Origin of the sequence: Mycolicibacter algericus DSM 45454, from assembly GCF_002086455.1 — a bacterium.
Classification (GTDB): Bacteria; Actinomycetota; Actinomycetes; order Mycobacteriales; family Mycobacteriaceae; genus Mycobacterium; species Mycobacterium algericum.
Genome location: NZ_MVHC01000005.1, coordinates 225,604 through 267,088, shown reverse-complemented (window position 1 = coordinate 267,088; position 41,485 = coordinate 225,604). Strand labels below are relative to the sequence as shown.

Below are 41,485 nucleotides of genomic sequence, written 5' to 3'. Positions count from 1 at the left end.
CGTGATCACGCAGCCGACCGGCCTGGCCACACTTCGGGCAGGTCGGGTCGTGTTCGACCGGTCGGCAGTCGATCCAGGTCAGCTCCTCGGCGATCGCCGCACCAGTGATCGTCACCCCCAACTCGATCGTGCGCATGATCGTGTCGGCAACAACGTTGGGCGGGCAGGCAGTAGCCTCAGACACGGGCAACCTCGGTGGTGTGGTGGTCGAGCGTAGGAACCCGAATCGTCGCCCACCGAGGCCCCACCTCAACTCAGCGACACGCAACCACCGTGATCAGCCACCCAACCACGCACTCTCATTTCTGAAGAGCCGGTTATCTTGTCGACCCGTCCGCACGCGAGGTCCTGGAAGTCCGCGTCGTCCAGCTCTGGGAATTCCTCGTATTCACTACACAGCTCGGCGCCCGCCAACGTTTCGTACAGCGCGTCGGCCAACCGGCTGCTCACCCCCACCGGTGTCGGGTGCTCGACCATCTGGAAGCCGGCCGTGAGCCCGTCCAGCCAGATCGTCGCCATGATGTCGAGGATCGGGTCGTGTCCGGGCGGCAGCACCAGCCGCGTGAGCAGCTCGGCGCGGGTGCGTGCCAGGCGGCGCAGATTCCGGACATCGACGTCCGCTGTGCTCATGACAGGGGTCATGTCTCTATGCGACCAGGCCGCCGGTCCGGATATAAGGGACCGAAGTCCTCAATTTGTGTTGTTGAACCCGTCGTCGTCGGTGAACATCAGGTCTTCGGGATCTTCCAGCGGTCCGGGCGGCTCGGTCGGTGCAGGCGAGTCGAACTGTCGCGGCGGCTCGGGGTCGGGCGTCCAGCTCAGTTCACCGCCGTCGGCCACCTCGTCGGGCTCGAACAACTCGTCGGGCTCGAACAGCCGCTCGGGTTCTTCGGGATCGACGACCTCGACCTGTGCCGGGGCCGGCTCGGGCGCCGGCTCGGGGGCCGACTCGGTCTCGGCGACGCTGTCGGGCTCCGCAGCGCGAGCGGACGCCGCCGGCGTCATCGGCCGCGGCCCGGCCGTGCCTCGCGTCACCCCGCCGATCATCACGACCGTCAGCGCACCGATCGCGGCGAACCAGCAGAACACCGCCGGCCCGAAGGTGGCCTGGTCCACCCCGACGTCGCCGAAGTTGCCCAGCCGGCCCCCACCGGCGAAGCCGAGCAGCGCCATCGCCACCGCGGCGATGACCGCGGCGGTCAGCACCTTGGCCAACGCGGGAAGCAGCGGCAGCGCCCGGCGCGCACACTGCTGGCCGACGGCCACACCCGAGGCGGCGCCGATGATCAGCAGCGCCACCCAGACCGGGCCCAGCGGCGGGGAGGGCGCCGCGGCCAGGATCGGCACCGCCGGGATGTCGCCGCCGAGGACGGTGAACGCACTGAACAATGCCGGACCGATGTGCGCACTCGACCCGACCGCCATCGCTGCGGCGCCGACCAACACATTGGGCACGTACAGCAACGCCAGCAGGGTGAGGCTGAGTTGCCCGAACAACGAATCGGTGATCGCGTAGAGCTCGTGCATGGTCCCCCAGTGCACGACCAGCGAGATGACCGTCGCGGCGCCGGCCAGCCCGAACAGCGCCAGCATGCCGGCGGCGGCGGCCCGCAGTGAATCGGCCAGCCAACTCGGCAGCGGCGTCTCGGTCAGCACCCGCCGGCCCATCCGCGATCCCACTCCGATCGCGGCGCCGATCGCATGGACCACCAACACGTGGGTGAAGGCGTTCAGGGCCTGCGGGGTCTGCAGTTCGGTGATGACCGACGCGGCGTCGTGGATGACCGCCAACGAAATCGCCGCGATCAACAGCGGGCCACCCAATGCCGATGCCACGATCCAGCGGACCACGAACCAGGAGGCGCGCTCGGAGGTGGCCTGCGCGGTGGTCCGTGCGGTTCCGGCCACCATCAGTAGCACCGGCAGCAGCGGCAACACGCCCAGTTCCCGACCGTCGATCGAGATCGGCACCTGATGCACCCCCAGCCACATGCTGGCTATGGCGCCCGATGCCCCGGTCATGTCGCTGTTGGCGATCAGCAACTGCAGCAGCGTCACCGCTGCGATGACCGTCAACGCCACCACGGAGGGACCGAACGCAACCCGCACCAGGTCGCGGGTCGGGTTCGAGGCTGGTTTACCGCCTGCCACCGGTGTCACGCTGCGAGCACGATCGACTCGGCGCGCCGGGGCGCGTTAGGGCTGCGCCGGCCCCGACGGGGCGGAACCGCCCTGCGACTGGTGGCCGCCGGTCGAGCTCTGCCCCTGCCCGGATCCGCCCTGGCCACCGGTCGAGGAGCCCTGGCCGCCCGTCGACGAACTGCCCGAACCACCGGTCGGCGGGGGGCTGAAGCTGGGAAATCCGGTCGGCGGTGTGGGCGGGCCCTGCGGTGCCGACTGCGCCTGCTGCTGTGCGCCGGAACCGAATCCGCCGGTCGATGGCGCCGACTGGGCGCCGAAGCCTCCGCTGGACGGCGCGGAGGGGTAGTTGCCGTACGAGGGGTAGCCGGACTGCTGCGGACCTTGATGTCCGTAGCCCTGTTGGCCCGGTTGGCCGTAGTAGTTGCCGCCCGGCGGCAGCCCGTACTGCGCGTAGGGGTCGTACTTGGGGCGCGGAGCCGGCGCGGTGACGACGCCGGCCTCGAGCAACAGCGCCCCGACGGCGGCGACGGCCTGCAGAACGCTGAAGGTCAGCACCAGCCACAGGCCCCAGCCGATCGTGTAGTTCTCGCCCGCATCGGCGATGGTCGAAATCGCCAGCAACGCGGCCAGCGTGGCGATCGCGGCGACCACGGCCGTGTAGACCTTCGCCTTGGGCAGCAGGCTCGCCCCGGCCAACAACGCCGCGAGCAGGGCCAGCGGAACCGTATGACCGGCGTCGCCGAGAATCAACGGGAATTCGCCGTCGGTGACGGTCACGATCGGACCGAAATTCCCCAGATAGACACCGAAACCCAGCACCACCACGGCGATCTGCAGGTACAGCGGAAACTTGCTCTCGGCATCGCTGCCGGACTTGGCGAACGACGGCGGCGACTGTCCGTAGGAGCCTGGCGGCTGGGCAGGCTGGAAGCCGGGATTCCCGGGCGAGTAGGTCATGACCTCTCCTGTGCTTGTGGGGCGCCGGTGTGGCGGGGCGGCGCGGTTCGATCATCCACGCTAGCGCACTTGCGGCTGTGCCCGGCGGGTCAGCACCGCGCGGTAACCGCGCGGTTGGGGGACCCCCGGTTGCCCGCCGAACAAGAACACGTTCTAATCACGGATATGGATTACGGGCTTGTGCTGTTCACCAGTGACCGTGGAATCACCCCGGCGGCGGCCGCCAAACTCGCCGATGATCATGGCTTCACCACGTTTTATGTACCCGAGCACACCCATATTCCGGTCAAGCGCCAGGCCGCCCACCCGACCACCGGCGACGAGTCGCTGCCCGACGACCGCTATATGCGCACCCTGGACCCGTGGGTGAGCCTGGGCACCGCTTGTGCGGTGACCTCGCGGGTGCGGTTGTCCACCGCGGTGGCGCTGCCGGTCGAGCATGATCCGATCACGCTGGCGAAATCGATCGCCACGCTCGATCACCTCTCCGGTGGGCGGGTCAGCCTCGGGGTCGGTTTCGGCTGGAACACCGACGAACTGGCCGACCACGGGGTGCCGCCGGGGCGCCGGCGCACCATGTTGCGTGAGTATCTGGAGGCGATGCGGGCGCTGTGGACCGAAGAAGAAGCCTCCTTCGAAGGGGAGTTCGTCAACTTCGGCCCCAGCTGGGCCTGGCCCAAGCCGGTGCAGGCGCACATTCCGGTGCTGGTGGGTGCGGCCGGCACGGAGAAGAACTTCAAGTGGATCGCCCGCAGCGCCGACGGCTGGATCACCACGCCGCGTGACTTCGACATCGACGAACCGGTGAAGCTGCTGCAGGACACCTGGGCGGGCGCCGGTCGCGAGGGCGCCCCGCAGATCGTCGCGCTGGATTTCAAGCCGGTGCCCGAGAAGCTCGCGCACTGGGCCGAAATCGGGGTCACCGAGGTGCTGTTCGGGCTCCCGGACAAGTCCGAAGCAGAGGTGGCTGCTTACGTCGAGCGGCTGGCCGGCAAGCTGGGCCTCAGCGCCTAGGCGCGGTTTCAGCGCAGACTGCAGCGGTTGCCGTAGTCCAGAGCGCGCACCGTGATGGGCGTTCCCAGCGGCTCGCCATCGGAGAGCAGCGCCACCAGATCGTCGTCTTCGGTGGTCGCCAGGAACCGGCTGCCGTCGGCGTCGAGTCGGCCGATGATGATGCCGGTCCGGGTCTCCCAGTCGTAGCGGACGCTGTAGGTCTCGATCGTCGCCGGACCTTCGGCCCGCTCGGTGACCGCCACCTTGGGCGCGGCGTCGAGCACGGCCTGCGGTTGAGCGCTGCGATCCGGCGTCCACGGCGCCGGAGCAGCCGAGTACACCCCGACCGAATATTTGCTCATCATCCCGCCGTTGGCGCCGACGAACGCGAATCGCCCTGCGGCGCTTCGGGCTACGGCGACCGCCTCGGCGATGGCGTGCATCGAGTAGTTGTTGCCGGCGCCACCGAAGAACGGCAGCCCGCCGGTCAGGGTCAACCCGCGCGGGTCGTCGCCGGCCAGGCCGAAGGCGTCGCAGATGTTGAACACCGGAACCGGAAAGCAGCTGTAGAGATCCATCGCCGCGATGTCGTCGAAGCCGATCCCGGCCATCGCGAGAGCCTCGGTGGTGGCCGCCACGGCGGCCGGATAGGCGCCCAGGTCGGTGCGTTCCAGCAGGCGCTGCGAATGCGTGTCGGCATGGCCGTGCAAATACACCCAGCGGTCTTCGGACACACCCAGCCGACGAGCGGCCGCCACCGACATCACCAGCGCCGCGGCGCCCTGGTTGACCTGGTCTCGCGCCACCAGCAGCCGCGGGTAGGGGTCACAGATCATCCGGTTGGTGGTGCTGATGGTGGTCAGCTCATCGACGGTGCGTTCCACCGGAGAGGCCGAGAAGGGGTTCTTCGCGGCGATCTTGGACATCGGGGCGAACAGCTCGCCCATGGCCTGCAGGTAGTCGGCCGTATTCATGCCCAGCCGGGCACGCCGGGCGTTCTCGAGCAGCCCGTACTGCACCGGCGCGCCGGTGAGCCCGTGGATGACGGTGTAGTGCTCGACGAACTCCTCGAGCCCGTAGCCGCGATCCTCGAGCTGACCCTCGACGGTCTCGCCGAAATCCGGTTTGTCCTCGGCTTTGGCGAAGTGACGCAGCGTCGAGGTCGCGTCGGATCCGCACAGCAGCACCACGTCGGCAGTGCCCGCGGCGATCTCGGCGGCGAACTCGCTGAGCAGCTTCTGCGGCCCCTGACCACCCACCTTGTCCAGCACCGCCCGCGCCGGTTCCGCCCCGATCAGACGGGCCACCGAGCGCGGGAAGTTGTTCGACTTCCCTAGTGGTGCAGGGGCTTTGGGGATCGAATTCTCGAACTGCCGGGTAGCCACCACTGCGTCGATGGCTTGCGCGAGGCGCGCGGGCTCGACACCCGAATCGGCCAGTGCGGCCTGCGCGGCGGCAGCGGCCAACTCCACCGGCGACATGGCGCGGTAGTCGGTGTCCTCGATGCGTTCGGCGGACTGCCCCACGCCGACGACGACGGGCGTGCGCGGATCGATGCTCATGTGCTCACCTCGTCTATGGCGAGCAGACGCGAAAGCCCCCAAAACCGCTTCCGATAGGGAGCTTTCACGTCTGCTCGCGCCAAAGAAACCGCTACAGGCTTTGCAGGATCTCCCGAGCCAGCGCCGCGGTTGCCGACGGGGTCTTGCCCACCTTCACCCCGGCTGCTTCCAGGGCCTCCTGCTTGGCGGCCGCGGTGCCCGACGAGCCGGACACGATCGCGCCGGCGTGCCCCATCGTCTTGCCTTCCGGAGCGGTGAACCCGGCGACATAGCCGACCACCGGCTTGGTGACATTGGCCTTGATGTAGTCGGCGGCCCGCTCCTCGGCGTCGCCGCCGATCTCACCGATCATCACGATGACCTTGGTGGCGGGGTCCTTCTCGAACGCCTCGATCGCGTCGATGTGGGTGGTGCCGATGACCGGGTCGCCGCCGATGCCGATCGCGCTGGAGAACCCGAAGTCCCGCAGCTCGTACATCATCTGGTAGGTCAGCGTGCCGGACTTGGACACCAGGCCGATCGGCCCGGAGCCGCTGATGGTGGCCGGGGTGATCCCGACCAGGCACTCGCCGGGGGTGATGATGCCCGGACAGTTCGGCCCGATGATGCGGGTCTTCTGACCGTGATCCACGTTGTAGGCCCACGCATATGCGCTGTCCTGCACCGGGATGCCCTCGGTGATGACGACCAGCAGCGGGATCTCGGCGTCGATCGCCTCGATCATCGCGTCCTTGGCGAACTTCGGCGGCACGAACGCGATGGACACGTCGGCACCGGTGGCCTCCATGGCCTCGGCCACGCCGCCGAACACCGGCAGCTTGATCATCCGGCCGCCCTTGTCCTCATGCGTGACGGTGGTGCCGGCCTTGCGGGCGTTGACCCCGCCGACGATCTGGGTGCCGGCCCGCAGCATCCGGGCGGTGTGGATGGTGGCTTCACTGCCGGTGATGCCCTGGACGATGACCTTGCTGTCCTTGTTGACGAAGATCGACATGCTTATGCGTCCTTTCCGGCGTACGCGAGCTCAGCGGCCTTGTCGGCGGCCTCGTCCATGGTGTCGACGAGGGTCACCAGCGGGTGGTTGGCGTCGGCCAGGATCTGCCGGCCTTCCTCGACGTTGTTGCCGTCGAGCCGGACCACCAGCGGCTTGGTGGCCGCGTCGCCGAGGATCTGCAGCGCCGCCACGATGCCGTTGGCCACCGCGTCGCAGGCGGTGATGCCACCGAACACGTTGACGAACACGCTCTTGACCTGCTTGTCGCCCAGGATCACATCCAGACCGGCGGCCATCACCTCCGCGGAGGCGCCGCCGCCGATGTCGAGGAAGTTGGCCGGCTTGACGCCGCCGTGCTTCTCACCGGCGTAGGCGGTGACGTCCAGCGTGGACATGACCAGGCCGGCGCCGTTGCCGATGATGCCGACCTCGCCGTCGAGCTTGACGTAGTTCAGGTCGTTCTCCTTGGCCTTGAGCTCCAGCGGGTCGGTCGCCTCGATGTCGGCGAACTCGGCGTGGCCGGGCTGGCGGAACTCGGCGTTGCCGTCGAGGGTGACCTTGCCGTCGAGAGCCAGGATCTGGTCATCGGGGGTGCGCACCAGCGGGTTGACCTCGACGAGCGTGGCGTCTTCGGCGACGAAGACCTCCCACAGCTTCTGGATGGTCACCGCGGCGGCGTCAAGCACCTCGGCGGGCAGATGGCCCTGCTCGGCGATGGAGCGGGCGAACGCCAGGTCGACACCCTTGACCGCGTCGACGGGCACCTTGGCCAGCCGCTCGGGCTTGGTCGCGGCGACCTCTTCGATCTCCATGCCGCCCTCGACCGAGCACATGGCCAGGTAGGTGCGGTTGGAGCGGTCGAGCAGGAACGAGATGTAGTACTCCTCGGCGATGTCGCTCGCCTCGGCTACCAGCAGTTTCTTGACGATGTGGCCCTTGATGTCCAGGCCGAGGATGTTCTGCGCGTGAGTGAAGGCGTCGTCCGCGGTGGCGGCGTACTTGACACCACCGGCCTTGCCGCGGCCGCCTACCTTGACCTGGGCCTTCACCATGACGGGCCGACCGATCTCGGTGGCGATGGCCTTGGCGTCATCGGCCGAGGTGGTCACCCGGCCCGGAGTGGTCGGCACGTTGTGCTTGGCGAACAGTTCCTTCGCCTGATACTCGAATAGATCCATGGGCTCACTGTCTTATATGGGTGCCGGCGCGCCGGCGATGTCGGATAGAGGGGGATTTCGCCCCGGAGGCACTGTATCGACACTGCGGCGACGTTCCGAACTCCGCTACCACCGCTGTGGCAGATCTCACCGCCCGAAATAACGTGATTCGTTTCACATTCGAGGCCGTATTTGACCGATAGCTTGCCTCGGCGGCGCGGAACTGGTTACCGTCTCCAAGTCCAGGTCTTTATAACGTTCTGATCACGACCAGAGGATCTTCCAGGCTGATGCAGCACGGATCACCCTTGCGCCCGATTCCCGGTGGTGCCCCCCGCCGCCATAGGAACGGCACTATGGCCCGGTCCTCGGTTCCCGGTCCCGCCGAGGTCACCGACATCATCCCGTTCAACGAATTCGGACGGCTCGATTACGCCATGTTCAGCGAAAACGCCTTCGATGACGTGTCCGAGGTGCTGCTGGCCCCGGAGCTGGACGATCTGACCGACACCGACAACATGCCGGTCCTGCAGCTGGCCTTCCCTCGCGGCGGCTACCCGGACGAGTACCTCTACGGTCCGCGCGGCGCAGCCGACCTGCCGGTCCGGCCCGCTCGTGGCGGGCGACACCGCAGCCAGCCCACCAGTGCGGTCAAGAGCCGCGTGATGATCGCCGCCATGGCCGCCGGAGCGGCAGCCGCCGCCGCGCACGCCGCCACCCACTCCTCGGACGAGACGGTCTCGCGGCCCGCCGTGCTGGCGGCCAGCAAGACGACGCTGAACGACGGCACCACCACCTCCAGCCACGGCATGCAGATGATCACGGTCAAGGCCGCGGCCAATGTCGTCGTGCACAACGAGGAACTGGCCAAGGGGGTGGCCTACGCGCAGGAGCGCGCCGAGCGTGAGGCCCGGCTGCAGCGGCCGCTGTTCGTCGCGCCGACCCAGGGCGCGTTCACCTCGAACTTCGGCTACCGCTGGGGTGTGCTGCACGCCGGCATCGACATCGCCAATGCCATCGGCACCCCGATCCTGGCGGCCTCCGACGGCGTCGTGATCGAGTCCGGTGCCAGCGCCGGCTACGGCATGTTGGTCAAGCTGCGTCATTCCGACGGCACCGTGACGCTCTACGGTCACATCAACCGGTCGCTGGTCAGCGTCGGCGAGCGCGTGATGGCCGGCGATCAGATCGCCGAGATGGGCAACCGCGGCTACTCCACCGGCCCGCACCTGCACTTCGAGGTGCTGCAGAACGGCACCAGCCGGATCGATCCGACCACCTGGCTCGCCAAGCGCGGGATCAATTTCGCTTAACCTGGTTGGGTGACCGACCGCCACCCTCCGCCCACCGGCGCGGCTCGTTCCGGCGATAACCCGGCCAGCACTCCCAGTCGCATCATTCGCCGGGCCCCGACCGGTGCCATCCCGATCGCCACCGGGGCGGGGCGGTTACCTCCGGCGATGCGGCCGTCCGAAGCGCTGCAGCCGGTCGGAAACCGACTGCCGTCGGCGGCGGTGGCGATCAGCGCCTGCGTGTTCGCCATCATCGGGTGCTGGGCCACCTCGGTGGTGACCACCGATCTGATCGCCAGCTGGTGGCACACCGACCGGCTATTCTGCGTCGCCGTCGGATTCTTGAGCCTGGTGTTCGCGGTGACGTCGATTTCCGGCGTGATCATGCTGCTGCTGCGACGCCCGCTCGGCCGCTATCTGATCGCGATCGGGACCGTGATTGCGCTGCTGACTTTCGGCAGCCTGTTCCTCGCGGGCGCCCGGGTGCCGTGGATCGTGCACGCCATACCGATCATCCAGGCCGTCACCGTCCTGCTCGCCTTGCACCCGGCCACCCGGCGCTGGCTCGGCGTCTGACCCGTGGCGGTGACCCGGCGCTAAAGCTTGGTGATCGGCGCGTGGTTGTGCATCAGCTTGACCCGCCCGGAACTGCCGAAGTCGATCAGCGACATCGCCGACTCCCCGACACCGGACACTTCTTCCACCCTGCCCAGCCCGTACTTGTCGTGCGAAACCCGGTCTCCGGGCGCCAGCACCACCAGCGGCCGGTTGCCCGAGCGCGCCGGCGCCGGTCGAGGCGTCCCGAACCGGCCGGCGCCGCTGACCGGAGCACTCGGCGACGCAGCGGCATCGGTACGCCGCCAGTCGATCAGCTGCTGCGGGATCTCCCGCAAGAAACGCGATTCCGGGTTCAGCATGGGCTGGCCCCACGACGAGCGCACCTTCGCGCGGGTCAGGTAGAGCCGTTGCCGCGCCCGGGTGAGGCCGACGTATGCCAGCCGGCGCTCCTCGGACAGCTCGCGGGCATCGCCCAGCGACCGCATGTGCGGGAACATGCCGTCCTCCCAGCCGGTGACGAACACGACCGGGAACTCCAGGCCTTTGGCGGTGTGCAGCGTCATCAGCGTGACCATGCCGGCGCCGTGTTCGGGGATCTCGTCGGTGTCGGCGATCAGCGAGACCCGCTCCAAAAACGCCGCCAGCACCCCGACGTCGGGGATGTCCTCCTCCTCAGGCAGGTTCTCCTGTTCGGCGAGCGCGTTGGCTCGGTCGATGCTGAATTCGTGTGCGACGCTGACCAGTTCGTTGATGTTGTCCAGCCGGGCGAGATCCTGCGGGTCGGTGGAGGCTTCCAGCTCGGCCCGATAGCCGGTACGGTCCAGCACCAGCTCGACCAAGCCGCCGAGGTCGTCGTCACCGGAGTGCAGCTTCGCCCGAAGCTCATCGATCATCGCGACGAAGCCGGCGATCGCATTCTGCGACCGGGAGTTGAGCATCGGAACCTGTCCCTCGGCGGCTGCACGTAGTGCGGCGCCGAAGCCGGTGCCGGTGTTCTCGGCGTGCACCGACACGCACGCCTCGGCGCGATCCCCGATCCCGCGGCGCGGCGTGTTGAGGATGCGCCGCAGGCTGACCGCGTCACCGGGGTTGTCCAGCACCCGCAGGTAGGCGATGATGTCGCGGATCTCCTTGCGCTCGTAAAATCGCACGCCGCCAACGACTTTGTACGGGATACCGGTCCGGATGAACACTTCTTCCAGCGACCGTGACGAGTTGTTGGTGCGGTAGAACACCGCGATGTCGCCGTAGTTGAGCTCCCCCGCGTCCGACAGCACCTCGATCTCCTGCGCGACGAACCGCGCCTCGTCGTGTTCGTTGTCGGCGACGTAGCCGACGATCAGCTCGCCGTCGCCGGCGTCGGTCCACAGCCGTTTCTCCCGGCGGCCGGAGTTACAGGCGATCACCGCATTGGCCGCCGACAGGATGTTCTGCGTGGAGCGGTAGTTCTGCTCCAGCAGCATCGTCGTGGCGTCGGGGTAGTCGCGTTCGAAGTCCTCGATGTTGCGGATGGTGGCCCCGCGGAAGGCGTAGATCGACTGATCGGCGTCCCCGACCACGCACAGCTCCGCCGGCGGCACGTCCCCTGAACCGCCGTGCCCCGCCAGCTCGCGCACCAGCACGTATTGCGCATGGTTGGTGTCCTGATACTCGTCGACCAGGATGTGCCGGAACCGGCGCCGGTAATGCTGGGCGATCTCCGGGAACGCCTGCAGGATCGCGACCGTCTCGCCGATCAGGTCGTCGAAGTCCAGCGCGTTGGCCGAGCGCAGCCGACGCTGGTATTCGACGTAGACCGCGGCCACCACCCGGCTCAGGTCGTCGGAGTCCTCGGTGAGGTCGGCCAGCGCCCGGTCGGGGTCGATCAGCTCGTTCTTCAGGTTCGAGATGGCGTTGGCAAGCAGCCGCGGCGTGTGCCGCTTGACGTCCAGGCCCATGTCGCGGCCGATCATCAACAGCAGTCGGCGCGAGTCGTCGGCGTCGTAGATGGAGAAGTTGGAGTTCAGCCCGGGGACCACCGACGCCTGGTTGCGCAGGATCCGCACGCAGGTGGAGTGAAACGTCGACACCCACATCACCCGGGCGCGGGGGCCGACAAGGCCCACGACCCGCTCCCGCATCTCGGCGGCGGCCTTGTTGGTGAAGGTGATCGCCAGCACCTGCCCGACGCCGACGTCGCGGGCGGCCAGCAGGTAGGCGATGCGCCGGGTGAGCACCGCGGTCTTGCCCGAGCCGGCCCCGGCGACGATCAGCAGCGGGGAGCCCTCGTGCAGCACGGCACGGCGTTGCTGGGGGTTGAGCCCGTCGAGGAGGTGATCGATTTCTGGCGTCGCATGCACGGTCATAACGCAACCCAACGTACCGCCGCACGCCGACACTCTTTGCGCTGGCACGGCCCTTAGTGGCAGACTCGGTTCGTGCTCGACATGCAGCAACGATTTTTCTACGGGTACCGGTCAGCGGTGCCCGTGGTTTAGCTGCAACGTCAAGCCCCGGGGTCCGCTTCGCCGACCCGGGGCTCGTCTGTTGTGTGAGGCCGGATCGCCGATGGGACCAGAACACACCAACAGCGAGAATCTGGAGTCCGAACCCATGACCAACCAAACTCAGCAGCTTCCGGACATCGACGAACTCCGCCAGGAGATCGACCGGCTCGACGCCGAGATCCTGGCGGCGGTGAAGCGCCGTACCGAGGTGTCCCAGGAGATCGGTAAAGCCCGGATGGCGTCCGGGGGCACCCGCTTGGTGCACAGTCGCGAGATGCAGGTGATCGAGCGTTACAGCGAGCTCGGCCAGGACGGCAAGGATCTGGCGATGCTGCTGCTGCGACTGGGCCGCGGCCGGCTCGGTCACTGAGGGTCGCGCCCAGAGGCGGTGTCGCCGCTACTGTCGGTGTGATGAGCTCCGTTCCACAGATCCCCGACATCTCCGCCACCCCGGCCTGGGACGCGTTGCGCAAGCATCACCAGCGGATCGGCGACATCCACCTGCGGCAGTTGTTCGCCGACGATCCCGAACGGGGCGAGAAGTTCACCGTCGCCGTCGGCGATCTCTACATCGACTACAGCAAGCACCGCATCACCGGCGAGACGGTGAGCCTACTGGTCGACCTGGCCCGGGCGGCCGGCCTGGAGGAGCACCGCGACGCGATGTTCGCCGGGGTGCACATCAATACGTCGGAGGACCGGGCGGTGCTGCACACCGCGTTACGGTTGCCGCGCAACGCCGATCTGCATGTCGACGGCCGAGACGTGGTCGCCGACGTGCACGCGGTGCTCGACGCGATGGGCGAGTTCACCGACCGGCTGCGCGGCGGGGACTGGACCGGCGCCACCGGAAAACGCATCGAGACCGTGGTCAACATCGGTATCGGCGGCTCGGATCTGGGCCCGGCGATGGTCGATCGGGCGTTGCGCCATTACGCCGATGCCGGCATCTCGGCGCGGTTCGTCTCCAATGTCGATCCTGCTGACCTGGGCGCGAAGCTGACCGGCTTAGACCCCGCCACAACGCTTTTCATCGTGGCGTCGAAGACGTTCTCGACGCTGGAAACTCTGACCAACGCCACCGCGGCCCGCCGCTGGCTGACTGACGCGCTGGGCGACGACGCGGTGTCGAAGCATTTCGTGGCGGTCTCCACCAACGCCCGGCTGGTCGACGACTTCGGTATCGACACGGCGAACATGTTCGGCTTCTGGGACTGGGTCGGTGGGCGCTACTCGGTGGATTCGGCGATCGGACTGTCGGTGATGGCCGTGATCGGCCGCGAGCGCTTCGCCGAATTCCTATCCGGCTTCCACATCGTCGACGAGCATTTCCGTACCGCGCCATTGGAATCCAACGCACCGGCGCTGCTCGGACTGATCGGGCTGTGGTACTCCAACTTCTTCGGCGCCCAGTCCCGGGCGGTGCTGCCCTACTCCAACGATTTGGACCGCTTCGCCGCCTACCTGCAGCAGCTCACCATGGAATCCAACGGAAAGTCGACTCGCGCCGACGGCACTCCGGTCGTCACCGACACCGGTGAAATCTTCTGGGGCGAACCGGGAACCAACGGCCAGCACGCCTTCTATCAACTGCTGCACCAGGGCACCAGGCTGGTGCCGGCCGATTTCATCGGCTTCTCCCAACCCCTCGACGACCTGTCCACCGCCGACGGCACCGGCAGCATGCACGACCTGTTGATGAGCAACTTCTTCGCCCAGACCCAGGTGTTGGCATTCGGCAAGACCGCTGAGGAGATCGCCGCCGAAGGAACCCCGCCAGATGTCGTGCCGCACAAGGTGATGCCCGGCAACCGTCCGACCACCTCGATTCTGGCCACCCGGCTCACTCCTTCGGCACTCGGCCAGTTGATCGCACTCTATGAGCATCAGGTGTTCACCGAGGGCGTGGTGTGGGGAATCGACTCCTTCGATCAGTGGGGCGTGGAACTGGGCAAGACGCAGGCCAAGGCGCTGCTGCCGGTGCTCACCGACGATGCCTCCCCGGAGCCGCAGACCGACAGCTCCACCGATGCACTGGTACGTCGCTATCGGGCCGAGCGCGGCCGGGCCGGCTGAGTGTTCGGCCTCAGGCGAAGCGTTTCGTGAAGCGGGGCGGCATTCGGCGCAGCACCCATACCAGCGGTGTCCACGGCCACGGCGGCACCACCGCCCGGCCGGTCTCGCGCTCGATCGCGTGCACCATGGCCTTGACCCCGGATGCGTTGTCCGCCATCAACATCGTCGAGCCCGATTTGGCCGTCATCTCCGATTCGATGTAGCCCGGTTCGAGCACCGTGACCTTGATCGGGCCGCTCGAGTACTCGGCGCGCAGCGACTCGCCCAGTGACGACACCCCGGCTTTGCTGGCGGCGTAGGCCGCCTTGACGCCGGGAACGCCCTTGTTGCCCAACACCGAGGAGACCAACACCAGATGCCCACTGCCGGCGGATGTGAACATCTCCAGCGCTGTCTCGATCTGCACCAGCGCGGCGACCAGGTTGGTCTCGATGGTGGCCTTGTTGGCCCACAGCTTGCCCGATCCCAGCGGGGCGCCCTTGCCGATCCCGGCGTTGACGATCACCCGGTCGATTCCGCCCAGTTCATCCACGAACCGGGCGAACACCTTGGGCACCTCATCGTGGTCGTTGACGTCGAGGGCAGCCACCGAGACCTTGACACCGGGATACTGCTGGCCCAGTTCATCTCTCAGTTCCTCAAGCCGATCGATCCGGCGGGCGCACAGGGCCAGGTCGCGGCCACGTGCGGCGAATGCGCGGGCCATACCTGCACCCAGTCCTGAACTGGCACCGGTGATGAGGATTCTGCGGCGGGTCACCCCGGCAGCGTATCCCGGATCCGCGGCTGTCAAACAACCGCGGGGGCCGGACTACTTGAGCAGCCGCGACATCCGTCGGTCGGCCAGCACTTTGCCACCCGTCTGACAGGTCGGGCAGTACTGAAAAGACTTATCGGCGAACGATATTTCTCGAACGGTGTCGCCGCAGACCGGACAGGGCAACCCGGTCCGGGCGTGCACCCGCATCCCGGAGCGCTTTTCGCCCTTGAGCGTGGCGGCCTGCTGGCCGACGGAACGGGCAACCGCGTCGGCAAGAACGGCTTGCATCGCCTGGTGCAGGGCGGCGACCTGTTCATCGGACAACTTGGCGGCGGTGGCGAACGGCGAAAGACGCGCGGTGTGCAGTATTTCATCGCTGTAGGCGTTGCCGATACCGGCGAGCACCTTCTGGTCGGTGATGACCGTCTTGATGCGGCCGGTGTTGCCGGTCAGCAGCGCGACCAACTCGTCGGCCGTCACCTCCAACGCGTCGGGTCCGAGACCGGCGATGCCCGGAACCTTGTCCGGATCGTCGACCAGCCAGACCGCGAGGCGTTTCTGGGTGCCTGCCTCGGTGAGGTCGAACCCCGGCGCCTGCCCCGGGGCGCCCAGGTGCACCCGCAGCGCGATCGGCCCTTTCCCGGGGCGCAGCGGCGCCAGCGCCAGCTTGTCCGACCAGCGCAGCCAGCCCGCCCGGGACAGGTGCGCGATCAGGAACAGGTCGCCGACTTCTAGGCCGAGGTACTTACCCCAGCGGCGCGCCCCGGTGACGGTCTGGCCGTGCAACGCCGTGGGCGACGGGTCGAAGGTCTTGAGCACCGAGAACGCCGCCACGTCGATGCGGCCGATGCTGCACCCCACCGCATGCCTGCGCAGGTGGTCGGCGAGGGCCTCGACTTCGGGCAGTTCCGGCATGCACTCGAGTCTGCCCGGTCAGCGCGTGATCCGACGGGCGTCGCGCAGCACCAGCGACAGCACCCAGCTCACCAGCGATAGCACGATCGCGGCCCAGATGGCGTCCCACCAGAAGTCGGCGATGTACAGCCCCCAGTGTTTGGCGGTCTTGTCGGTGATCCAGGCGGTGATCCACAGCATCAGCGCATTGACCACGATGTGGAACAACCCCAGCGTCAGGATGTACAGCGGGATCGACAGCAGCTGCACCACCGGTTTGATGAAGGCGTTGACCAGCCCGAAGATCAACGCGATGACAAAGATGATCCCTACCCGCTCCACGGTGGTGTCACCGCCGACGATCTCGATCCCCGGAACGATCTGGGTGACCACCCACAACGCGAGTCCGGTCAGTGCGGCGCGGATCAGGAACGATGCCATGGGCAGATCTTGCCACCCGGCCGGCCGCCGATCCCCGGTTTCGCGGTCGACGCGGTCACCGCGTCGGCGAACTCCACCCCTACCCGAACCGGAAGTATCCGGTACCGTCGGTATTGACATAGTTCGCGCGGGCTTCTAAGTTCCTTGGAAATCCGACGTCGGAAGGGGTTTCCCGATGACCACTGTCACGCGGCCGAGCGGCCCGTCCCGGGAGGAATTCGCCGAACGCCTACTGAAGGGCTCGGTGAAGAAGTCCTACGCTCCCGTCGTCGACATCGACTGGGACGCCGAGATCGACCCGGACAAGTTCTTCCTGCCACCGCGGATGTGCACCCTCTACGGCACCGAGCTGTGGGAGGCGATGACCCGCGAGCAGCAGATCGAGATGTCGCGCCAGGAGCTGGTCAACGTGCTGTCGGCCGGCGTGTGGTTCGAGAACATCCTCAACCAGGCGTTGCTGCGCGACATGATGCACAAGAACCCCACCGCACGCACCACGCACTACTCGCTGACCGAACTGGGCGACGAGACCCGCCACATGCTGATGTTCGGCAAGACCATCGACCGGATCGGCGGCGTGCCGGTACGCCCCAAGCGCTACCAGCGCATCGCCATCAACGCGCTGCCCTTCGTGTTCCGCGGCAGCATCCTGTGGGGAGCCGCGCTGGTGGGCGAGGAGATCTTCGACGCGCTACAGCGCCAGATCCTCGACGACCCGGACTTGCAGCCGATCGTGCGGCGGGTGATGCGCATCCACGTCACCGAGGAAGCTCGCCACATCCAGTACGCCCGCGACGGCCTTCGGCGCAGCGTCCCGGCCATGCCGCGCTACCGGCGCGCCCTGCTGGCGAACCTGCAGGGGGTCGGCGGTCCGTTCTACCGCCACCTGTTCACCCTGCCGATCGTCTACAACCGCGTCGGCCTCGACGGCCGCGAGGCGCGCCGGGTGGCACGGGCCAATCCGCACTTCCACGCCGCCGCCCGCTCGTCGTTCGCCCCATTGGCCGCCTTCTTCGAAGAGGTCGGGTTGATGGGCCGACTGGCGCGGCGGATGTGGCGGCGAGCCGGATTCCTGTGAGCCACAACGGCAGCTGCGAGGTGGTCGTGCTGGGCGACCCGGCTCGCCTGCACGGACTGCTCGACGCCGCCCGGGTCGTCGGCCCGGATGCGGCGACCCGGTTCGACAGCGGCAGCGACACCTGGACGGTGATCACCGCCGACGGTGAGCAGCTTGCCGCCCGGGTGATCGTCCACGCCTCCGCTTCGCCGGACGACGTCGTCGCCGCCCACGGCATGCCCAACCGGTTCCGGATCCCGGGCCCGCACACCCGCCGGCAAGCCCGGTACGTCGCCCGGCTCGTCGACGGCCTGCGCCGCAGTGGGGCCAGCCGCATCGAGGCCCGCCCGGCCCGGGTGCGGGTGCGCCGGTATTTGCCGACCCGAGGGCTCTCCCGGTTCTATCTGACCGGATCGGAGAGCACCGACACCGAGGTCTATGACGGGCCTGCGATATTGACCCACAACGGCCAGGACTACCCGACCCGGGTGCGACTGGCGGGCCATTTCGATCCCATTGACGGTCAATACCATTGGCAAGGCATGTTTTTCATCGACCTACCGGGAAGCAATGCGACCGGCTCCAAGGTCAGCATCCGGGTCGGTGAGCACACCGGCCACGGGCGGGTCGCCGAGCGGACGCCGTGGGGAACGTTGACGGTTTCCGGCGCCGGCGGATATCCCCCGTATCCCCTGCAGGACTCCGAAGAGGTGCGGATCGCGATGCCGCCGCGGGTCTAAGCTGCTCGGAGTACGCCCAGCGACCACCGAGGAGACTTGAGGAGTTTCAAGTGCGGTTCACCTATGCCGAGGCGATGACCGACCCGAGCTATTACATTCCGCTCGCCAAAGCCGCCGAGGCGGCCGGCTACCACAGCATGTCGATCCCGGACAGCATCGCCTACCCGTTCGAGTCGGACTCGAAGTATCCCTATACCCCCGACGGCAACCGGGAGTTTTTGGACGGCAAGGCATTCATCGAGACGTTCGTGCTGATCGCGGCGCTGGGCGCGGTCACCAGCACACTGCGGTTCACACCGTTCGTGGTCAAGCTGCCGATCCGCCCGCCGGCGTTGGTGGCCAAGCAGGCCGGTTCGCTGGCCGCGATGATCGGCGACCGGCTGAGCCTAGGCGTCGGCACCAGTCCGTGGCCGGAGGACTACGAGCTGATGGGGGTGCCGTTCGCCCGGCGCGGCAAGCGGATGGATGAATGCATCGACGTCATCCGCGGGCTCACCACCGGCGACTACTTCGAGTTCCACGGCGAGTTCTACGACATACCCAAGACCAAGATGACCCCGGCGCCGGCGAAGCCCATCCCGATCCTGATCGGTGGCCACGCCGACGCTGCCCTGCGTCGCGCCGCGCGCAACGACGGCTGGATGCACGGCGGCGGCGACCCGGGCGAACTCGACGACCTGATCGCCCGGCTCAAGCAGCTGCGCGAGGAGGAAGGGCGGTCCGGCCCGTTTGAGATCCATGTGATCTCGGTCGACGGATTCACACTCGACGGCATCAAACGCCTGGAAGACAAAGGGGTCACCGACGTCATCGTCGGATTCCGGGTGCCCTACATCGTCGGTCCCGACACCGAGCCCCTCGACGACAAGATCCGCAATCTGGAGCGCTTCGCCGAACACGTGATCGCCAAGGCCGGGTGACGCCGGTCACATTCTGACCGCCGGCGTGTGCAGCCTCACCGTGTCGGTGGGATAGGTTCCGGCCGCTGCGGCGTTACATGGACGTATGCACTGACCGCGGACGGCGGTCAGACACTGCAGCCGTCGTTGCGTGACCTGCAGGAGGTATCGATGAAGACGCAGACTTGCCTGCCGGCCCAGTCGAGAGGCGACCACGGCGACTATATGCGCGCCGTTCACCTGCTGCGCGCCGCCGCATCCTCGGATGTCGGCCAAAGCGATGCGCGTCGGCAGTGGATTCGCGCCGCCACCCGGTGCTGACCGCCGCTGCTGGCGAAAACGCGGCACGTTTTACGGTGGACCCTTCCGCGCCATAAGTAACTCGTCTACCCTTCTCAGACGCGCCTCAGAAACAGAGCGCGTCCTGGGAAGGGTCTGCCGAGATGGCTCGTCGTCGTAGCAAGGTTGTGGGTAGCAAGGTTGTCGGGGTCGCCGCGTTCCTAGCCTTGACCGTCCCGGCCGCGCCGGCGCAGGCCGACCTCGACGACATGATGGATGTGCTGTTCGACCCGTTTGTGACCACTGCGGGCGCCTTTGACAGTGAGGCCGTGTTCGACGCGACCGCGTGGGAGTCGTTCCTGTCCACCGAGCACTGGGACGCTGCGCTGGCCGCGCTGGCCGAGCCGGGTCCGGCGGTGGGCTTCGACTTCTACGCCCTGCTGCATGACGCCACCCAGAAGTGGATCGACAGCGACCTGGGCAGCCAGGTCAACGGCGTCATCAACACGCTGTTCGGCTCGACGGTCATCGGCAACGGCATCGACGGCACCCAGGACAACCCCGACGGCGGCGACGGCGGCTGGCTGTTCGGCGACGGCGGCGCCGGCTGGAACAGCACCACCGACGGCGTCGCAGGCGGCAGCGGCGGCGCCGCCGGGATCTTCGGCGACGGCGGTGACGGCGGGACCGGCGGGGCCGGGGCCGCCGGCGGTGACGGCGGTGCCGGCGGCTGGCTGTGGGGCAACGGCGGTCACGGCGGCGATGCCGGCGACGGCGCCGTCGCCAACACCCCCGCCGGCATCGAGCTACCGGCACTCGGCGGGGCCGGCGGAACCGCCGGACTGTGGGCCGGCGAGCACGGCTCGGTCGGCCAGTTCGGCGCTTTGCCGGGCGGCATCACCGGAACGGTCGCCCCGCCGGTGGAGGTGTCCAACGGCTGGTTCACCAATGGCGATGGCCAGGTCGTCATGCTGCGCGGACTCAACCAGGTCTACAAGATTCCGCCGTATGAGCCGTCCGCGGGCGGGTTCGACGACGAGGACGCCGCCTTCCTGGCCGCCAACGGCTTCAATGTGGTGCGCCTCGGCGTGATCTGGGCCGGTGTGCAACCCGAGCCCGGTGTCATCGACTACGAATACCTGGCCTCGATCGAGAACACCGTGCAGATCCTGGCCGACCACAACATCGTGGCGATCCTCGACATGCACCAAGACCTTTACGGTGGCGCCTTCGGCGGCGACGGCGCCCCGGAGTGGGCCACCTTCACCGGCGGCCTGCCCAACTTCGATGTGGGCTTCCCGTTCAGTTACTTCGTCAGCCCGGCGCAGAACCACGCCTGGGATGCGTTCTGGGCCAACACTCCTGCCGACGGGATCGGTCTGCAGAACCACTACGCGCTGATGTGGCAGGCGGTCGCCGACTACTTCAAGGGCAATGAGAACGTCGCTGGCTACGAGATCATCAACGAGCCGTGGGCCGGCTCGCACTGGCTCGGAAGCCTGTTGGGCAACCCGTATTTCGATACCCAGCAGTTGACCCCGTTCTACAACCAGTTGACCGAGGCCATCCGATCCGTCGACCCGAACAAGACGGTGTTCTTCGGCCCGACCACTCTCGAGGCCAGCCTGCCGGTGCCGACGCACCTGGGCACGGTGGACGACCCGAACACCGCCTTCTCGTTCCACCACTACTGCATGGTCAATGCGCTGTTCGCCGACCTCAGCTTCGGCTGCGACTGGAATGCCGACGTGGTGTTCGCCAACGCGATGGACTACGCGCAGGAGCACAACATCCCGGCGTTCCTCAGCGAGTTCGGCGCCACCGACAACCTGCCGACCATCGGCGCGAGCCTGCAGGCGGCCAACCGGTACCTGTTCGGCTGGTCCGAATGGGCCTACACCGGCAACGACATCACCAGTACCTCCCCGATCGATCAGGCGTTGGTCTACGACCCGAGCCAGCCCCCGGTCGGCGACAACGTCAACTGGGACAAGCTCGACGTGCTGGCCCAGCCCTACCCGCAAGAGATCTCCGGCACCCCGACATCGCTGTCGTTCAATAATGGTGTGCTGTCGTTCGCGTACTCCACCGACCGCGCCGACGGCACCGGCAGCTTCGACGCGGGCTCGCAGACCACCATCTCGGTTCCGGCCAGCCAGTACCCGAACGGCTACACCGTTAACGTGACCGGCGGAACGGTCACCTCCGCCGCGAACGCCTCGGTGCTGACCATCAGCTCAGCTTCCGGCGCGACCACCGTGACGGTGACGGTGACGGCGAAGCCCTGACGGGCCACCGCGGGCCGCCGCCGATCACACCGAAACACCTGCAAAACAAGTGAATGCCGCGCTGCGCCGAGGCGAGCTTGCGCGGCGTAAGTAACTCGTTTACCTTCTCAGTCACAACTCAGCATCCGTGCACGTCCACGAGAAGGGTCCGTCGAGATGACTCGTCGTCGCAGCAAATCTGTGGGCAGCAAGGTTGTCGGGGTCGCCGCGTTCCTGGCCTTGACCGTCCCGGCCGTGCCGGCGCAGGCCGACCTCGACGACATGATGGATGTGCTGTTCGACCCGTTTGTGACCACTGCGGGCGCCTTTGACGGTGAGGCCGTGTTCGACGCGACCGCGTGGGAGTCGTTCCTGTCCACCGAGCACTGGGACGCTGCGCTGGCCGCGCTGGCCGAGCCGGGTCCGGCGGTGGGCTTCGACTTCTACGCCCTGCTGCATGACGCCACCCAGAAGTGGATCGACAGCGACCTGGGCAGCCAGGTCAACGGCGTCATCAACACGCTGTTCGGCTCGACGGTCATCGGCAACGGCATCGACGGCACCCAGGACAACCCCGACGGCGGCGACGGCGGCTGGCTGTTCGGCGACGGCGGCGCCGGCTGGAACAGCACCACCGACGGCGTCGCAGGCGGCAGCGGCGGCGCCGCCGGGATCTTCGGCGACGGCGGTGACGGCGGGACCGGCGGGGCCGGGGCCGCCGGCGGTGACGGCGGTGCCGGCGGCTGGCTGTGGGGCAACGGCGGTCACGGCGGCGATGCCGGCGACGGCGCCGTCGCCAACACCCCCGCCGGCATCGAGCTACCGGCACTCGGCGGGGCCGGCGGAACCGCCGGACTGTGGGCCGGCGAGCACGGCTCGGTCGGCCAGTTCGGCGCTTTGCCGGGCGGCATCACCGGAACGGTCGCCCCGCCGGTGGAGGTGTCCAACGGCTGGCTGGTCAATCCCGATGGACAGGTCGTCATCTGGCACGGTCTCAACCAGGTCTACAAGGTCTCGCCGTATACGCCGTCCGGCGACGGCTTCAGCGACGACGACGCCGCGTTCCTGGCCGCCAACGGCTTCAATTCGGTGCGCCTGGGCCTCATCTGGGCCGGGGTGGAACCGGAGCCGGGCGTCATCGACTACGACTACCTGGCGTCGATCGAGGAGACCGTCGAGATTCTGGCGCGGCACAACATCGTCGCCATCCTCGACATGCACCAGGACCTGTACAACGAGGAGTTCGGCGGCGAGGGCGCTCCGGACTGGGCGACCTTCAACGGCGGGCTACCCCACTTCGGTCTGGGTTTCCCGGCCACCTATCCCCTGAGCCCGGCTCAGAATTACGCCTGGGATGCGTTCTGGGCCAACACCAAGGCCTCCGATGGGATCGGTCTGCAGAACCACTACGCGCTGATGTGGCAGGCCGTCGCGGACTACTTCAAGGGCAATTCCAACGTCGCCGGCTACGACATCATGAACGAGCCCTGGGCGGGCACGCACTGGCTGGGGAGCATCTTGGGCAACCAGTACTTCGACGCCCAGCAGCTGACCCCGTTCTACAACCAGATCGACGCGGCCATCCGATCGGTCGACCCGAACAAGACGGTGTTCTTCGAGCCGAACACCCTCTTCGGCAGCACGCCGATTCCGACGCACCTGGGCACGGTGGACGACCCCAACTCGGCCTTCTCATTCCACCACTACTGCCTCACGACCGCATTGTTCCCGGGCACCAGCTTCGGCTGCGACTGGAACGCCGACATCGTGTTCGGCTACGCGCAGGACTACATGCAGGAGCACAACATCCCGGGGTGGCTCAGCGAGTTCGGCGCCACCAACAACCTCGGCGCCATCGAGGCGAGCCTGCAGGGGTCCAACAAGTATCTGTTCGGCTGGTCCGAATGGGCCTACAGTGGCCGGGACATCACCAGTATCTCGCCGGAGGATCAGGCGCTGGTCTACGACCCGAGCAAGCCCCCGGTCGACGACAACGTCAACTGGGACAAACTCGACCTGCTGGCCCAGCCCTACCCGCAGGTGATCTCGGGCACCCCCATCTCCTGGTCGTTCGACAACGGCGTCTTCACGTTCAGCTACTCCACCGACCAGGCCGACGGCACCGGCAGTTTCGCCGCGGGTTCGCCGACCACCATCTCCGTTCCGCCCAGCCAATACCCGAACGGCTACACCGTGAACGTGACCGGCGGAGAGGCCACCTCCGCGGCCAACGCCCCGGTACTGACCATCGTGTCCCACTCCGGCGCATCCACGGTGACCGTGACCGTGACCGCCCGGAGTTAGGGCTCGGCCGCTGGACGGGGGCGCTCGTCCAGCGGCAGCGGCGGAGCGCTGGCGCGCACGGTCTGGCGTACTTCGCCAAGACCCTGTACCTGCAGGGTCACCACGTCGCCGTCGCACAGCCAGCCCGGAAATGATTGTGGTGCATCGGGATTCAGATGCTCAAGGAGAGTGCAAGTGGGCACGGTGCCGGAACCGAAGACGTCACCGGGCACCAACGGCACGCCGCGCGAGGCGTAGCTGATGATCTCGGCGAAGCTCCAGTCCATACTTCCGGTGGAGCCCATTCCGACGATCACGTCGTTGACGATCGCGGTGGCGTGCAAGCTGAGCCGGCCGTCGCGGCGGTACGGTTCCAGTTCGTCAGGAGTCACCAGGTACGGCCCCAGGGTTACGCCACTGTCCTTGCCCTTGGCCTGCCCGATCGCCAGCCGGCCCTCCTGGGCCTGCAGGTCGCGCGCCGACCAGTCGTTGAAGATGGTGTAGCCGATAATGGCCCGTTCGGCTTGCGCCACCGACAGGTTCGCCCCGGTGATCCCGATGACCGCGGCGACCTCCAGTTCGAAGTCCTGACAGGCGCTGCCGGGAGCCGTAGGCGCATCGTCGTAGGGCCCCAGCACCGTTGCCGGGCAGGCGAAGTAGAAGGCCGGAATCTGATACCAGGTGTCGTCGAGCACCGGGCTGCGGCCGGTCGCCACCCGGCAGTTGCGCATGTGCTCCAAAAAGCCCAGGCCGTCGCGGATCGACGGCGGGCGCGGGATCGGTGCCATCAGCCGCACCTGATCGACCCTTACCGTCGCTGACGGTGTGTCGAGCGCCCGCTCACCGGCTTCGCGCAGCCCGTCCGGGCCACGCCCGATCAGGTCCAGCAGCGTCACCCCCGGCTCCGCCGCGTGGATCACCTCACCGCGCAGCACCCCGGCACGTTCGCCGTCCTCGCTTCGATAGGTCACCCACCGCACCGGTCAATCCTCACTCACCACGGCGATGTCGGGTAGCGGCCGTCGGCAGACTTCGCGGGCTTCTTCGGCGGTCATCCCGAACATCCGCAACAGGTCTTCGGTGACCTTGTCGGCAGCCTGCGCGTCGTCACGTTCCGGCTCGTCTTGCAAGAGCTTTCCGAGACCGAATAGCGCACCGGCAGCGACGGCCAACGCGAGTTGGGGGTCGTCGATGCCGAAGCGTCCCGCCGCTGCCGCCGCCTTGATGTCACGTCGTGCGCGTGGAGCGAGGCCGCGATCCGCGGACAGCAGGTCGAGTCCCCCGCTGAGAATGATCTGGCTCTCCTGCGGTCGGCGGCGGAATAAGCGTCCGGTCAGCCGGAAGCTGCACGCGAACGTTTCCGCGGGATCTTCGATCGAAGCGGTGAGCCCGTCCAGGAATGCGCCGTGACTGTCCAGGATGTCGGCGACCGCTGCCTCGAACAGCTCCTCCTTGCTGGTGAAGTGGTTATAGAACGAGCCCATCCCGACGTCGGCGGTCTGGGTGATCTCCAACACCGGCACGTTGAGTTTTCCTGCCGCAATCAAGGCCTGAGCAGCCTCAATCAGCGCTGCACGCGTCCGCCGCTTCCGGCGCTCCAGCCGGTTGACCGGCTCGCCCTGCCGTTGGCCCACGACCAAAACAATAGCGGAGGACGTCATTGCTGATGATTTCGTCAACTTTTCTTGACTGAGTAAACGCTCGTATGTGACGATTTCGTCACTCAATCGAGGAGGCAGCGTGAGCGAGCTGCTCGGCACCCACCGTGACCTGCACAGCGAGCAGGGCGCCCGCAAAGGCGAGCACGCCGGGCGGTCCCGCAATCCGGTCATCAAAGTGCGTGACATCGCCTGGGTGGAGTTCGAGAAGCCCGATCTGGCGCGCGCAGAGGCGTTCGCCCAGGCGTTCGGCTTCGCCACCGTTCTGCGAACCGCGAACGAACTACACCTGCGCGGCACGGACACCGGCTCGCCGTGTGTGCTCATCCGCCGCGATTCGGGCACCCGGTTTTGCGGCGTCGCCTTCTCAGCAGCTGATGAGGCCGATCTGCTGCACCTTGCGGATGCGACGGGCTCCCACGCCAGGCCGCTGCCCGAGTCGATCGGCGGCACCTCGGTCGACCTGGTCGACCCGAGCGGTATTCCGGTGCGTGTCGTGGCCGGAACTCACCAGCTGGCCGCGCTTGAAGCCCAGGTTCCGCACACCTTCAATTTCGGACACGAGCTGCGTCGCATCAATGCCACCCAACGCCCACCGCGCGAGCCCACGAAGGTACAGCGGCTCGGGCATGTCGTGCTGCAGACCACCAAGTACCTGAAGGCGCTGAACTGGTATCTCGACACCCTGGGGATGATTGTCAGTGATTTCCTGTTCTTCCCCGGTCAGCGTGACCGCGGGCCGACGATGAGCTTCATCCGCTGCGACCGCGGCGCCACCCCCGCCGATCACCACACCCTGGCCCTCGCACTCGGCCCGGCGAACCGGTACGTGCACTCGGCTTACCAGGTCTGTGACCTCGATGCGCTGGCCGCCGGCGGCGAATACCTCAGGGAGCAAGGGTATTTCCGCTCCTGGGGCATCGGCCGCCACATCCAGGGCAGCCAGCTCTTCGACTACTGGCGCGACCCCGATGGATTCCTCGTCGAGCACTTCGCTGACGGCGACATGTTCGACAACACTCTGCAACCCGGCTGGGCGCCGTTCACAGCGTCCGGTCTAGCCCAATGGGGTCCACCCGCGACCAAGGATTTTCTGGGAACCAGCCCCAGATCCCTGCGCCACGACGCGCTCTCGCTGGTCTCCGCGCTGCGCGACGACAACGAATTCGATGTCAAACGACTGATCGGCCTGATGAAAGTAGCGAACTCATGAGCATTGCCATTCGCCGCACCACCACCGGGCAACGGCTGGGGCGCACAGGTCTGAGGCGTATCGGTGCGGCGAGCACCTCCATCGCATTCGGGATGGCGCTACTGATGTCAGCTCCGGTGGCGCAGGCCGATCTCGATGCCGCGGTCGCGGAGGCGTTTGCGCCTTTCTTCGATACCGCGACCGATGGGTTGGATTGGGCGGCCGCGTCAAGTCCCTCCGCCTGGGATAGCTTTTTGGCCCCCGCTCACTGGGATGCCGTGTTTGCCGAGTTGGGCCGCAGCGCTGACAGCGCGGCGGCTGCTGCACCAGCGGCCAACGACTGGAATTCGCTGGTGGGCCAGGTTCTCTACATGCCGCTGCACGACGCGATGCAGAACTGGATTGCCAGTGACGACCCGCTCCTGGATCTGTTGAACAAGCTCAGCTCCGGCCTGGGCCTGGGTCCGATGATCGCCAACGGCGCCGATGGCACGCTCATTCACGCGCAGGGCTTCAACGGCGGTTGGTTGTTCGGCGACGGCGGCGACGGTTACGGCAGCCCGGACGAAGGTGTCGCTGCCGGCGTGGCCGGCGCCGGGGGCGGAGCAGCCGGGCTGTTCGGCAACGGCGGAGCCGGCGGAGTAGGCGGGAACGGTGCCCCCGGCGGGGCAGGCGGTGCCGGCGGCATGTTGATGGGCATCGGGGGGACCGGCGGCGCAGGCGGGTCCGGCGCCGCCGATGTGCTGACCGGGGCGGGTGGCTCCGGCGGAGCCGGGGGCGCGGCTCCGGGCTGGCTGTTCGGTGTCGGCGGTCACGGCGGGGCCGGCGGTGACGGGCCCGACGGCGGCTATGGCGGCACCGGCGGCAGCGCCACCGGCCTGTTCGGCGGAGGCGGGGACGGCGGTGCAGGGGGTGACAGTGCGGTGGGCGGCACCCCACAGGGTCTGCCGGCGCTCGGCGGGGCGGGTGGTAACGGCGGCCCGCTCGGCACCCACGGCGATGTCGGCGCCCATGGGAACGGGATCGCACCGGGCGGGGTCAGCAACCTAGGGCACGAGGGAACCTGGATCACCGACACCGACGGCCGAGCGGTCGTTCTGCACGGCTTCAATCAGGTCTACAAGGTTCCGCCGTTCACGGCGCAGGGCGTCGGGTTCGGCGAGAAAGATGCGCAGTTCCTCGCTGACAACGGCTTCAACTCGATCCGGCTGGGGTTGATATGGGAGGCCGTGGAACCCGCACCCGGTGTCTACAACGATGCCTATCTCGCCCAGATCAAAGAAACCGCCGATATCTTGCAGGCGCACGGCATCCACGTCTTCCTGGACATGCATCAAGACATGTACAGCAGTGTCTTCACCGCAGAGGGCGCACCCCCATGGGCGGTGGAGACCGGCGACGCGTTCAACAACCAGATTCCCTTTCCCTACGGCAACTTTTTGAATCCGGCGATGAACAACGCCTGGGACGCGTTCTGGAGCAACACCAAGATTTCGGGCGGGATGGGATTGCAGGATCACTACGCCCAGATGTGGCAACACGTCGCCAATTACTTCAAAGACGACGCCAACATCAGCGGCTACGACGTCATGAACGAGCCGTGGCCCGGTTCGGGCTGGATGGCAACTGTGTTCGGCAGTTCGCACTTCGAAGCCGAGAAGCTGACCCCCTTCTACAACCAAGTCATCTCGGCGATCCGCTCGGTCGACGACGCCACGCCGGTGTATGTCGAGCCGCAATTTATGTTCGGTATGGGCCTGCCGACCCACCTCGGCGCCATGGACGACGACAACACGCTTTTCTCGTTTCACGACTACTGCGTTCAGACGGTCATCCTGGGCACCGATTTCCTCTGCGGCCTGGTGATCACCAACACCCTCAATAACGCCGAGTCGTACATGGCTGCCCACAACATCCCAGGTCTGGTGACCGAATTCGGCAACAACCCGATCGGACTGCAGCAGGCCGTCGACATCATCAACCAGCACGGCCTGGGTTGGCAGAAGTGGGAGTACACCGCCTTGAACGATCCGGCCACCAGCGGGCCCGGCTCCCTGGTCAACAACCCCCATGAGCCACTGGACGCCCCGGGCAACGTCAACCACGACGTGCTCAAAGCGACCGCGGAGCCCTACCCGCAGGCGGTTGCGGGGACACCCGGAGCGTGGTCGTTCGACGACGGCGTATTCACCTTCACCTACTCCACCGACATGGTCAGCGGCGAAGGAAGCTTCCCGGCCGGATCCCTGACCCAGATCGCGGTCCCGCCCATCCAGTACCCAGCCGGATACCACGTGGAAGTCACTGGTGGGCATGTCATCTCGCCTGCGGGTACGACGACACTGGTCATCGCGTCCGACACCGGTTCCGGCGATATCACCGTCACCATCACCCGGGCCTGATGAAAGTAGCGAACTCATGACCATTGCCATTCTCCGCACCGCCGACGCATGGTGGGTCCACACCACCACGGGCGCCGCGCGGATCGCCACTACGGCAACCACCACCGGACAGGTGCTGGCTGATCGCGCGGCCATCGACGCCGCCGCGCACAGCCGCGGCACGGCGCCGGTCGACAACCTCGAGCTGCTCTCCCCCGTGACCGCACCGTGTCGCGTCGTGGCGCAGATGACCAACTACGCCTCACACGTCAAAGACGCCGGGATGAACCCGAAGGCCATTCCGCTGACCTTCTTTCGCAAGACGTCCGGGTCGATCAGCGGACCGTTCGACGACATCATCAAGCCTGCGCACGTACGGTTCCTGGACTACGAAGTGGAGATCGGCCTGGTCATCGCGCGCGAGGTCCCGGTGGGCACCGAGATCACCGAGACCAACCTGGCCGACTTCATCGCCGGTCTGGTTGTCACCAACGACGTTTCGGCCCGCGACATCCAGCTCCCGCAGACCCAGTTCTACGAAGCCAAGTCGTACCCGACCTTCACCCCGGTCGGCCCGGCCCTGGTCCTGCTCGACGCCGACGAGCTCAAGCGGTTCGGCGATCTGCGCCTTCAACTGCGCGTAAACGGCGACATGCGCCAAGACGCCCTCGTCGGCGGTGACATGATCTACCAGCCCCTACAGGCACTGCAGGCGTTGACGCGGTTCCAACGGCTGGACGCGGGCGACCTGGTGATGACCGGCACTCCGGTCGGGACCGCACTGAGCGCCCCACCCAAGCCGATAGAGATCATCGGCTCGCTGCTGCCGCCGGCGATCAAATGGAAGGCCTTCTTCAAACGCCAAACGGACAATCCGAAGTACCTGAAGCACGGCGATGTCGTAGAGCTGTCGGCTGCCACCGACGACGGCGCCATCGCTCTCGGCGCCCAGCGCACTGAGGTGAGCTTCGCGTGACCGATCTGGTCATTGTCGGCGGCGGCCCGACCGGCGTAACCGCGGCCACTTTGCTTGCAGACTATGGCATCTCGTGTCTGATCCTGGACCGCTGGGAGGGCGTGTATCCACAACCGCGAGCGGTCCACCTCGACGACGAGAGCAACCGGATCGTCGCCCGACTCGGGATTGCCGAACAATTCGCCGCGATCTCACGGCCCGCGCTGGGCCTACGGCTACTCGATCAGCACCTGCGTGTGCTCGCGGAGTTTCATCGCGACACCGCCGAGAGCATTCACGGGTTCCCGCAAGCCAACATGTTCGACCAACCCGAGTTCGAAGCCCTACTGCGCGACAACGCCAAAAAGCGCGCCGGGATTCAGCTTCGGGGTAACTCCGAAGTCACCGACGTCACCCAGCACGCCCCGGGCCGTGTCCGAGTGACCTTCACCGACCGCCCCAGCGGGAACCAGCACATCGTCGAGACCAACTACGTCCTCGGCTGCGACGGCGCTAACAGCGTGGTGCGCACCTCGATCGGCGCCGCGATGGAGGACCTGAGATTCGAGCAACGCTGGCTGGTTGCCGACGTGGCCACCGACGCTGAACTGAACCAATGGGACGGTGTGCATCAGGTGTGCAACCCGGTACGCGCCGCTACCTTCATGCGCATCGGCCCGGCCCGCTACCGCTGGGAATTTCGCTTGTTGCCCGGCGAGACCGCCGACGACTACAGCACCATGGAGACACTTCGCGCCCTGATTGCGCCCTGGATAAACGACACCTCCGATGACGACCTCGAGGTGGTGCGGGTTACCGAGTACACCTTCCGTGCGCAGATTGCGAATCGATGGCGAGACCGCAACGTATTCCTGCTCGGCGATGCCGCCCATCTCACGCCCCCATTTATCGGCCAGGGCATGGGCGCCGGGCTACGTGACGCCATGAACCTGTCGTGGAAGTTGGCCGGCGTGATCACGGGCGACCTATCGGCGAATCTATTGGACACTTATGAGCAGGAACGCAAGCCGCACGCCCGCATGATGATCGCATTGGCCTTGGGCATGGGCCGGGCGATGACCGCGGGCGGGCACATCGGAAACGTTCTGCGGCGGACGATCGCCCCTCGGCTGCATCTGATTCCCGGCATCCGCGAGCGGGTGGTCAACAGCAAGACCCCGGCGCTGCGCCGATCCGCACTGGTCATCCGGGATCGCCACCCGCGCAATCTGGCCGGAACATTGTGCCCCAATCCCCTGCTGGCCGACGGCCGTCGTCTCGACACGGTCCTCGGGGACGGATTCGCCCTCGTCGCCACGACGCGGCCCCTCCCCTTCCACCAGGACCTGCTCGCGGAACACGGCGCCGTCATGCACATCGCCCAACCCGGAAGCGAGCTGGCGCGTTGGCTGCACCGCGGGCATGCGACCGCCGCGATCATCAGACCCGACCGTACCGTCATGCGTGCCAGCCGGAGCCTGAGCGCCCTGGTCACCGCCACGCCCCGGTTCGCTTCGGCCGTGCGGACCGATGTGTCAGAGCACTAGTGATTTCGCCGTATTCCCTGAGGCATGAAAGGCAATTCGAGCATCGCCAACGGCTGTTATCCCGGTTTACGAGCCCGGCATCGCTATTCCCAGGTCACCTCGTCGGGCGTCTTGTCGGCCCGCAGTCCCCGCCAGCTCGGCTGGCGCAGCCGGCCGTCGGCCGTCCGCTCGCTGTAGCGCACCTCCCCCACGATGGTCGGTTCCACAAACGTGACGCCCTCGGAATCGAGCCGGGAAAGCGGTGCCCTAAAAGGTGATTCGTCGGCGCGCAGCGGCATCAGCATCTTCTTCAGGTCGGCCAGCTGGCGATCGGTGAAACCGGTACCGACCCGGCCAACGAATCGCAGACCGTCAGCATCGGGAACTCCCATCAGCAGCGAGCCGATCCCCCCACTCATTCCATTTCGGCCACTCCCTCTTCTGGCCCGCCAACCGCCGATCACGACCTCCTGGGTCCGCCAGCGCTTTTCCTTGACCCATGCCGTCGACCGGCGCCCCGGCTGATACGGCGAACCCCACTTCTTGGCAACGACTCCCTCCCAGCCGAGGCTGCGAGACTGTTCGAGCGCCTGTTTTCCGTCGGGGTACAGCAGGTCTTTGACCACCAGATCGGTTCCCCGCGCCAAGGTTTCCAAGAGGCGCCGGCGATCCCGGTAGGACGCACGCAACAGCGGGCGACCGTCGAGATAGAGCAGGTCGAAGGCCCAGAACTGCAGGCGAGGAGAGCGTGGGCTGTTCTGCATCTCGGCGAAGCTGGGCACACCGGCGTCGTCAAGTGCCACAAGCTCACCGTCGAGCACCACGTGGTGCTCGGTGAGGTCGTCACCCAGCGCCTGCATTCGCGGGTATTCCCCGGTAACGTCGCGCCCGCTGCGCGACCGCAGTCGCACCCTCCCGTGGTCGGCCTCGACCAGGAGTCGGTAGCCGTCCCACTTCCCCTCGAAGGCCCACTCGCTCGGGGACAGTCTGCTCACGGAACCATGGGTGGCCAGCATCGGGTCCAGGTCGGCGAACGCGAACGCCCGCTGGTCTTTCATACGGTGCGCCAGCCACTGGTCGCCGCTGGTCCGGATCAGCGCGTACCGCCCGGAGATCCGGCTGCCGGACAGCACGACGATCACCTCCCCTTTCTCCACGGTGTCCTCGAACTTTTCGGTCACATAACTGCCCGAATCCCAGATGCGCACCGTGCCGGCACCATACTCGCCCTTGGGGATGGTGCCTTCGAAGCCGCCGTACTCCAGCGGATGATCCTCGGTGCGCACCGCGAGGTGGTTGACCGACGGCGTGTCGGGCAGGTTCATGGGCACCGCCCAGCTGACCAGTACGCCGTCGCGCTCCAGCCTGAAGTCGTAGTGCAGTCGCCGTGCGTGGTGCTCCTGGATGACGAAACTGTTGCCCTCGCCCGGGACGGGGGCGGTGGCCGGCACCGGTTCGGGGGTCTTGCCCGCGTCGCGTTTGGCCCGGTATGCGGCGAGCCGATCCCTCTTGCGTACCGGCGGGTCCAGTGCCGCCAGCAGGTCGCCGTCGCGCTCGACGCGGGCCAGCACCTCGTCGTAGCGCAACTGCCGCAGGTCCGGGTCGTCCAACTCCTCCCAGGTGCGCGGGGCGGCCACCGTCGGGTGCTCACGACCCCGCAGCGAGTACGGCCCGATGGTGGTCTTCGACGCGTTGTTCTGGCTCCAGTCGACGAAGACCTTCCCGGCCCGCAGTTTCTTGGCCATGGTCGCGGTCACCAGCTTCGGCATAGCGCTTTCGAGTTGCTGCGCAACGCGTTTGGCCACCGTGACGGCGCCGGTACTGGCTACCGGGCGGTCGAGGGCGGCGTAGACGTGCACTCCCTTGCTGCCGCTGGTGAGCGGGAACGCTTCCAGGTCCAGCTCCGACATCAGCTCTCGGATAGCGCGCGCCACCTCGGCGAGTTGAGACATCGCCACGCCCTCGCCGGGGTCCAGGTCGAACACCAGGCGCGTCGCCGGGCCGGGCCTGAGCATTTCGCCGCCACGCGTCCACTCAGCCTCGAATCTCCACTGCGGCACGTGGACCTCCAGCGCGGCCTGCTGGGCAATCCAGGCCAGACCATCGGCGTCGTCGATGATCGGATAGGTGGTGGTGCCCGAACGGTGCTGTATGTCGGCGCGGTGCAGCCATTCCGGTGCCGAGGAGGCAAGTTGCTTTTCGAAGAACGAGTCCTGTTCGACGCCGTTGGGCCAGCGTTTGCGGGTCACCGGGCGTCCGGCGATGTGCGGCAGCATCACCGCGGCAATGCGGGTGTAGTAACCGAAGACGTCGGCTTTGGTGGTGCCGGTGGCGGGGTAGAGCACCTTGTCGGCGTTGGTCAACTTCACCCGGGTCTGGAACGGCTGTGCAGCCATGCTGCCAACCTACGTCGCGATAAAGCCGGTTTCGGGCACGTTCGGGTGGGCATACTTGCCTCATGCGTTCCATCTGGAAGGGTTCGATCGCATTCGGTCTGGTCAACGTCCCGGTGAAGGTGTACAGCGCCACCGAGGACCACGACATCAAGTTCCGTCAGGTACACGCCAAGGACAACGGCCGGATCCGCTACCGGAGGGTGTGCGAGGAATGCGGTGAAGTCGTCGACTACGCCGACATCGCGCGGGCATACGAGTCCGACGACGGCCGGATGGTGGTGATCACCGACGACGACCTCGCGAATCTTCCCGAGGAGCGCGATCACGAGATCGCGGTGCTCGAGTTCGTCCCGGCCGGTGACCTGGACCCGATGCTGTTCGACCGCTCCTACTTTCTGGAGCCGGCGACAAAATCGATCAAATCGTATGTGCTGTTGGCCAAGACACTGGCCGATACCGACCGGGTGGCGATTGTACATTTCACGCTGCGCAACAAGACCCGACTGGCGGCGCTGCGGGTCAAGGACTTCTCCAAGCGTGACGTGATGATGGTGCACACGCTGTTGTGGCCGGATGAGATTCGCGACCCCGACTTCCCCGCCCTGGACACCAAGGTTGAGATCAAGCCCGCCGAGCTGAAGATGGCCGGGCAAGTGGTCGAGTCGATGGCCGACGACTTCGATCCCGACCGCTACCACGACACGTATCAGGAGCAGTTGCACGAGTTGATCGCTGCCAAACTTGAAGGCGACGAGGCGTTCACTCCCGAGGAGCGGCCCGCCGAACTCGACGCCACCGAAGACGTCTCCGATCTGCTGGCCAAGCTCGAGGCGAGCGTGAAGAAGCGCTCGGCGGCCAACAAGGAGCCCGCCAAAAAAGCGCCGGCCAAGAAGGCGGCCGCTAAGAAGGCTCCGGCGAAGAAGGCGCCGACCAAGAAGGCCGCGGCAAAGTAGCCGCGTCGGCCGACGCCGCGGGCCGCGCGCGCACCCGTTGCGGCCACCAGAACCAGCGCCCGAGCAGCGCGGCGATGCTCGGCGTCATGAATGACCGCACGATCAAGGTGTCGAACAGCAGGCCCAGCGCGATGGTGGTGCCGATCTGGCCGAGAATCCGCAGGTCACTGAAGATGAACGACGCCATGGTGGCGGCGAACACCAGTCCGGCGGCGGTCACCACCGACCCGGTTCCGCCCATCGCGCGGATGATGCCGGTGTTCAAGCCGGCGTCGATCTCCTCTTTGAATCGTGAGATCAGCAGCAGGTTGTAGTCCGAGCCGACCGCCAGCAGCAGGATGACGGCCAGCGCCAGCACGATCCAGTACAGGTGGATGCCGAACAGGTACTGCCACACCAGCACCGACAGCCCGAAAGAGGCGCCCAGCGACAGGGCGACCGTGCCGACGATGACGATTGCGGCGACCAGACTGCGGGTGATGATCATCATGATCAGCAGGATCAGGCTCAGCGCGGCGATTCCGGCGATCAGCAGGTCGTACTTCGCGGCGTCGGCGATGTCCTTGTAGGTCGAGGCCGTGCCCGCCAGATAGATGTGCGAGCCCTGCAGCGGAGTGCCCTTGACGGCCTCCTTCGCGGCGTCGCGGATCTTGTCGATGTGCGAGATGCCTTCCGGGGTGGCCGGGTCGCCCTCGTGGGTGATGATCAGCTGCGCCGCTTTGCCATCCGGAGACAAGAACAGCTTCATCCCGCGCTTGAACTCAGGGTTGGTGAATGCCTCGGGCGGCAGATAGAAGGAGTCGTCGTTCTTGGCGTCGTCGAAGGCCCGGCCCATGGCGGCCGGGTCGTCGTTCGCGGCCGCGGACTGGTCGCTGATCCCGGAGTTGGTGGCATAGTTGTTCAATGCCAGATCTCGGTTGACCTGCTGGCTTTCGATCTGAGACGGGATCAACTCCACCAACTGCGGTTGCAGCGCGTCCAGCTGGTCCAAGGCTGACGTGAGCTGTTGGAGCTTCTCGGCAAGCTTGTCGATGCCGTCCTGCAGGTCGAAGACGGAGCGCAGCGCCGCGCACGCCGGGATGTCGAAGCAGTGCGGTTCCCAGTAGAAGTAGCTGCGGATCGGCCGGAAGAAGTCGTCGAAGTTCGCAATCTGGTCGCGCAGATCGTTGGTGAGGGCGACGGTGTCGTGAAAGCTCTGGGTTTGAGTGTGGGTGGCGTCGGCGAGTTGCTGCTGCAGCGCGTACTGCTGCTCCAGCGTGTGAATCGACTTCTCCGCTTCGGCCGCCTGCGTGAGCAGGTCAGCCGCCCGGTCCATCTGGTACTTGAGGTTCTGGGTCTGGGCGACGTTGCCCTGGCCGACCGCAAACGGTATCGACGTGTGCTTGAGCGGAGTGCCCAACGGCCGCGTTATCGATTGCACCTTGGCGATGCCCGGGGTGTGGAACACCGCCTTGGCGACCCGCTCCAACACCAGGAACGATGCCGGGTTGCGCAGGTCGTGGTCCGATTCGATCATCAGTAGTTCCGGGTTGAGCCTGGCCTGGGAGAAGTGGCGTTCCGCGGCCGCATAGCCGATGTTGGCCGGGGCGCGGTCCGGCATGTATTCCCGGGCGTCGTAGCTGGTCTTGTAGCCCGGCAGGGCGAGCAGACCGATCAAGGCGACGGCGCAGGCGACCACCAGGATGGGCCCGGGCCACCGGACGATGGCGGCGCCGATCCGCCGCCAGCCGCGGGTCCGCATCGCCCGGGTGGGTTCGAACCGGCCGAACCGACTGCCCACGGTGAGCACGGCCGAGGTCAGGGTCAGCGCGGCGATCAGCGCCACGAAGATGCCGATGGCGGCGGGCAGCCCCAGGGTGTGGAAGTAGGGCAGCCGGGTGAAGCTCAAGCAGTACACGGCGCCGGAGATGGTCAGGCCCGAGCCGATCACGACGTGGGCGGTACTGCGGTACATGGTGTAGAAGGCGGTTTCTGGATCTTCGCCGGCCGCGCGCGCCTCCTGGTAGCGGCTGATGATGAAGATCGCGTAGTCGGTTCCCGCGGCGATCGCGAGCAGGGTCAGCAGATTCGTTGAGTAGGTGGATAATCCGATGACCTCGTGGTAGCCGAGGAACGCGACGAATCCACGTGCGGCGGCCATTTCAATGGCGACGGTGAGCAGCGCCAGCAGGGTGGTGGCGACCGAGCGGTAGACCGCGAACAGCATGACCGCGATCACCAGGAAGGTGATCGCGGTGACCTTGTTGGTGCCCTCGCTGCCGACCGAGAACTGGTCGGCGACCAGTGGCGCCGCACCCGTCACGTAGGCCCGGCCCCCCGGCGGCGCCGGCGTGTTTTCGACGATGTCGCGGACGGAGGCAACCGATTCGTTGGCCAACGTCTCGCCTTGGCTTCCGGCCAGAAACACCTGCGCCAGAGCGGCTTTGCCGTCGTTGCTCTGCGAACCGGCGGCGGTCAGCGGATCGCCCCAGAAGTTCTGGATATGCTGGACGTGCTTGGTGTCGCGTTCCAGCTTGGCGACCAGGGTGTCGTAGAAGCGGTGCGCTTCCGAGCCCAGCGGCTCCTCGCCTTCGATGACGATCATCGCGGCACTGTCGGTGTCGTACTGCTGGAACACTTTTCCGATACGTTTGGCTGCCTGATACGACGGCGCATCCGGGGAGCTCATCCCCACGTTGTGGGCTTCGGCGACCACCTCCAGCTGTGGAACCAGACTGTTCGTCACCGCGGCCAGCGCCACCCAGAACAGCACGATCGGTAATGCCAGACGGCGAATAGTGCGCGGCCAGAACGGCTGCCGGCCCTCCTCGCTCATCCGGATTTGTCCAAGCAGAAGGTGTAGGCGCTCACGGTGTTGACGATCCTTTCGTCTTTGAGTTCACCGTCGATGACGATGCGGCAGCCCAGCACGTGGCCGTTCCCCTGTGCCCGCAGGTCTCCGATGATCGCCGGCTCAGTCGTCGTCGCCTGGTAACGCCAGGGCAGCGGAGCGTCGATGACTTGCTGCGGTGCGGCGTTGACATCGAGGTAGTTGATGGTGGCGGTGGCATCCGGGGCGCCGAAGACCTCGTAGACGACGTTTTTGGGGTTGAACGGGACGATCTCGTCGCCCGCGTCGCTCTGGGTCGACGTGGTATCGCCCGCGCCGAAGATGCCGTGCAGCCGGTAGACACAAAACGCCGCGACGGCGACCACCACCACGGCGACGATGACCATCCACCCACGCCGGACCAGCGGAAATAGCGACGGTCTGCGCACCGACCAAGCGGACGGTACGGAACCGTACGGCTCAATAGTGCGGCGGCGGTGATTTCGTGACGGCGGGCCTCAGCGAGTGCCGCGAGTCAGGCTCGGGATGACCACCTCGTCGACAAGATTCGCCACCGTGCGCGGCGTCGTCGCCCGGCCCGACACCAGAGACCGGAAGATCAGGTATCCGGGCAGCACGTCCCACAGGTCATCGTTGACGGCGGCGGCATCGATCTCGCCGCGATCGACGGCCTGCCGCAGGATGTGGAGCATCAGCGCCTTGCGCTTGTCGACGAACTGGTGCTGCATCACCTCGTTCAGCGCCGGATTTCGCGACACCTCGACCAGCACTGCGCGGATGGTGCCCGCATGCTGCGTGGTCTGCTCGCAGACCAGCTCACCCAGTCGCAGCAGATCGCCGCGCAGGCTGCCGGTGTCGGGCGGGACGGCGACCTGGCGGATGCCCTCGGTGAACGCGGCCAACACCAGTTCGGCCTTCGACGGCCAGCGCCGGTACGCCGTGGCCTTACTCGCCCGCGCCTTCGCCGCGACGGCGTCCACCGTCAACCGGTCGTAGCCGTTCTCCTGCAGCAACTGCAGCGTGACTTCCAACAGCTCGACTTCGCGCGGCGACCAGGTTGGGGCGCCGGCAACGTCGACGTTCTGGCTCACGGCATCAACCATAGAGCGCCGCCGATTCGAAAGAGGGTTTCAGCTCGCAGTCGCGACGTCAGGGCGGCGCTTTGTTGAGAGCGCGTTCGGAGTTGATGCGGTGGACGCGGTCTTGGATTCGGGTGCGCTTGCGGGTGGGCATCATCAGGCCGCGGGCCGCGGTTGGTAATGCTGGTGAAGTTGTTGCCGGTGGCGCCCCGATAGGCATGCACAGGCCGGGGAAGAGGAGTGCACTGCCCGGGCGGGTGGTGTAAGTGTGGCCGGTGGGGCTGGTCCACTCCACGGTGCCGTCGGGGTGCTGGATATCGTGCCAGCCACCAGGGCCGGTCCAAAACGTCTTGAGCAGGTGGTGTTTTCGGCATAGGCAGCGCAGGCCGGCCGGGTGGGTCGGCCCGAACGGATAAGCGATGGCATGGTCGACGTCGCAGTAGCTGGCGGGCTGATCGCACCCGGGGAACCGGCAGCTGAGATCGCGGGCCCGGACAAATGCGGCCAGGGCCGTTGAGGGCCGATAGTGCGGTTCGGCCGGCAGATCGGTCGGGTCGCGCAGCGGTTTGACGGTGGCGCCGTTGTTGACGAGCTGGGCCAGTAGCGGTGCGGGTACCGTGCCGCCGCCGATGATGTACCCGGAGCGTGCTGGACGTGCCTGGGGCTCGGGCGACGGGTTGGTCGGCGGCTGCTCGGCGACCAGGTCGGGATCTTGCTGCGGCTCGCCGTTACCGAACCGGGGATCGGGCGGAGTGCGCAGGGCGGCTTCTTCGGCGAGGACGTAGACGGTGACGTTGCCGGCGCGCGCGTCGGTGTTTCCGGCCGGGCAGTCGGTGTTGCCACAGGCGCAGGCGAGGCTGTCAGCTCCGGCAGCCAAGGCGCCGAGGGCATCGGCGCGGCGCTGGGCCAAGGTGCGGGGGTCGTCGTCGCAGACGGTGTGGGCCAACTGGGTCAGGCGCCGGTCGAGGGCGGTGGCGTCGGTGGCGAACAGCCGGCCCCACAGCGCGGTGGTGCCGTTTTCGCTGTTGCGGGTGTCGACGACGATGTCGCGGCCCCGGGCCTCCCGCTCCTGGCGCCGGATGGCGTCGGGGTCGTACCGGTCGATCAGGGCGTCGATGGCCGCAGCGGTTTTGGCCGCCGAGAGCGGCCCGAGGCCGGTGGCGATCGCGGCAAGCTCGGTGTCGACGGCGTCCAGCAGGTAGGGGTTGGTGATCAAGGTGGTGCGCCAGACGATCGTGGCGACCATCCGGCAGTTGATCGCCCCGTCGAGAAACAGTGCGGCCACCTTCGGCAGCCGCTCACGCAGCGCAGTGGCCAGATACATCTGCGAGGAGGCCATGCCGTGGCTGATCTGCTCGGCAGCGCCGACCTCGGAGGCTGCGGCATCCCAGTAGTCGCATGACCAGCGCGACCGGTTCACAGCGTCCCGTCCGCGGGTGCGCCGCGCGACCAGTTCACCGATCGCTGCCAGCCGGCGCGCCGAGGCCGCGGCCTCCACTTGAGACCACCCGGCGATGGCTGCCACCAGCAGGTTGTCGTCGGCATCAGCCAGTGACTCCGGCCCAGGCAACGCATTATCGAACATACGTTCGATCGTACCCGAACCGGGCGACGCGCGCACCCCACCCGCGGGACGACCGGCACCCGAATTAGAACGTGTTTCAGAAAAGGGGTTCAGCTCCCGGCCGATCCTTGTTAGCGTGCCTACGTGATCCTCGATAGATTCCGACTCGATAACTCGGTCGCCGTCGTCACCGGCGCCGGCCGTGGCCTAGGCGCGGCGATCGCCGTAGCGTTCGCCGAAGCCGGCGCTGATGTCGTCATCGCCGCGCGTACCCGATCCCAACTAGAGACCGTCGCCGAACAGGTCGAAAGCACCGGGCGTCGCGCCCACATCGTCGCCGCCGACCTGGCCCACCCCGAAGAGACCGCCAAGCTGGCCGCCCAGGCCGTCGACGCCTTCGGCAGGCTCGACATCGTCGTCAACAATGTCGGCGGCACCATGCCCAACATGTTGCTGACCACCTCGGCCAAAGACCTCAAGGACGCGCTGACCTTCAACGTCGTCACCGCGCACGCGCTGACCACCGCCGCCGCGCCGCTGATGCTGGAACACGCCGGCGGCGGCTCGGTCATCAACATCACCTCGACGATGGGGCGGCTGGCCGGGCGTGGATTCGCCGCCTACGGAACCGCCAAGGCCGCGCTGGCCCACTACACCCGGCTGGCCGCCATGGACCTGTGCCCGAAGATCCGCGTCAACGGCATCGCACCGGGATCGATCTTGACCTCCGCGCTGGATGTGGTGGCCTCCAACGACGAACTCCGCGAGCCGATGGAGAAGGTCACTCCGATGCGCCGACTCGGGGATCCGACCGACATCGCGGCCGCCGCAGTCTATTTGGCCTCGCCGGCGGGAAGTTATCTCACCGGCAAGATCCTCGAGGTCGATGGGGGCATCACGTTCCCGAACCTCGATCTGCCCATCCCCGACCTGTAGAGGACACCGCTATGCCCATTCGCGTCGCCCAGATCGGCACCGGCAATGTCGGTGTCCACGCCCTGAAAGCACTGATCACCAACCCGGAATTCGAGCTGACCGGGGTGTGGGTGTCCTCGGACGCCAAGGCCGGCAAAGACGCCGCCGAGCTGGCCGGCCTGGACACGCCGACCGGGGT

The 41,485-nt window shown here is 67.0% G+C and carries 34 protein-coding genes and 2 pseudogenes (1 of these 36 cut by a window edge); 18 read left to right on the top strand and 18 right to left on the bottom strand.

Annotated features, from left to right (window positions below):
* From BST10_RS22425 to BST10_RS07840, 4 genes and pseudogenes are all read right to left on the bottom strand, one after another.
* A pseudogene (locus tag BST10_RS22425) lies at positions 1-136 on the bottom strand (ISL3 family transposase); the annotation flags it as partial.
* A gap of 113 nt (positions 137-249) precedes the next feature.
* The gene (locus BST10_RS07850) at positions 250-630 is read right to left on the bottom strand and encodes a hypothetical protein (RefSeq protein ID WP_235673540.1); all 381 of its coding nucleotides are present in this window, start codon (positions 628-630) and stop codon (positions 250-252) included.
* A 60-nt stretch (positions 631-690) separates the two neighbouring features.
* On the bottom strand, positions 691-2,151 hold the full coding sequence (locus tag BST10_RS07845) for a cell division protein PerM (RefSeq protein WP_083037326.1): 1,461 nt from the start codon (positions 2,149-2,151) through the stop codon (positions 691-693).
* A gap of 45 nt (positions 2,152-2,196) precedes the next feature.
* Entirely contained in the window at positions 2,197-3,099 is a 903-nt protein-coding gene (locus BST10_RS07840; protein ID WP_083037325.1) for a DUF5336 domain-containing protein, read from the bottom strand.
* 165 nt (positions 3,100-3,264) lie between these two features.
* Between BST10_RS07840 and BST10_RS07835 the strand changes: the two genes are divergently transcribed.
* Positions 3,265-4,113, top strand: a complete 849-nt coding sequence (locus BST10_RS07835; protein ID WP_083037324.1) for an LLM class F420-dependent oxidoreductase — start codon at positions 3,265-3,267, stop codon at positions 4,111-4,113.
* An 8-nt stretch (positions 4,114-4,121) separates the two neighbouring features.
* On the opposite strand, the gene BST10_RS07830 is transcribed toward BST10_RS07835, so the two are convergent.
* From BST10_RS07830 to sucC, 3 genes are all read right to left on the bottom strand, one after another.
* Positions 4,122-5,654, bottom strand: a complete 1,533-nt coding sequence (locus BST10_RS07830; protein ID WP_083037323.1) for an acetyl-CoA acetyltransferase — start codon at positions 5,652-5,654, stop codon at positions 4,122-4,124.
* Positions 5,655-5,745: 91 nt separating this feature from the next.
* Positions 5,746-6,648: a succinate--CoA ligase subunit alpha gene (gene sucD / locus BST10_RS07825; RefSeq protein WP_083037322.1), complete on the bottom strand. Its 903-nt coding sequence runs from the start codon at positions 6,646-6,648 to the stop codon at positions 5,746-5,748.
* A gap of 2 nt (positions 6,649-6,650) precedes the next feature.
* Positions 6,651-7,826, bottom strand: coding sequence for an ADP-forming succinate--CoA ligase subunit beta (gene sucC / locus BST10_RS07820; protein WP_083037321.1), 1,176 nt, complete (start codon positions 7,824-7,826; stop codon positions 6,651-6,653).
* A gap of 335 nt (positions 7,827-8,161) precedes the next feature.
* On the opposite strand from sucC, the gene BST10_RS07815 reads away from it, so the two are divergent.
* Positions 8,162-9,118 carry a M23 family metallopeptidase gene (locus tag BST10_RS07815; RefSeq protein ID WP_083037320.1) on the top strand — a complete coding sequence of 319 codons (957 nt, stop codon included), beginning with the start codon at positions 8,162-8,164 and terminating at the stop codon, positions 9,116-9,118.
* 9 nt (positions 9,119-9,127) lie between these two features.
* The gene (locus tag BST10_RS07810; protein WP_165757184.1) at positions 9,128-9,673 is read left to right on the top strand and encodes a hypothetical protein; all 546 of its coding nucleotides are present in this window, start codon (positions 9,128-9,130) and stop codon (positions 9,671-9,673) included.
* Between the two features lie 20 nt (positions 9,674-9,693).
* Here the strand turns inward: BST10_RS07810 and pcrA are convergent, their stop codons facing one another.
* Entirely contained in the window at positions 9,694-12,000 is a 2,307-nt protein-coding gene (gene pcrA / locus BST10_RS07805; protein ID WP_083037319.1) for a DNA helicase PcrA, read from the bottom strand.
* Between the two features lie 202 nt (positions 12,001-12,202).
* On the opposite strand from pcrA, the gene BST10_RS07800 reads away from it, so the two are divergent.
* On the top strand, positions 12,203-12,511 hold the full coding sequence (locus tag BST10_RS07800; RefSeq protein WP_013827835.1) for a chorismate mutase: 309 nt from the start codon (positions 12,203-12,205) through the stop codon (positions 12,509-12,511).
* A 41-nt stretch (positions 12,512-12,552) separates the two neighbouring features.
* A complete protein-coding gene (gene pgi, locus BST10_RS07795) occupies positions 12,553-14,217 on the top strand; it encodes a glucose-6-phosphate isomerase (protein WP_083037318.1) in 1,665 nt (554 codons plus the stop codon).
* A 10-nt stretch (positions 14,218-14,227) separates the two neighbouring features.
* On the opposite strand, the gene BST10_RS07790 is transcribed toward pgi, so the two are convergent.
* From BST10_RS07790 to BST10_RS07780, 3 genes are read right to left on the bottom strand one after another with little or no spacing between them, the layout of a single operon-like run.
* On the bottom strand, positions 14,228-14,977 hold the full coding sequence (locus tag BST10_RS07790) for an SDR family oxidoreductase (RefSeq protein ID WP_083037317.1): 750 nt from the start codon (positions 14,975-14,977) through the stop codon (positions 14,228-14,230).
* 51 nt (positions 14,978-15,028) lie between these two features.
* Positions 15,029-15,892, bottom strand: a complete 864-nt coding sequence (locus BST10_RS07785; RefSeq protein ID WP_083037316.1) for an Fpg/Nei family DNA glycosylase — start codon at positions 15,890-15,892, stop codon at positions 15,029-15,031.
* An 18-nt stretch (positions 15,893-15,910) separates the two neighbouring features.
* A complete protein-coding gene (locus BST10_RS07780; RefSeq protein WP_013827831.1) occupies positions 15,911-16,312 on the bottom strand; it encodes a phage holin family protein in 402 nt (133 codons plus the stop codon).
* 175 nt (positions 16,313-16,487) lie between these two features.
* Between BST10_RS07780 and BST10_RS07775 the strand changes: the two genes are divergently transcribed.
* From BST10_RS07775 to BST10_RS07755, 6 genes are all read left to right on the top strand, one after another.
* Positions 16,488-17,390, top strand: coding sequence for an AurF N-oxygenase family protein (locus BST10_RS07775; RefSeq protein ID WP_013827830.1), 903 nt, complete (start codon positions 16,488-16,490; stop codon positions 17,388-17,390).
* Entirely contained in the window at positions 17,387-18,109 is a 723-nt protein-coding gene (locus BST10_RS07770) for a DUF4873 domain-containing protein (RefSeq protein ID WP_013827829.1), read from the top strand. Before BST10_RS07775 ends, BST10_RS07770 begins: the two co-directional genes overlap by 4 nt.
* 50 nt (positions 18,110-18,159) lie before the next feature.
* Complete coding sequence (locus BST10_RS07765; RefSeq protein WP_083037315.1) at positions 18,160-19,029, top strand: TIGR03619 family F420-dependent LLM class oxidoreductase; 870 nt, start codon at positions 18,160-18,162, stop codon at positions 19,027-19,029.
* A 150-nt stretch (positions 19,030-19,179) separates the two neighbouring features.
* Complete coding sequence (locus BST10_RS23240) at positions 19,180-19,329, top strand: hypothetical protein (RefSeq protein ID WP_013827827.1); 150 nt, start codon at positions 19,180-19,182, stop codon at positions 19,327-19,329.
* 146 nt (positions 19,330-19,475) lie between these two features.
* Positions 19,476-21,575, top strand: a complete 2,100-nt coding sequence (locus BST10_RS07760) for a cellulase family glycosylhydrolase (protein ID WP_083037314.1) — start codon at positions 19,476-19,478, stop codon at positions 21,573-21,575.
* 156 nt (positions 21,576-21,731) lie between these two features.
* Complete coding sequence (locus BST10_RS07755; RefSeq protein WP_235673539.1) at positions 21,732-23,858, top strand: cellulase family glycosylhydrolase; 2,127 nt, start codon at positions 21,732-21,734, stop codon at positions 23,856-23,858.
* On the opposite strand, the pseudogene BST10_RS07750 reads toward BST10_RS07755, so the two are convergent.
* Both BST10_RS07750 and BST10_RS07745 read right to left on the bottom strand, forming a co-directional pair.
* Positions 23,858-24,817, bottom strand: a pseudogene (locus tag BST10_RS07750) (fumarylacetoacetate hydrolase family protein); the annotation flags it as partial. The gene BST10_RS07755 and the pseudogene BST10_RS07750 sit on opposite strands and share 1 nt — an antisense overlap.
* 3 nt (positions 24,818-24,820) lie before the next feature.
* Positions 24,821-25,498 (bottom strand): TetR/AcrR family transcriptional regulator, encoded by a 678-nt coding sequence (locus tag BST10_RS07745; RefSeq protein WP_083037311.1) that lies wholly within the window; start codon positions 25,496-25,498, stop codon positions 24,821-24,823.
* 79 nt (positions 25,499-25,577) lie between these two features.
* On the opposite strand from BST10_RS07745, the gene BST10_RS07740 reads away from it, so the two are divergent.
* The 4 genes from BST10_RS07740 to mhpA are packed head-to-tail and all read left to right on the top strand — an operon-like array spanning position 25,578 to position 31,570.
* On the top strand, positions 25,578-26,708 hold the full coding sequence (locus BST10_RS07740) for a VOC family protein (RefSeq protein WP_083037310.1): 1,131 nt from the start codon (positions 25,578-25,580) through the stop codon (positions 26,706-26,708).
* The gene (locus BST10_RS24145; RefSeq protein ID WP_083037309.1) at positions 26,705-29,089 is read left to right on the top strand and encodes a cellulase family glycosylhydrolase; all 2,385 of its coding nucleotides are present in this window, start codon (positions 26,705-26,707) and stop codon (positions 29,087-29,089) included. Before BST10_RS07740 ends, BST10_RS24145 begins: the two co-directional genes overlap by 4 nt.
* A 16-nt stretch (positions 29,090-29,105) precedes the next feature.
* Positions 29,106-30,044 carry a fumarylacetoacetate hydrolase family protein gene (locus tag BST10_RS07730; RefSeq protein WP_083037308.1) on the top strand — a complete coding sequence of 313 codons (939 nt, stop codon included), beginning with the start codon at positions 29,106-29,108 and terminating at the stop codon, positions 30,042-30,044.
* Positions 30,041-31,570: a bifunctional 3-(3-hydroxy-phenyl)propionate/3-hydroxycinnamic acid hydroxylase MhpA gene (mhpA, locus tag BST10_RS07725; protein ID WP_083037307.1), complete on the top strand. Its 1,530-nt coding sequence runs from the start codon at positions 30,041-30,043 to the stop codon at positions 31,568-31,570. The genes BST10_RS07730 and mhpA overlap by 4 nt, the downstream gene beginning before the upstream one ends.
* Before the next feature lie 83 nt (positions 31,571-31,653).
* Here the strand turns inward: mhpA and BST10_RS07720 are convergent, their stop codons facing one another.
* Positions 31,654-33,945, bottom strand: a complete 2,292-nt coding sequence (locus tag BST10_RS07720; RefSeq protein WP_083037306.1) for an ATP-dependent DNA ligase — start codon at positions 33,943-33,945, stop codon at positions 31,654-31,656.
* Between the two features lie 62 nt (positions 33,946-34,007).
* On the opposite strand from BST10_RS07720, the gene ku reads away from it, so the two are divergent.
* Positions 34,008-34,898 carry a non-homologous end joining protein Ku gene (ku, locus tag BST10_RS07715; protein WP_083037305.1) on the top strand — a complete coding sequence of 297 codons (891 nt, stop codon included), beginning with the start codon at positions 34,008-34,010 and terminating at the stop codon, positions 34,896-34,898.
* On the opposite strand, the gene BST10_RS07710 is transcribed toward ku, so the two are convergent.
* From BST10_RS07710 to BST10_RS07695, 4 genes are all read right to left on the bottom strand, one after another.
* Positions 34,846-37,713, bottom strand: a complete 2,868-nt coding sequence (locus BST10_RS07710) for an MMPL/RND family transporter (RefSeq protein ID WP_083037304.1) — start codon at positions 37,711-37,713, stop codon at positions 34,846-34,848. The genes ku and BST10_RS07710 overlap by 53 nt on opposite strands.
* The gene (locus BST10_RS07705) at positions 37,710-38,156 is read right to left on the bottom strand and encodes an MmpS family transport accessory protein (RefSeq protein WP_205277364.1); all 447 of its coding nucleotides are present in this window, start codon (positions 38,154-38,156) and stop codon (positions 37,710-37,712) included. Before BST10_RS07705 ends, BST10_RS07710 begins: the two co-directional genes overlap by 4 nt.
* 69 nt (positions 38,157-38,225) lie before the next feature.
* On the bottom strand, positions 38,226-38,831 hold the full coding sequence (locus tag BST10_RS07700) for a TetR/AcrR family transcriptional regulator (RefSeq protein WP_083037302.1): 606 nt from the start codon (positions 38,829-38,831) through the stop codon (positions 38,226-38,228).
* A 46-nt stretch (positions 38,832-38,877) separates the two neighbouring features.
* Entirely contained in the window at positions 38,878-40,392 is a 1,515-nt protein-coding gene (locus tag BST10_RS07695; RefSeq protein ID WP_083037301.1) for an HNH endonuclease signature motif containing protein, read from the bottom strand.
* Positions 40,393-40,515: 123 nt separating this feature from the next.
* Between BST10_RS07695 and BST10_RS07690 the strand changes: the two genes are divergently transcribed.
* Together BST10_RS07690 and BST10_RS07685 are read left to right on the top strand one after the other, a co-directional pair.
* Complete coding sequence (locus tag BST10_RS07690; RefSeq protein ID WP_083037300.1) at positions 40,516-41,307, top strand: SDR family oxidoreductase; 792 nt, start codon at positions 40,516-40,518, stop codon at positions 41,305-41,307.
* Between the two features lie 11 nt (positions 41,308-41,318).
* Positions 41,319-41,485, top strand: partial view of an NAD(P)H-dependent amine dehydrogenase family protein gene (locus tag BST10_RS07685; protein WP_083037299.1) — the start only. The gene runs 910 nt beyond the window's last position; the window shows 167 of its 1,077 coding nt (coding positions 1-167); it begins with the start codon at positions 41,319-41,321; its stop codon lies off the right edge, out of view.

Coding starts and splice junctions, on each gene's coding strand:
- BST10_RS07850 (WP_235673540.1), bottom strand. CDS start 630: ATGAGCACAGCGGACGTCGATGTCCGGAATCTGCGCCGCCTGGCACGC.
- BST10_RS07840 (WP_083037325.1), bottom strand. CDS start 3,099: ATGACCTACTCGCCCGGGAATCCCGGCTTCCAGCCTGCCCAGCCGCCA.
- BST10_RS07835 (WP_083037324.1), top strand. CDS start 3,265: ATGGATTACGGGCTTGTGCTGTTCACCAGTGACCGTGGAATCACCCCG.
- BST10_RS07830 (WP_083037323.1), bottom strand. CDS start 5,654: ATGAGCATCGATCCGCGCACGCCCGTCGTCGTCGGCGTGGGGCAGTCC.
- sucD (WP_083037322.1), bottom strand. CDS start 6,648: ATGTCGATCTTCGTCAACAAGGACAGCAAGGTCATCGTCCAGGGCATC.
- sucC (WP_083037321.1), bottom strand. CDS start 7,826: ATGGATCTATTCGAGTATCAGGCGAAGGAACTGTTCGCCAAGCACAAC.
- BST10_RS07815 (WP_083037320.1), top strand. CDS start 8,162: ATGGCCCGGTCCTCGGTTCCCGGTCCCGCCGAGGTCACCGACATCATC.
- pcrA (WP_083037319.1), bottom strand. CDS start 12,000: ATGACCGTGCATGCGACGCCAGAAATCGATCACCTCCTCGACGGGCTC.
- BST10_RS07800 (WP_013827835.1), top strand. CDS start 12,203: ATGGGACCAGAACACACCAACAGCGAGAATCTGGAGTCCGAACCCATG.
- pgi (WP_083037318.1), top strand. CDS start 12,553: ATGAGCTCCGTTCCACAGATCCCCGACATCTCCGCCACCCCGGCCTGG.
- BST10_RS07785 (WP_083037316.1), bottom strand. CDS start 15,892: ATGCCGGAACTGCCCGAAGTCGAGGCCCTCGCCGACCACCTGCGCAGG.
- BST10_RS07780 (WP_013827831.1), bottom strand. CDS start 16,312: ATGGCATCGTTCCTGATCCGCGCCGCACTGACCGGACTCGCGTTGTGG.
- BST10_RS07775 (WP_013827830.1), top strand. CDS start 16,488: ATGACCACTGTCACGCGGCCGAGCGGCCCGTCCCGGGAGGAATTCGCC.
- BST10_RS23240 (WP_013827827.1), top strand. CDS start 19,180: ATGAAGACGCAGACTTGCCTGCCGGCCCAGTCGAGAGGCGACCACGGC.
- BST10_RS07755 (WP_235673539.1), top strand. CDS start 21,732: ATGACTCGTCGTCGCAGCAAATCTGTGGGCAGCAAGGTTGTCGGGGTC.
- BST10_RS07745 (WP_083037311.1), bottom strand. CDS start 25,498: ATGACGTCCTCCGCTATTGTTTTGGTCGTGGGCCAACGGCAGGGCGAG.
- BST10_RS24145 (WP_083037309.1), top strand. CDS start 26,705: ATGAGCATTGCCATTCGCCGCACCACCACCGGGCAACGGCTGGGGCGC.
- BST10_RS07730 (WP_083037308.1), top strand. CDS start 29,106: ATGACCATTGCCATTCTCCGCACCGCCGACGCATGGTGGGTCCACACC.
- BST10_RS07720 (WP_083037306.1), bottom strand. CDS start 33,945: ATGGCTGCACAGCCGTTCCAGACCCGGGTGAAGTTGACCAACGCCGAC.
- ku (WP_083037305.1), top strand. CDS start 34,008: ATGCGTTCCATCTGGAAGGGTTCGATCGCATTCGGTCTGGTCAACGTC.
- BST10_RS07710 (WP_083037304.1), bottom strand. CDS start 37,713: ATGAGCGAGGAGGGCCGGCAGCCGTTCTGGCCGCGCACTATTCGCCGT.
- BST10_RS07700 (WP_083037302.1), bottom strand. CDS start 38,831: ATGGTTGATGCCGTGAGCCAGAACGTCGACGTTGCCGGCGCCCCAACC.
- BST10_RS07695 (WP_083037301.1), bottom strand. CDS start 40,392: ATGTTCGATAATGCGTTGCCTGGGCCGGAGTCACTGGCTGATGCCGAC.